General features: G+C 67.2%; 58 protein-coding genes (1 of these 58 running past the window's edge). 30 read left to right on the top strand and 28 right to left on the bottom strand.

Translation table 11 applies throughout. The annotated features are described in order from the left end of the window. Positions 1-478: the 5' portion of a TIGR03086 family metal-binding protein gene (locus HF877_RS19155; protein WP_169622787.1), read on the bottom strand. Its footprint begins 128 nt before the window's first position; the window shows 478 of its 606 coding nt (coding positions 1-478); its start codon is at positions 476-478; its stop codon lies off the left edge, out of view. 166 nt (positions 479-644) lie between these two features. Between HF877_RS19155 and HF877_RS19150 the strand changes: the two genes are divergently transcribed. Beyond that, entirely contained in the window at positions 645-1085 is a 441-nt protein-coding gene (locus HF877_RS19150; protein WP_169622786.1) for an OsmC family peroxiredoxin, read from the top strand. A gap of 36 nt (positions 1086-1121) precedes the next feature. Continuing rightward, positions 1122-1817, top strand: a complete 696-nt coding sequence (locus HF877_RS19145) for a DsbA family oxidoreductase (RefSeq protein ID WP_169622785.1) — start codon at positions 1122-1124, stop codon at positions 1815-1817. On the opposite strand, the gene HF877_RS19140 is transcribed toward HF877_RS19145, so the two are convergent. Next, entirely contained in the window at positions 1793-2305 is a 513-nt protein-coding gene (locus tag HF877_RS19140) for a DUF1990 domain-containing protein (protein ID WP_169622784.1), read from the bottom strand. The genes HF877_RS19145 and HF877_RS19140 overlap by 25 nt on opposite strands. Next, on the bottom strand, positions 2305-2610 hold the full coding sequence (locus HF877_RS19135) for an antibiotic biosynthesis monooxygenase (RefSeq protein ID WP_072702568.1): 306 nt from the start codon (positions 2608-2610) through the stop codon (positions 2305-2307). The genes HF877_RS19140 and HF877_RS19135 overlap by 1 nt, the downstream gene beginning before the upstream one ends. A 33-nt stretch (positions 2611-2643) precedes the next feature. On the opposite strand from HF877_RS19135, the gene HF877_RS19130 reads away from it, so the two are divergent. Further along, a complete protein-coding gene (locus tag HF877_RS19130; RefSeq protein ID WP_169622783.1) occupies positions 2644-3384 on the top strand; it encodes an alpha/beta hydrolase in 741 nt (246 codons plus the stop codon). A 31-nt stretch (positions 3385-3415) separates the two neighbouring features. Here HF877_RS19130 and HF877_RS19125 read toward each other — a convergent pair whose 3' ends face one another. Continuing rightward, positions 3416-4297, bottom strand: a complete 882-nt coding sequence (locus HF877_RS19125; protein ID WP_169622782.1) for an A/G-specific adenine glycosylase — start codon at positions 4295-4297, stop codon at positions 3416-3418. A gap of 93 nt (positions 4298-4390) precedes the next feature. On the opposite strand from HF877_RS19125, the gene HF877_RS19120 reads away from it, so the two are divergent. Together HF877_RS19120 and HF877_RS19115 are read left to right on the top strand one after the other, a co-directional pair. Beyond that, positions 4391-5017 (top strand): carbonic anhydrase, encoded by a 627-nt coding sequence (locus HF877_RS19120; protein WP_169622781.1) that lies wholly within the window; start codon positions 4391-4393, stop codon positions 5015-5017. 57 nt (positions 5018-5074) lie between these two features. Beyond that, positions 5075-5809, top strand: a complete 735-nt coding sequence (locus HF877_RS19115) for a hypothetical protein (protein WP_169622780.1) — start codon at positions 5075-5077, stop codon at positions 5807-5809. Between the two features lie 9 nt (positions 5810-5818). Here the strand turns inward: HF877_RS19115 and disA are convergent, their stop codons facing one another. Further along, on the bottom strand, positions 5819-6901 hold the full coding sequence (gene disA / locus HF877_RS19110; RefSeq protein WP_169622779.1) for a DNA integrity scanning diadenylate cyclase DisA: 1083 nt from the start codon (positions 6899-6901) through the stop codon (positions 5819-5821). 98 nt (positions 6902-6999) lie between these two features. On the opposite strand from disA, the gene HF877_RS19105 reads away from it, so the two are divergent. Continuing rightward, a complete protein-coding gene (locus HF877_RS19105; RefSeq protein ID WP_169622778.1) occupies positions 7000-7563 on the top strand; it encodes a PaaI family thioesterase in 564 nt (187 codons plus the stop codon). Between the two features lie 23 nt (positions 7564-7586). Here the strand turns inward: HF877_RS19105 and dinB are convergent, their stop codons facing one another. The 3 genes from dinB to HF877_RS19090 form a co-directional block, all read right to left on the bottom strand. After that, positions 7587-8858, bottom strand: coding sequence for a DNA polymerase IV (gene dinB, locus HF877_RS19100; RefSeq protein WP_169622777.1), 1272 nt, complete (start codon positions 8856-8858; stop codon positions 7587-7589). A 34-nt stretch (positions 8859-8892) separates the two neighbouring features. Further along, entirely contained in the window at positions 8893-10284 is a 1392-nt protein-coding gene (gene radA, locus HF877_RS19095) for a DNA repair protein RadA (RefSeq protein WP_169622776.1), read from the bottom strand. An 83-nt stretch (positions 10285-10367) separates the two neighbouring features. Continuing rightward, complete coding sequence (locus tag HF877_RS19090; RefSeq protein ID WP_169622775.1) at positions 10368-10982, bottom strand: hypothetical protein; 615 nt, start codon at positions 10980-10982, stop codon at positions 10368-10370. Between the two features lie 275 nt (positions 10983-11257). Here HF877_RS19090 and HF877_RS19085 point away from each other — a divergent pair, with 275 nt between their 5' ends. The 5 genes from HF877_RS19085 to rlmB are packed head-to-tail and all read left to right on the top strand — an operon-like array spanning position 11258 to position 15346. Beyond that, entirely contained in the window at positions 11258-11746 is a 489-nt protein-coding gene (locus HF877_RS19085) for a CarD family transcriptional regulator (RefSeq protein WP_072702544.1), read from the top strand. 35 nt (positions 11747-11781) lie between these two features. Continuing rightward, positions 11782-12489, top strand: coding sequence for a 2-C-methyl-D-erythritol 4-phosphate cytidylyltransferase (gene ispD, locus HF877_RS19080; RefSeq protein ID WP_169622774.1), 708 nt, complete (start codon positions 11782-11784; stop codon positions 12487-12489). A 6-nt stretch (positions 12490-12495) separates the two neighbouring features. Beyond that, positions 12496-12972 carry a 2-C-methyl-D-erythritol 2,4-cyclodiphosphate synthase gene (ispF, locus tag HF877_RS19075; RefSeq protein ID WP_169622773.1) on the top strand — a complete coding sequence of 159 codons (477 nt, stop codon included), beginning with the start codon at positions 12496-12498 and terminating at the stop codon, positions 12970-12972. An 11-nt stretch (positions 12973-12983) separates the two neighbouring features. Next, the gene (gene cysS / locus HF877_RS19070; RefSeq protein WP_169622772.1) at positions 12984-14378 is read left to right on the top strand and encodes a cysteine--tRNA ligase; all 1395 of its coding nucleotides are present in this window, start codon (positions 12984-12986) and stop codon (positions 14376-14378) included. Next, the gene (gene rlmB, locus HF877_RS19065; protein WP_169622771.1) at positions 14378-15346 is read left to right on the top strand and encodes a 23S rRNA (guanosine(2251)-2'-O)-methyltransferase RlmB; all 969 of its coding nucleotides are present in this window, start codon (positions 14378-14380) and stop codon (positions 15344-15346) included. Before cysS ends, rlmB begins: the two co-directional genes overlap by 1 nt. A gap of 54 nt (positions 15347-15400) precedes the next feature. On the opposite strand, the gene HF877_RS19060 is transcribed toward rlmB, so the two are convergent. Beyond that, on the bottom strand, positions 15401-16363 hold the full coding sequence (locus HF877_RS19060) for an alpha/beta fold hydrolase (RefSeq protein WP_169622770.1): 963 nt from the start codon (positions 16361-16363) through the stop codon (positions 15401-15403). A gap of 191 nt (positions 16364-16554) precedes the next feature. On the opposite strand from HF877_RS19060, the gene HF877_RS19055 reads away from it, so the two are divergent. Next, positions 16555-17097 (top strand): hypothetical protein, encoded by a 543-nt coding sequence (locus HF877_RS19055; protein WP_240952728.1) that lies wholly within the window; start codon positions 16555-16557, stop codon positions 17095-17097. Between the two features lie 10 nt (positions 17098-17107). Next, positions 17108-18151 carry an alpha/beta hydrolase gene (locus HF877_RS19050; RefSeq protein ID WP_169622769.1) on the top strand — a complete coding sequence of 348 codons (1044 nt, stop codon included), beginning with the start codon at positions 17108-17110 and terminating at the stop codon, positions 18149-18151. A gap of 13 nt (positions 18152-18164) precedes the next feature. On the opposite strand, the gene HF877_RS19045 is transcribed toward HF877_RS19050, so the two are convergent. Next, positions 18165-18833, bottom strand: a complete 669-nt coding sequence (locus HF877_RS19045) for a TetR/AcrR family transcriptional regulator (RefSeq protein WP_169622768.1) — start codon at positions 18831-18833, stop codon at positions 18165-18167. Positions 18834-19195: 362 nt separating this feature from the next. Here HF877_RS19045 and HF877_RS19040 point away from each other — a divergent pair, with 362 nt between their 5' ends. Together HF877_RS19040 and HF877_RS19035 are read left to right on the top strand one after the other, a co-directional pair. Next, on the top strand, positions 19196-20326 hold the full coding sequence (locus tag HF877_RS19040) for an ABC transporter permease (protein ID WP_206037361.1): 1131 nt from the start codon (positions 19196-19198) through the stop codon (positions 20324-20326). After that, the gene (locus tag HF877_RS19035) at positions 20323-21009 is read left to right on the top strand and encodes an ABC transporter ATP-binding protein (protein ID WP_169622767.1); all 687 of its coding nucleotides are present in this window, start codon (positions 20323-20325) and stop codon (positions 21007-21009) included. The genes HF877_RS19040 and HF877_RS19035 overlap by 4 nt, the downstream gene beginning before the upstream one ends. Before the next feature lie 29 nt (positions 21010-21038). Here HF877_RS19035 and HF877_RS19030 read toward each other — a convergent pair whose 3' ends face one another. From HF877_RS19030 to HF877_RS18995, 8 genes are all read right to left on the bottom strand, one after another. Then, a complete protein-coding gene (locus HF877_RS19030) occupies positions 21039-21902 on the bottom strand; it encodes a biotin-dependent carboxyltransferase family protein (protein WP_296551627.1) in 864 nt (287 codons plus the stop codon). A 25-nt stretch (positions 21903-21927) separates the two neighbouring features. Then, positions 21928-22590: an allophanate hydrolase subunit 1 gene (locus tag HF877_RS19025; protein WP_169622765.1), complete on the bottom strand. Its 663-nt coding sequence runs from the start codon at positions 22588-22590 to the stop codon at positions 21928-21930. Between the two features lie 10 nt (positions 22591-22600). Further along, positions 22601-23359: a 5-oxoprolinase subunit PxpA gene (locus tag HF877_RS19020; RefSeq protein ID WP_169622764.1), complete on the bottom strand. Its 759-nt coding sequence runs from the start codon at positions 23357-23359 to the stop codon at positions 22601-22603. Between the two features lie 74 nt (positions 23360-23433). Then, positions 23434-25029 (bottom strand): GMC oxidoreductase, encoded by a 1596-nt coding sequence (locus tag HF877_RS19015; protein ID WP_169622763.1) that lies wholly within the window; start codon positions 25027-25029, stop codon positions 23434-23436. Positions 25030-25121: 92 nt separating this feature from the next. Beyond that, the gene (locus tag HF877_RS19010) at positions 25122-25694 is read right to left on the bottom strand and encodes a TetR/AcrR family transcriptional regulator (protein ID WP_169622762.1); all 573 of its coding nucleotides are present in this window, start codon (positions 25692-25694) and stop codon (positions 25122-25124) included. 25 nt (positions 25695-25719) lie between these two features. Then, positions 25720-26616, bottom strand: coding sequence for a metal ABC transporter permease (locus tag HF877_RS19005; protein ID WP_169622761.1), 897 nt, complete (start codon positions 26614-26616; stop codon positions 25720-25722). Then, positions 26613-27479: a metal ABC transporter ATP-binding protein gene (locus HF877_RS19000; protein ID WP_169622760.1), complete on the bottom strand. Its 867-nt coding sequence runs from the start codon at positions 27477-27479 to the stop codon at positions 26613-26615. Before HF877_RS19000 ends, HF877_RS19005 begins: the two co-directional genes overlap by 4 nt. A 26-nt stretch (positions 27480-27505) precedes the next feature. After that, a complete protein-coding gene (locus HF877_RS18995; protein WP_346765243.1) occupies positions 27506-28483 on the bottom strand; it encodes a zinc ABC transporter substrate-binding protein in 978 nt (325 codons plus the stop codon). Positions 28484-28686: 203 nt separating this feature from the next. On the opposite strand from HF877_RS18995, the gene HF877_RS18990 reads away from it, so the two are divergent. After that, on the top strand, positions 28687-29793 hold the full coding sequence (locus tag HF877_RS18990; RefSeq protein ID WP_169622758.1) for a substrate-binding domain-containing protein: 1107 nt from the start codon (positions 28687-28689) through the stop codon (positions 29791-29793). 7 nt (positions 29794-29800) lie between these two features. Here the strand turns inward: HF877_RS18990 and otsB are convergent, their stop codons facing one another. Further along, positions 29801-32359: a trehalose-phosphatase gene (gene otsB, locus HF877_RS18985; protein ID WP_169622757.1), complete on the bottom strand. Its 2559-nt coding sequence runs from the start codon at positions 32357-32359 to the stop codon at positions 29801-29803. 73 nt (positions 32360-32432) lie between these two features. Further along, positions 32433-33089, bottom strand: a complete 657-nt coding sequence (gene kstR / locus HF877_RS18980) for a cholesterol catabolism transcriptional regulator KstR (RefSeq protein WP_169622756.1) — start codon at positions 33087-33089, stop codon at positions 32433-32435. Between the two features lie 91 nt (positions 33090-33180). Between kstR and HF877_RS18975 the strand changes: the two genes are divergently transcribed. From HF877_RS18975 to HF877_RS18950, 6 genes are all read left to right on the top strand, one after another. Further along, positions 33181-35316: an acyl-CoA dehydrogenase gene (locus HF877_RS18975; protein ID WP_169622755.1), complete on the top strand. Its 2136-nt coding sequence runs from the start codon at positions 33181-33183 to the stop codon at positions 35314-35316. A gap of 68 nt (positions 35317-35384) precedes the next feature. Then, positions 35385-36434, top strand: coding sequence for an acyl-CoA dehydrogenase family protein (locus HF877_RS18970; protein ID WP_169622754.1), 1050 nt, complete (start codon positions 35385-35387; stop codon positions 36432-36434). Next, the gene (locus tag HF877_RS18965; RefSeq protein ID WP_169622753.1) at positions 36419-37570 is read left to right on the top strand and encodes an acyl-CoA dehydrogenase family protein; all 1152 of its coding nucleotides are present in this window, start codon (positions 36419-36421) and stop codon (positions 37568-37570) included. The genes HF877_RS18970 and HF877_RS18965 overlap by 16 nt, the downstream gene beginning before the upstream one ends. Next, positions 37567-38580, top strand: coding sequence for a bifunctional MaoC family dehydratase N-terminal/OB-fold nucleic acid binding domain-containing protein (locus tag HF877_RS18960; protein ID WP_169622752.1), 1014 nt, complete (start codon positions 37567-37569; stop codon positions 38578-38580). Before HF877_RS18965 ends, HF877_RS18960 begins: the two co-directional genes overlap by 4 nt. Further along, a complete protein-coding gene (locus tag HF877_RS18955) occupies positions 38577-38981 on the top strand; it encodes a MaoC family dehydratase (protein WP_169622751.1) in 405 nt (134 codons plus the stop codon). The genes HF877_RS18960 and HF877_RS18955 overlap by 4 nt, the downstream gene beginning before the upstream one ends. Next, complete coding sequence (locus tag HF877_RS18950; RefSeq protein ID WP_169622750.1) at positions 38978-40144, top strand: lipid-transfer protein; 1167 nt, start codon at positions 38978-38980, stop codon at positions 40142-40144. The genes HF877_RS18955 and HF877_RS18950 overlap by 4 nt, the downstream gene beginning before the upstream one ends. Positions 40145-40275: 131 nt before the next feature. On the opposite strand, the gene HF877_RS18945 is transcribed toward HF877_RS18950, so the two are convergent. Further along, a complete protein-coding gene (locus HF877_RS18945; RefSeq protein ID WP_206037359.1) occupies positions 40276-41241 on the bottom strand; it encodes an ABC transporter permease in 966 nt (321 codons plus the stop codon). Between the two features lie 220 nt (positions 41242-41461). Here HF877_RS18945 and HF877_RS18940 point away from each other — a divergent pair, with 220 nt between their 5' ends. Together HF877_RS18940 and HF877_RS18935 are read left to right on the top strand one after the other, a co-directional pair. After that, entirely contained in the window at positions 41462-41884 is a 423-nt protein-coding gene (locus tag HF877_RS18940; protein WP_169622749.1) for a hypothetical protein, read from the top strand. A gap of 64 nt (positions 41885-41948) precedes the next feature. Continuing rightward, the gene (locus tag HF877_RS18935) at positions 41949-43274 is read left to right on the top strand and encodes a diacylglycerol kinase family protein (protein ID WP_169622748.1); all 1326 of its coding nucleotides are present in this window, start codon (positions 41949-41951) and stop codon (positions 43272-43274) included. On the opposite strand, the gene HF877_RS18930 is transcribed toward HF877_RS18935, so the two are convergent. Continuing rightward, positions 43261-43731, bottom strand: coding sequence for a hypothetical protein (locus tag HF877_RS18930; protein ID WP_169622747.1), 471 nt, complete (start codon positions 43729-43731; stop codon positions 43261-43263). The two genes, HF877_RS18935 and HF877_RS18930, sit on opposite strands and share 14 nt — an antisense overlap. A 332-nt stretch (positions 43732-44063) precedes the next feature. Between HF877_RS18930 and HF877_RS18925 the strand changes: the two genes are divergently transcribed. Then, positions 44064-45041: an ATP-binding cassette domain-containing protein gene (locus HF877_RS18925; RefSeq protein WP_169622746.1), complete on the top strand. Its 978-nt coding sequence runs from the start codon at positions 44064-44066 to the stop codon at positions 45039-45041. Next, positions 45038-45841, top strand: a complete 804-nt coding sequence (locus tag HF877_RS18920) for an ABC transporter permease (RefSeq protein WP_169622745.1) — start codon at positions 45038-45040, stop codon at positions 45839-45841. The genes HF877_RS18925 and HF877_RS18920 overlap by 4 nt, the downstream gene beginning before the upstream one ends. Before the next feature lie 63 nt (positions 45842-45904). On the opposite strand, the gene HF877_RS18915 is transcribed toward HF877_RS18920, so the two are convergent. From HF877_RS18915 to kstD, 4 genes are read right to left on the bottom strand one after another with little or no spacing between them, the layout of a single operon-like run. Then, on the bottom strand, positions 45905-46969 hold the full coding sequence (locus tag HF877_RS18915) for an alpha/beta hydrolase (protein WP_169622744.1): 1065 nt from the start codon (positions 46967-46969) through the stop codon (positions 45905-45907). A gap of 33 nt (positions 46970-47002) precedes the next feature. Beyond that, positions 47003-48748, bottom strand: coding sequence for a cholesterol oxidase substrate-binding domain-containing protein (locus tag HF877_RS18910; RefSeq protein WP_169622743.1), 1746 nt, complete (start codon positions 48746-48748; stop codon positions 47003-47005). A 31-nt stretch (positions 48749-48779) separates the two neighbouring features. Next, the gene (locus HF877_RS18905; protein WP_169622742.1) at positions 48780-49640 is read right to left on the bottom strand and encodes a MaoC/PaaZ C-terminal domain-containing protein; all 861 of its coding nucleotides are present in this window, start codon (positions 49638-49640) and stop codon (positions 48780-48782) included. 48 nt (positions 49641-49688) lie between these two features. Then, complete coding sequence (gene kstD / locus HF877_RS18900) at positions 49689-51404, bottom strand: 3-oxosteroid 1-dehydrogenase (RefSeq protein ID WP_206037358.1); 1716 nt, start codon at positions 51402-51404, stop codon at positions 49689-49691. Positions 51405-51665: 261 nt separating this feature from the next. Here kstD and HF877_RS18895 point away from each other — a divergent pair, with 261 nt between their 5' ends. Both HF877_RS18895 and HF877_RS18890 read left to right on the top strand, forming a co-directional pair. After that, the gene (locus tag HF877_RS18895) at positions 51666-51881 is read left to right on the top strand and encodes a hypothetical protein (RefSeq protein ID WP_206037367.1); all 216 of its coding nucleotides are present in this window, start codon (positions 51666-51668) and stop codon (positions 51879-51881) included. A 242-nt stretch (positions 51882-52123) separates the two neighbouring features. Then, on the top strand, positions 52124-52849 hold the full coding sequence (locus HF877_RS18890) for a dienelactone hydrolase family protein (RefSeq protein WP_169622739.1): 726 nt from the start codon (positions 52124-52126) through the stop codon (positions 52847-52849). A 6-nt stretch (positions 52850-52855) separates the two neighbouring features. Here the strand turns inward: HF877_RS18890 and HF877_RS18885 are convergent, their stop codons facing one another. Together HF877_RS18885 and HF877_RS18880 are read right to left on the bottom strand one after the other, a co-directional pair. Beyond that, complete coding sequence (locus HF877_RS18885; RefSeq protein ID WP_169622738.1) at positions 52856-53212, bottom strand: hypothetical protein; 357 nt, start codon at positions 53210-53212, stop codon at positions 52856-52858. Positions 53213-53214: 2 nt separating this feature from the next. Next, entirely contained in the window at positions 53215-54363 is a 1149-nt protein-coding gene (locus tag HF877_RS18880; RefSeq protein ID WP_169622737.1) for a Rieske 2Fe-2S domain-containing protein, read from the bottom strand. Positions 54364-54554: 191 nt separating this feature from the next. Between HF877_RS18880 and hsaA the strand changes: the two genes are divergently transcribed. Next, on the top strand, positions 54555-55730 hold the full coding sequence (gene hsaA, locus HF877_RS18875; RefSeq protein WP_169622736.1) for a 3-hydroxy-9,10-secoandrosta-1,3,5(10)-triene-9,17-dione monooxygenase oxygenase subunit: 1176 nt from the start codon (positions 54555-54557) through the stop codon (positions 55728-55730). A gap of 8 nt (positions 55731-55738) precedes the next feature. Beyond that, the coding region (gene hsaD / locus HF877_RS18870; protein ID WP_169622735.1) for a 4,5:9,10-diseco-3-hydroxy-5,9,17-trioxoandrosta-1(10),2-diene-4-oate hydrolase at positions 55739-56597 on the top strand (859 nt) is incomplete at its 3' end.

Genomic DNA, 56597 nt, shown 5'->3' with positions numbered 1-56597 from the left:
AGGCAGGCAGGGCACGCTCCATGATCTCGTGAGCAGCGCGGGCCAGTGCCGGGTCCGCCTCCGGATCCTGGCGCGTGGAGACGGCCAGATCCCAGCCGTGCACGAGTACCTCGTTGAGGGAGACCAGCACGGCGGCCCGCCCGGGAAAGGTGCCCCACGGGGCGGTGACGGGCCTGTCGAGGAGAGCGTCGTCGTCCCACACCTCCCAGTACCGCGTGGTGACGGCATCCAGCGTGCCGGGCCATGCGTCGTCTGGTGACGAGAGGACCTCGGGGACCGAGTGGACGTCGCCACCCATGCCGATGACTCGGCCACGATCGACAGTCGAGGCGAGATGCCCGAGGAGTGTCCGGACATCGAATTCGGGGCAGGGCGTGGGGTCGGTCATCTGTTCCGGGCGGACACCCGCGAACAAGTCACCCGCCCACTCCAGAGCGCTGCGAAACAGTGGACGAGGATCATGCTGGGCAGTGGTCATGCAGACAGGATCCGTCGTCACGGCGCCGGACCCGGTCCCGAATCGGGCGAGCGATGCGGTATCGAGACCTCGTTCCGCCCGGGGCGCGGGAAAGACTGCGAGTGTGGTTTCGGACGGGCTCGGGTACGCATCCCGAGACCCCCGTACCCCACAGGAAGGATTCAGGATGCCCACACGGACCGCGCGAACTGCTTGGAACGGCGACCTGCAGAACGGAGCCGGGCAGGTCGAACTCACGAGTTCGGGCCGCGGCACGTTCGATGTCTCGTTCCCGAAGCGATCGGCGGAGAACGCCGACGGCACCACCAGCCCCGAGGAACTGATCGCCGCGGCGCACTCCGCCTGCTACGCGATGCAACTCTCCGCGTTGATCGCGGAAGCGGGAGGAACCCCGCAAAGTCTCGACGTCGGCGCCGACGTATCGCTCGGGCCGGATCCGGCCGGTGGGTTCCGGCTCACGGGCATCACGCTGAAGGTGCGCGGTGAAGTCGACGGACTGGACGCCGACGGCTTCATGAAGGCAGCGCAGGACGCCAAGGCGAGTTGCCCGGTGAGCAAGGCGCTGACGGGCGTGGAAATCTCCCTGGACGCTGCCCTCGAGTCCTGAGGGAACAGCGCTCCGGGCGCGCGTGTTGGACGAGTCGTGACGACTCCCCGGATTGCCCTCCCCACCGCCCATATCGAAGTCTGGTCGGATATTGCGTGTCCCTGGTGCTACATCGGCAAACGCCGGTTCGGCGCGGCGCTCGACGAATTCGAGCACCGCGACCGTGTCGAGGTCACGTGGCGTTCCTACCAGCTCGCACCGGAGACTCCGGTGGGGAGGCGCAAGCCCGAAGCCGAAGCCCTCGCGGAGACGAAGGGCATGCCGCTCGAGCAGGTCCGGCAGATGTTCTCGCAAGTCTCGGGCGCCGCAGCCGAAGTCGGTGTCGAGATCGACTTCGACACGGTGATCGCGGCCAATACGTTCGACGCGCACCGTCTCGTGCACCTCGCCGGCGCACGCGGTGAAGACCTTGTCGAGGCGTTGTTCCACGCGCATTTCGTCGAGGGCGACGTCGTGGACGATCGCGAGACATTGGTGCGCATCGCCGCGTCGGCCGGACTGGACGCGGATCTCGTTCGCGCCGCACTCGAATCCGACGCCGCAGCCGACGCGGTACGTGCGGATCTGCTCGCGGCGCGTCAGCTCGGCGTCACAGGTGTTCCGTTCTTCGTCGCCAACCGCGCTGTCGCGGTCTCGGGTGCACAGCCCGAGGACGTGTTTCTCGCCTTGCTGCAGCGTGCGATCGAGGACGTCGACAGCGAGGAAGATCAGTCTGTGAGGGACGCCAGGTAGCGGCGAACACCCAGCGTCTGCAGAAGCGGGACTGCCGGACCGGCGAGCCGCGTGTACCAGCGCCCGGGGCGTGAGAATGCCACCACCCGGCCCACGACCCGGCCGTCGGTGGTGTGTTCGACGAGGAAGCTCTCTTCCCCGCTCACGGGGTGACCGGTCAGAGTGCCGTAGGTGAATCCCCGTCGCCGCGGCGTATCGACGACGTCGATCACGCGGCACCACGCGGGAAACCGCACCGGCCCGATGCCGAACAGCAGTTGCACGTCGACGCCGACCGCCGGCGCAGGGGTGCTGGGGGCGACACGGATTCCGGCGGCGCGGTGCATGTCCCACGCGAACAGACGGGCAACGGCGACGTCGAATGTGGCGGCGCCGTTGCCCAGTTCACGCTCCACGGCCGCGTGGCGGTATCCGGCGGGGAGCGCGCCGTGCGACGCGCCCACCTCCCGATACGTCAACTCGCGCCCGGAATTCCCGGGCGCGGTCATCAGGACTTCTTGACGTCGAGGACGACTTCGAATTCCAGGAGCGACGCGCCGGACGCGACCGGGTTCTTCGCCTCACCGGCGTGAGCGGCCCGCGCGCCGCCGTCCCGCCATGCGGCGAAGTCCTCTTCGGTTTCCCATTGGGTGACCACGAAGTACCTGTTTTCACCCGCGGTGGGGCGCAGCAACTGGAAGCCCAGGAACCCGGGCGAATTCTCGACGGTGTGCGCGCGATTGGCGAACCGCTTCTCCAGTTCGGGTCCGGCACCTTCGGGGATTTCGATTGCGTTGATCTTCACGACTGCCATGGTCGCGACATTACTCCGCTACCTTGGGCCACTGTGTTGCATGACGAAGGTGGTAGCGGACGGCCGATCCTGTTGTTGCACGGTCTCATGGGAAGCGCGCGTACGTGGCGTCGCCAGGTGCCGTGGCTCCGGGAGCACGGCCACGTGTATTCGTTCGACGCGGCGGGTCACGGCCGCGCGGCGCCCGCGAACCTCGGCACCGACGCGTTCGTTGCCGACCTGGCTGCCCACTTCGACGAGAACACCGAACCGTTCGTCGTGATCGGGCATTCGATGGGTGCGCTGCACGCGTGGTGCCTCGCAGCGGCGCACCCGGGCCTGGTCGCCGCGCTCGTCCTCGAAGACATGGCACCCGATTTCCGTGGCCGGACCGCCGAGAACTGGGCGGCGATGGTGGGGCAGTGGCCACAGCCTTTCCCCACCGACGACGCGGTGCTCGACTTCTTCGGTCCGGTCGCCGGACGCTATTTCCTCGACTCGTTCAGCCGTCGCGCGGACGGCTGGTACCTGCACGGCGACGTCTCGACATTCCGTGACATCTCCGAGGAGTGGGGCCGGAGGCACTTCTGGGACGAGTGGACGGCCTCGACCGTCCCCGCTCTGCTGATCGAGGGCGAGTTCACGATCACTCCGCCGGGGCAGATGCGGGAAATGGCGAAGCGCCGCCCGGGAACCGGCTACGTCCGCATCGAGGGTGCCGGGCATCTCGTGCACGACGATCGGCCCGGGGAGTACCGCGCGGTCGTCGAAGAATTCCTGACCGGCCTGCCCTGAAAGCCGCGGACCGCACTACGGCAGGGCGAGATCAGCGACCCGCTTCGCCGGCAAGAGCGAACAGGCCGTCGTCGGTCTGCTCGACCAGTCCGTCGACGAGGAGCGAGTGCAGCGCCCGGTCGCGCTGCCCGGGGTCGTCGAGCCACACACTGTCGAGCGCGGGCCGTTCCACAGGTCCCGTGCTCTCCCGGAGGACGGCCATCAGACGCCCCCGGACCTGACGGTCGGTCCCGGCGAACTTCTGCACGCGTTTCGCGGGACCGTCGTGGGCCGGCCGACCGGCCTGCACCCATGCGCATTCCGGTAAGGGGCACCGTCCGCAGTCCGGTGTCCGGGCGGTGCAGATGGTCGCGCCGAGTTCCATCAGTGCGGCGGAGAACGTCGCCGCCCTCGCACGGGTGCGCGGAAGCATAGCCTCGACGTCTGCGAGATCTCTCGTGGTGGAAGGGTTTCCCGGCTCTGCGCGACCGTGCACGGCGCGAGCGACGACGCGGCGAACATTCGTGTCCACCACCGGCACCCGCCGCCCGTAGGCGAAGCAGGCGACCGCACGCGCCGTGTAGGCACCGACGCCGGGCAGTGTCAGGAGCACGTCGACGTCCTCGGGGACGCGGTCGTCGTGCTGCGCGGCGAGCACCCCCGCGCACTCGTGCAGGCGCAACGCGCGCCGGGGGTAGCCGAGTTTCCCCCAGGCACGCAGGACGTCGGCCTGACTCGACGCGGCCATCGCCGACGGCACTGGCCAGCGCCGTACCCACTCCTCCCAGATCGGCGCGACGCGCACGACCGGGGTCTGCTGCAGCATCACCTCGGACATGAGGATCTGCCAGCCCGTCACACCGTCGCGGCGCCACGGCAGGTCGCGTGCTTCCGCGGCGTACCAACGCGCCAGCGAAGTGGCGTCAACAGGCATTTCTTCTCCTCCTGTCCCGGATGCGGGACCGTTGTGCACCGCAGTGGGACCACTGCGTGAGGGTCGCGAAGGTCCCGGGTGAATAATGCCCTTATGCCCAATTCAAACCCGATCTCCGCCTGGAAAGCTCTGACCGAGGGTAATCAGCGATTCGTCGCCGGTACTCCGCAGCATCCGAGCCAGGGGATCGATCGCCGGGCCGAACTGGTCAACGGTCAGCATCCCACCGCGGTGTTGTTCGGTTGCGGCGACTCCCGAGTCGCCGCAGAGATCATCTTCGACCAGGGTCTCGGCGATATGTTCGTGGTCCGGACGGCCGGACATGTCATCGACAGCTCCGTGCTGGGCTCGATCGAGTACGCGGTCGAGGTCCTGGGGGTGCCGCTCATCGTCGTGCTCGGGCACGACAGCTGCGGTGCCGTCGGCGCGACGCTGACAGCACTCGACACGGGTGAGGTTCCCCGCGGTCACATTCGGAGCATCATCGAGCGGGTCGCGCCGTCGATCCTGATGGGCCGGGCGGACGGATTGTCCACCGTCGACGAACTCGAGGTGCGGCACGTCGTCGAAACCGGGCGGCTTCTCACCGACCGGTCACGGATCATCGCCGAGCGGGTTGCCGACGGACGATGCGCGATCGCCGGCGTCACCTACCGGCTCGACGACGGTCACGTCCAGTTGCAGGGGCACATCGGCGACATCGGTGTGACCGCCGACTGAGCGACACGCCGAGCGCTATGCCGCAGCGCATCCGGGCTGGCACTTACCGTGTGAGGCGTGCTTGAACCCACCGGCCCATTGCCCCCCGAGATCTATCGGCGACGACGCATGCTCGCGATCGTCGTCGCTGTGGTCGTGCTGGCGTTGGTCGTGTGGCTCGTCGTCGCCCTGACCGGCGGCGGCGACACCGAACCGGAACCCGCGGCAGCTCAGTCCACATTGACCTCCAGCACCGAGCCTTCGTCGAGTGCCGCAGAGACGACGAGCACGCAGAGCGACGGTTCCGACGGCGAAGGAGATACCTCGTCGGGCTCGGGCGGATCGACGTCCGGCACGACGACGGCGGATTCGCCGGAGGAGTCAGGAGCCGAGACGACCGCCGCGGCGGTCCCGCCGGGCCAGTGCCCCGACCAGTCGCTCGCGGTGCGTGTCACCGCCGACGAGCCCAACTACCAGACGGGTACCGAGCCCGGTTTCACGATCGTCATCACCAACATCGGCACCGCACAATGCGACCGTGACCTCGGGGCCGGACTGCAGCAGGTTCTCGTGTACACGCTCGACGGCAACGAGCGACTGTGGTCCAACACCGACTGCTTCCCCGAGCCCACATCCGACATGCGGACTCTGCAACCGGGAGATCAGGCGGCCTACTCCGTCAAGTGGTCCGCGTCGACGTCCGAGCCGGGGTGCGCGTCGCCGCGCGAGCCCGTCGGTCCGGGTGCGTACACGGTGGTCGGTCAACTCGGCGGGCTCCGCAGTACGCCGGAGCCGTTCAACATCACGCCCTGAATCGCAGCGTCAGTCGTAATGGTTGATGGCCGATTCGGCCAGCCGTGACAGTCCCTCCCGGATGTAGCGCGCCCAGAGCGCGCCGATGCCGTCGACGGCCTGCAGATCCGCCGCGGTGGCCGCGAGCAGACCCTGCAACGTGCCGAATGCGGCGACAAGCCGATGAATCTGCTGGGATTGCAGGCGCGGCACGCGGTGCAGCACCCGGTATCCGCGGGGACTCATCGGCGCATCGAGCGCTTCGATGGTGTCGGGATAGCCGAACGCTCTCGAGAGCGTGGTCAGGTCCAGCAGGTCCGTGTCGCTGAGGCCGGCGAGGCGATCGAGTGCCTGCTCCACACCCCGCGTCGACGGTGGCTCGTCACCCGACAGATAGTCGCGGACGATGAGCTGCCGGGCCAATTGATTGTCGCCGACCAGTTCTTCGAGCTGCAGTGCCAATTGGCGGCCGTCGGTACCGAGTTCGAGCACGTCCTGTTCGATCTCCACCGACAGGCGATGCATCATCTCGAGCCGCTGCGCCACCGTGAGCGCGTCGCGCAGCGTGACGATGTCTTCGATCTCCACCACCGACAGCTGCCGGGTGACGTCGTCGAGCCGCGCCTTGTAGCGCTCGAGCGTGGACACGGCCTGGTTGGCGCGCGAAAGTATCGTCGCCGAGTCGTTGATCACGTGCCGGCGTCCCGCGACGTACACACTCACGATGCTCATCGACTGGCTCACCGACACGACGGGATAACCGGTTTCGATGGCTGTGCGCTCCGCGGCCCGGTGGCGGGTACCGGACTCCACGGTGGGGATGCTCGGATCGGGAACGAGCTGGACGTTGGCGCGGACGATCCGGGTGCCGTCGGTCGAGACCACGACGGCGCCGTCCATCTTCGACAGCTCGCGCATCCGGGTCGGTGCGAATTCCACGTCCAGTTCGAAGCCGCCGTCGCACAGCGCCGCGACCTTCTCGTCGAAACCGAGAACGATCAGTCCGCCCGTGCGGCCGCGCAGAATGCGTTCGAGCCCGTCGCGCAGGGCGGTGCCGGGGGCGAGTCGGGCGATGGTGTCGCTGAGCGTCGCGGACCGCGCCGACTCGGTCATGTGGCAGATTCCTTCCGTGTCCGGATCCTGCGGTCGTGGTCACATTCCAGGGAGGGAAGAAAAAGGCTCCCGTGACCGCGCAACTACATTACTTGTTCATGAGCAGTACCTGGACCTTGCCCGACGACGTCGTTCTTCCCGAGCCTCCGGCCGACCACCCCGGCCCGGGCGCTCCTGTGCCCCAGCACTGGTCCAAGTGCTTCGGATGCGGAGACGATCAGCCCACCGGCCTCGGAATGGAGTTCACCACCGGGGAGGGACTCGAGGTGATCGGACGGTTCGAGGTCGCCAAGCGCTACCAGGGCGGTCCGGGCTTCATCCACGGCGGCATCCTGATGACCGCGTTCGACGAGGCGCAGGGCATGGCCTGCAACGCCGCACTGCGCTCGGCTGTGGTCACAGCCCATCTGGGCATCGACTTCGCGCGTCCCATCCCGCTCGGTGCGGTACTCGAGTTGCGGGCCCGGGTGGAGGGCACGGTCCGCCGCAAGGTCTACACGCGCTCGGAGGCCCGGATCGTCGAGGGGCCGCTGGCAGATCCCGATGTGATCGTGGGGTCGTCCTACGGGTTGTTCATCGTCGTGGGCCACGAGCATTTCGCCAAGGGGAAGGATTTCGCCGACGGACTGCCCGGCAACGACCAGGACATCTCCGCGGTCTGATGCGTGCCGGGCTCGGTGCTCGGTCACTGCGTATCGGGTAGCAGCGGCACGCCCGGGCGATGGTCGCGGCCGAGCAGTGTCGCCGACGTGACCGAACCCGCGCCGAATCTTCCGTGAAGGTCGTCGAGCACGGAGTCGAGCGCGTGCCGGTCGATCGGTGAGTGCGTGACGCGGCCCGGCTCCTCGCCGGAGACCGGGCATTCGCGTCGGGGGCCGGGCGGTACGTCCTGATCGAACGGCAACTCGAGCTGCTCGGTGCCTTCCCCGTCGAGGTTGGTGACGGCGATGCCCACCAGGGTTACTCCTCGCTCGGCGATCAGCGGTCGGGCTGCCGAGAGCAATTCGCGGGCGGTGTCGCCGATCAGGTCGGTGCGGGCGGTCGGGCTGCCGAGCGTGTACGACCGTGTGGCCCGCGCGTAGTCGGCGAACCGCAGTCGCAACACCACGGTGCGGCCGAGACGGTGTGCCCGCCTCATACGGCGGCACACCCGGTCGACGAGTAGTTGCAGCGTCGCCTCCACGGACTCGTCGCTGTGCGGCCCGCGGCCCAGGGCATGCTGCGCGCCCATCGAACTGCGTCCGCGATGCCGGACAGGGCGTGGATCGTGACCGACGGCGAGTGCGTGCAGATGGCGCCCGGCTGCGGCGCCGAGGAGCGCCACCAGGTCGGATTCGGAGTGCTGCGCGATGTCGCCGACCTTGCGGAGCCCGTGGGCGTGCAGTTTCGCGGCGGTGACCTTCCCGACGCCCCAGAGTCGTTCGACCGGCAGCGGGTGGAGGAAATCGAGTTCGGCGTCCGGCGGGACACGCAACAGGCCGTCGGGTTTCGCGACTCCGCTGGCAACCTTGGCGAGAAACTTCGTCCGAGCGATGCCCACGGTGATGGGCAGCCCCACCTCGTCGGCCACTCTGCGCCGCAACCGCGCCGCGATCTCGAGGGGCTCACCCGAGATGCGGCGTACCCCCGACACGTCGAGGAACGCCTCGTCGATCGAGATGCCCTCGACGATCGGGGTCGTGTCGTCGAACACCGCGAACACATCGCGCGACGCCCGGGCGTACGCCTCCATGCGGGGCGGAACGGAGATCACCCCGGGGCACAGCGCTCGCGCGGCGCGTCCCGACATCGCGGTCTTGATGCCGTAGGCCTTCGCCTCGTAACTGGCGGCCAGCACCACGCCGCCACCGACGACGATCGGTTTCCCCCTCAGCCACGGATCGTCGCGCTGCTCGACCGACGCGTAGAACGCGTCGAGATCGGCATGGAGGATCGTGGCTTCACCGGACACGAACATATGTTCGCACGGACGCCCGACAGGATCGCCGTTCTCAGCGCGACAGCGTCGACAATGCCTGTCCCACGTTCGTCACCTCGGTGGCTTTCATCCCCTTCGGGACACCTTCGACGCCGCGCGGGACCACTCCGCGGGTGAATCCCAGCCGGTTCGCCTCGGCGAGCCGGCGACCCGCGCCGGCGACGCGGCGCACTTCACCTGCCAGGCCGACTTCTCCGAGCAGCACGGTGCCGGCGGGCACCGGTTGATCCCGGACGGCCGACGCGACCGCGAGAGCCAGCGCGAGGTCGGCGGACGGATCGGTGATCCGCATGCCGCCCACCGTCGAGGCATAGACGTCGCAGTTGCCGAGCTTGCCCAGCCCGCAGCGACGCTCCAGCACGGCAAGCACCATCGCCACCCGGGCCGAGTCGAGCCCGCTCACGGCGCGGCGTGGCGACGGGTTGTGGGTGGGCACCACGAGCGCCTGCACCTCGCCGAGCAGCGGCCGCTTCCCGTCCATGGTGACGGTGACCGCTGTGCCCGGTACCGCTTCGTCGCGGTGCTGGAGGAACAGGCCGGACGGATCGCTGACGCCGACGATGCCGCTCTCGGTGAGTTCGAAACAGCCCACTTCGTCGGCGGCGCCGAATCGGTTCTTCACTCCGCGCACCATTCGGAGCGTCGAGTGCTTGTCGCCTTCGAAGTGCAGCACCACGTCGACGAGGTGCTCGAGGGACCTGGGACCGGCGACGGCGCCGTCCTTCGTGACGTGGCCGATCAGGAGCACGGGCACACCGCTGGACTTGGCGAGTGTGGTGAGGGCACTCGTCACCGCGCGCACCTGCGTGACGCCGCCGGTGACACCGTCGACGTCGGCGGCGAGCATCGTCTGTACCGAGTCGACGACCAGCAGCGTGGGGCGTACCTGCTCGACGTGCCCGAAGATTGTGGCGAGGTCGGACTCGGCCGCGAGGTACACGCGGTCGTGCACCGCCCCGGTCCGGTCGGCGCGCAGCCGTACCTGCCCCGCCGATTCCTCGCCGGTGACGTAGAGCGCGCGCTCGTCGCTGCCGCGCTGGGCCCACCGATGGACCACTTCCAGGAGCAGCGTCGACTTGCCGACGCCGGGTTCTCCCGCGAGCAGCACGACCGAACCGGGAACTATTCCGCCGCCGAGGACGCGGTCGAGTTCGTCGACACCCGTGGACTTCGCGTAGGTGGCTTTTCCGTCGATCCGGGACAGCGGGGTGGCCGGGGTGGACGGCAGCACCGCGGCAGCGCCGGCGCGGGCGAGGGTGGTCCCGGCACGCGCAGCGACGGCCGTGGGTTGCGGAAGGGCCTCGTCCATCGACCCCCATGTTCCGCATTCCGGGCATCGGCCGACCCATTTCCCGACGGTGTGCGCGCAGTCGGAACAGCGGTAGAGCGACTTGGTTTTGACCACTGCCGGAGGATAGTGGCCCGCCCCGACAGAAAAGACCCCGGTCGGCAGTGCTCGACCGGGGTCTTTTCGGAGTCTGGGTGCGGCTAGTGTGCCTCGCCGACAATCGGCGACATGTCGGACTCGTCGCGCGGGGTGATCGGTCCTGCGTCGATCGGCACGGAGACGGTGATGTCACCGGCCTCGGCGAAGGAGAAGGTCACCGGAACCGTCAGTCCCGGACGGACGAGTTCGTTCAGGCCGACCAGTTCGACGGTCGCGATGCTCGGCGCGTCGGGCGGGGTCTCCTGGGTCTGCGCCGGCTGCGGCGACTCGTCGAGGCGGGCGGTCTCGGTGGACTCACCGGCGATCACCGACGACTGGGGCGCGATCTCGATCTCTTCCGCATTCACGGACGACGCGAACTCGGTGGAGATGTCGGTGAGGACGTCCGGGGTGTAGGTATCGAGGTTCACCACCGTGAAACCGAGCAGTGCGGTGCCACCCGGTTCGATGCTGTACTCCTCGGAGTTCGGGTAGATCACGTGCACGTTGCGCAGCGCGATAGATCCGACCTCGGCGTTGTTGCCGTTGATCGCCGCGACCTGAATGGCGGTCTGGCTGATCTGGCCGGCACCGCATGCCGACAGCGTGAGCGTCGCTCCGGCCGCCAGGGCGAGGGCGGTCACGACTCGCCGAGTCGGCGCTTTGAGAGCAGTCACGGGTTCCTCCATCGAGTAAGGCTCGCAATCCACTAGGCAGAGTAGTAGTCAGCGAGCGACCTGTGTACGGCGGGGCCGGAACTCGTAACTTTTGGTGTCGCCCCCGAAAGCCCGGACATGCCCACTCCCTAAGGGTGACACACGTCACATAAAGCACGGAACCGACTGCCTGTCAACCCCTGCGCTCACGTATCGATGCCCCTGACCTGCACCGTTGATGGGAGGACGGGGTAGTCACGTGTTAAACTCGGTGAATCGAAAGGGGCACGGGACACATGATTTTCAAGGTCGGAGACACCGTCGTATACCCCCACCACGGTGCGGCGCTGATCGAAGCTATCGAAACGCGCACCATCAAGGGTGAGCAGAAGGAATATCTGGTTCTGAAAGTCGCGCAGGGCGACCTCACAGTGCGAGTTCCTGCAGATAACGCAGAGTACGTCGGAGTTCGCGACGTTGTTGGACAAGAGGGCCTCGACAAGGTTTTTCAGGTGTTGCGCGCGCCGCACACCGAAGAGCCGACCAACTGGTCGCGGCGGTACAAGGCCAACCTCGAGAAGTTGGCCTCCGGCGACGTCAACAAGGTCGCGGAAGTTGTCCGCGACCTGTGGCGCCGGGAGCAGGACCGCGGCCTTTCCGCAGGTGAGAAGCGAATGCTGGCCAAGGCTCGTCAGATCCTGGTGGGCGAGCTCGCTCTCGCGGAGGGCACGGACGACGTCCGCGCCGCGAGCATGCTCGACGAGGTTCTCGCAGCCGCGTCCTGAGTGGCGAGCCGCGTGAAGAACCCCGAACACAGCAAGTGAACGATCGCAACGGGCCGGTCGTCGGAATCATTCCGGCGGCCGGCCGCGGCGTTCGTCTGGGCGAAGAACTGCCCAAGGCGTTCGTCGAACTGGATGGCCGGACCATGCTCGATCGAGCGGTCGAAGCCATGCTCGACTCCGGCGAGGTCGACCGCGTGGTTGTCGTCGTGCCGCCGGAACTTGCCGCGACCCCGCCGGCCGAACTGGTACGGCCCCCGTTTTCGAAACGGGTGCTCGTCGTCGCAGGAGGTGCCGAACGCGCCGATTCGGTGCGTGCCGGGCTCGCCTGCGCGGGCGACGCGCGATTCGTGCTCGTGCACGATGCGGCCCGGGTACTCACCCCGCCCGAGATGTTCACGCGGGTGGTCGCGGAACTGCGACGCGGAAGCGACGCGGTGATACCGGTGCTCCCCGTCACGGACACCATCAAGAGCGTCGATGCCGAAGGCGCTGTCACCGGAACACCCGACCGCGCGACCCTGCGCGCGGTACAGACACCGCAGGGTTTCGACGTCGCACTCCTTGCCCGCGCGAACACCGACGTCGGTGATGCCACCGACGACGCCGGACTCGTCGAGCGGCTCGGGGAACGAGTCGACACCGTCGCGGGCGATCCACTCGCCTTCAAGATCACTACCCCCTTGGACCTGGTCCTTGCGCGAGCACTGCTCACGGCCGGGGTTCGAACCGCAGAGGAGCGCTGAACCGTCGTGCGTGTCGGAATCGGAACGGACGTGCATCCCGTCGAGGCGGGTCGGCCGTGCTGGATGGCCGGACTGCTGTTCGAGGACGCCGACGGATGCTCGGGCCACTCGGACGGTGACGTCGCCGCGCACGCCCTGTGCGACGCGCTGCTGTCCGCGGCCGGTCTCGGCGACCTGGGAACAGTCTTCGGTACCGACCGTCCGGAGATGGCGGGCGCATCGGGCGCGGCCATGCTCGCCGAGGTGCGCAGGCTCCTGACGGAGGCGGGATGGACGATCGGCAACGCGGCGGTCCAGGTGGTGGGTAACCGTCCGAAGATCGGGCCGCGACGCGACGAGGCGCAGCGCGTGCTGTCCGACGTCCTGGGCGCTCCCGTGTCGGTGTCTGCGACGACCACGGACGGTCTGGGATTGACCGGACGAGGCGAGGGTGTGGCGGCGATCGCCACCGCGCTCGTCCTGCAGCAGAGCGACGACCGGTAGGATCGACGGTCGTGACCTTGCGCCTTTACGACACCGAAACGCGGGATGTGCGGGAATTCGTGCCGCTCGTCCCCGGCCATGCCTCGGTGTACCTGTGTGGTGCCACCGTTCAAGGCGAACCCCACATCGGCCATGTGCGCAGTGGTGTCGCCTTCGATGTTCTCCGCAGGTGGCTGACAGCCCAGGGCCTCGACGTCGCGTTTGTGAGAAACGTCACAGACATCGAGGACAAGATCCTCCGCAAGGCCGCGGAAGCCGGCCGTCCGTGGTGGGAATGGGCGGCGACCTTCGAGCGCGCGTTCAACCGGGCCTACGACGCGCTCGGTGTCCTTCCGCCGTCTATCGAGCCACGCGCCACCGGGCACGTCACGCAGATGGTCGACCTCATGGAACGACTCATCGCGGCGGGCCACGCGTACCCCTCCGACGGCAACGTCTACTTCGACGTGAAGAGCTATCCCGAGTACGGGTCGCTGTCCGGGCACAAGCTCGACGACGTGCACCAGGGTGAGAGCGCCGGGCTCGGCAAGCGCGACCCTCGCGACTTCACTCTGTGGAAGGCGGCGAAGCCGGGTGAGCCCTCGTGGCCCACTCCGTGGGGGCGCGGCCGTCCCGGATGGCACCTCGAATGCTCTGCGATGGCTACGTTCTATCTCGGTGGCACCTTCGACATTCATTGCGGCGGAATGGATCTTGTCTTTCCCCACCACGAGAACGAAATCGCTCAGGCTCGGGCGGCAGGCGACGGCTTCGCCCGGTACTGGCTGCACAACGGCTGGGTGACCATGGGCGGCGAGAAGATGTCCAAGTCGCTCGGCAACGTGCTCTCGGTCCCGAACGTGCTCACCAAGGTCCGGCCCCAGGAATTGCGGTACTACCTCGGCAGTGCGCACTACCGTTCGATGCTCGAGTACTCCGAGGCAGCGCTCCAGGAAGCGGCCGCCGCCTACCGGGGTCTCGAATCGTTCGTGCTCAAGACCCGCGATCGTGCGGGCGAGGTTCCGGTCGGTACGTGGACGGACGAATTCGCGCAGGCACTCGACGACGATCTCGGTGTGCCCAAGGCGCTCGCCGAGATCCACGGCCGGCGCAGCGAGGGCAACAAGGCACTCGACAACGGTGATCTCGATGAGGCCGTCCGGATCGCGTCGCAGGTGCGCGCGATGCTCGGAATTCTCGGAGTGGACCCACTCGATGCACACTGGAGTGACTCCACCGCCGACCGATCGGCGGCTCTGGAAGCGCTCGACGTGCTCGTCTCCGCGGATCTCATCCGCAGGCAGAATGCGCGAGCAGACAAGAACTGGGCGATCGCCGACGAGGTGCGCGACCGGTTGACAGCGGCAGGTATCGAAGTGACCGATACGCCGAACGGACCCGAGTGGTCTCTGAAAGCAGGACAGTGATGGCAGGCAATTCCCAGCGCCGCGGCGCAATTCGTAAGGGCGGAACCAAGAAGGGGCAGGTCGTCGGCTCCGGCGGTCAGCGCCGTCGTGGTCTGGAACCGCGCGGTGCGACACCCAAGGCCGAGGATCGTCCGTACCACGCCGCCGCACGGCGATCCCGTGCTGCCGCGAAGGCGACCGATACCTCCCGTGGTGGCGGTCGGCGTCCGGCGGGCCGCAAGCCCGAGGACGGGCCGGAGATGGTGCTGGGCCGCAACCCCGTCGTCGAATGCCTGCGTGCCGAGGTTCCCGCGACCGCTCTGTACGTCGCGGTCGGAGCCGAAGCGGACGAGCGACTCAAGGAAGCCGTGCAGCGGGCCGCCGACATGGGCATCTCGATCCTCGAGGTGTCGCGCGCGGAACTCGACCGGCTGTCCACCAACGGAATGCACCAGGGCGTGGGTCTCCAGGTGCCGCCGTATCGGTACGTGCATCCCGACGACCTGATCACCCGCGCGAAAGAACTCCATGAGCGGCCGCTGCTGGTCGCGCTCGACAACATCTCGGATCCGCGCAACCTCGGTGCCGTCATCCGCTCGGTCGCGGCGTTCGGCGGACACGGCGTGGTCATCCCGCAGCGGCGTTCGGCGTCGGTGACCGCCGTGGCATGGCGGACCAGTGCGGGCGCGGCAGCACGACTGCCCGTCGCGCGCGCCACCAACCTGACCCGCACGCTCAAGGACTGGCAGGCGCAGGGTGTGCGTGTCGTCGGTCTCGACGCCGGCGGAGACACCACGCTCGACGAGTTCGACGGCACCGATCCGGTGGTCGTGGTGGTCGGCTCCGAGGGTAAGGGCTTGTCGCGTCTGGTCCGCGAAACCTGTGACGCCGTGTTGTCGATCCCGATGGCAGGCGATGTGGAATCGCTCAACGCGTCGGTGGCTGCGGGCGTCGTGCTCGCCGACATCGCCCGGCAGCGCCGCGCGTAGCGTCACCCGGCTTCGACACCGCGACCGCCGCTACCACGGCGGTCGCGGTCGTTTCTACGGCGAGGGTGCGGTGGGTGACCATCCCGTGAACGGCGGCACCGATACGCACGGCACCGGGCGCGGGTTGTCCGGGTCGAGGGCGTTGAGGACGACCGCTGCCGCCACGGGGTCGTTGACGATGGCGACGTGTTCGGCCCAGTCCGCCTCGCAGTGGTCCTGCAGCACGAAGTTCGTGGCGTTGCCGGCTTCCCGGTAGCCGCTGGTGTGCGGAAGCACCAGTTCGTCGTATCGCGTGATGATGTTGGTGTACCGGACCTCGGGCGCGTAGACGCCGTCGGCGTGCAGATCCCGGAACCACTGGGAGCCGGCGAGCACCTGCGGGCATGCCCCGCAGCCCACGGTCGCGACGAGTTGTTCGAGTTCGTCACGCAGACCGGCCTGGCCGAACAACGAGAAGGTGGCTTCGAGCAGGAACGCGTGGCTGCCGTCCCACAGCGGCGCGAGGGAGATGTGGTCCCGGACCTTGGTGTTGCCGCCGAGACGGTTGAGGTAGTACGTGGGCATGAGGGTGCCTTGCGAATGGCCGACGAGGGCGACTTTCTCGGCCCCGGTCGCCTCCAGCACCTCGTCGACGAACACCGACAACTCGGCGGCGCTCTGTTCCATGGGTTTCAGGCCGCCGAATGCGTTCAGCGGCCACGGCAGGTCGGGATAGTTGCCGTATGTGAGCGCGAAGACGCAGTAGCCCTCGTTTGCAAGCAGTGGTGACAGGTAGGCCCAGTTGTCCTGTCGATTAGCGGCTGTTCCGTGTACGAGGATCACCGGGTCGGGGTGCTCGTCGGAGGGCTCACACGACCAGTCGTTGGAGCCGGGCGCCGACCCTCCCGGGTTCGCGAGTTCCATTCCGATGCCGTCGAGAAATGTCGGCGCGAGCGGGTACTGCTGAGCCCCAGTGTCTTCGGCGGATGCGACGCCGCTTCCCATGATCGTGCCCGCTGCCACGATCGCTGTACCCATGACTGCTGCCGTTATCCGACGCAACACGTCGCCACCTCTGTCTCCGCCACCGATGTCGCGAGAAAGTTAACAGAGATTCACATTTGTGACGAGGGTGATGTCTCGATTGGCCGGATTGTCTGCCCCGGATCGGTGTGGAAGCCCGCCGGACGGGGTAAAGAAGCACAACAGTCGACGTGGGGAGGCACCGTATGTACAGCGCTCGATTCGACGGTCGGTTCGAGGTTTCACCGCCTCTGAACGCCGGTGAGATCGAGTTCCTTCGCGCCTTCGCCGGTCCCGCGAGCGGGCCGCACAATGCGGGACGGGACGGTCTGCCGACGCGGGGTCGTCCGATGTCGTGGTGCCAGTGGACTCCCACGGACGACGGATCGGCTCTGGTGTGGGACGGCGACGAGCACTTCTTCCGGCACGCCGAATGGCTCGCCTATCTGATCGATTCGTTCCTGTCGCCGCGTGCCCGTATGCGGCGGGTGCTGAGGGGACGCCGCGACCGGTTCCCGGAGGTGTTGTCGCACTTCACGTTCGACCATGTCGTCGACGGCGTCGTCTCGGTTCAGTCGAGTTCGGGAGAAGAGGAATGGATCACGGTGCGTGACAACGTCGTCCAGAGTGTCGCGCAGGTAGGCGGCCGTTTCCGGTCCGAGGCCACCCGTCCCGTGCAAGGTCTGTGCCTCAGTGCGCTCCACCGCTCGGAGCGCGCCACCGTTCCGGAAGCGACCGCGGTCCTCTAGTGTTGCGGCCGTGGCCGCTCCGCTCCCGTTCCGCACCAAGCTGTTCGCCCTCGTGGAGGGCCTCACCGGCGCGTCCATCGCGGACGAACCGCCCGAGGCGGTCCCCGCGCGACGCGCACGCCGGACGAAGCTGTTGTCCTCGCGCGTCGGGCGATGGGTCGCCGGCCGGCCACACCGCGCCGCGCACATCGTCGACCGCACGGTCGAGTTGCAGCCCGCCGAGATCGCCGGACTCGAATCCGCCACCGAGTCTGTTACGTTGCGCCTGCGCATCTACCGGCCGTCGGGTTCGGCGCCCGGTCCTCTCCCTGCCGTAGTGCTCTTCCACGGCGGAGGCTGGGTGCTCGGTGAGCCCGAGCAGGACGAGTGGTGGGCGAGCCACATGGCTGCGGAGTCTCCGTGCGTCGTCGTGTCTGTCGATTACCGGCTTGCGCCCGAAAACCCGTACCCTGCGGCGGTATTCGACTGCTGGTCGTCTCTGCTGTGGGTGGTCGAGCATGCTGCCGAACTCGGCGTGGACGGGACGAGGGTGGTGGTGGCCGGGGACAGTGCCGGCGGCAATCTCGCCGCGGTCGTCGCGGATCTCGCCGCGCAGTCCGGCCTCTCCGCACTGGTCGGACAGGTGCTCGTCTATCCGGGCACCGAGATGGAAGAGGTATTTCCCTCCGAGCGCGAGCACGCCGATGCGCCCGTCCTGACCTCCCGCGGTATGCGCGCGTTCGTCCGCTTGTACCTCGACGGCGCAGATCCGTACGCGCCCACGGCGGCACCGTTGCGCGGCAGTCTCGCCGGCGCCACGATTCCTGCGCTCATCCAGGTCGCCGGGCACGATCCGCTGCGCGACAACGGCGTGTTCTATGCGGATGCGCTGCGCGAGAAGGGCGGCGACGTGACCCTGACGGAGTACGAGAACGCAGTCCACGGGTACCTCAGCCTGCCCGGCGTCTCGCCTCCCGCACGCCGCGCCCTCGCTCAGACGATCGAGTTCGTACGGCGTGTCACGAATCCGGAGATCTCGGGGGAACCCGGTTCCCAGGCTCGATCGGACGCCTGAGAGCCGTCTCCGATCAGGACTCGGACGACAGGTTCTCCTCGCCCGCGTCGCAGATCGCCGCACAGCCGGGTTCGGCGTGCGGGTCACGGTCGAGGGCGCCCACGGCCCCCATCACGAACGGAACCACCATCGAGATCACCTCGTCGACCGGCCCGCCGTCGGCCAGCACCTGGCGGTGGGGGTCCAGGCAGCCCAGGATGCACCGGCTCGCGGACCGTGCGTCGATCAGCCGGAACACTCCCGACTTCTCGCCTTCGACGAGGATCCGGTAGACCACGTCCTCGAGTTCGTTGAGTTGCGAGGTGAACTCCAGCTTGGTCGCATTCGGGATCAGGCTCATCACGGGCGGTGTCACGGGGTGGGGCCCGGCGAATTCGAGGAGAACCAGCTCGACGACGGTCTCGAGCATGTCGCGGGGATCGTCCATCCCGGCGAGCTTGCGCGTGAGCAGATCGAGAAACCGCTCGATTTCATGGGCGGACCACGCGAGGAGCATCTCGGATTTGTCGGCGTAGTAGTTGTAGATCACCGTGCGGGTCAGGCCGGCTTGCGCGGCGACGGCTTTGACCGATGCGCCGTCCCATCCCTCGCGGGCCAGCACCTCGGCGAAAGCGCTGAGGATGCGAGTGCGAGTGGCGGATTTGTGCTCGGCCACGGTGTGCCCGGCGTTCAGGATAGGCACGTATTGCTCCGGGATCGGATCGGGGACTTGTGACCGATCGAAGGGTACACCCCGGCGGATCGAGCGCGCCGAAAGTGCGTCGGCTCGGATGCCTTCGGGGGGCCCGAGCGCGTCTCGAACCATGATGTTGACGACATGTCGTCATCAAATTTCAGGCCTGGCCGGCCGCCGGCAAGATCAGTGATAAGCGCAGGTAGAGGGCGGTTTCTGGCGCGTTTCGAGGTCGGGAAACTACCCCATTGTCGTAGGTAAACCTTAGTGGTAACGCAACTCATCCTCTGTTGAAATCGGAGAAGTGAGTCCCGTGCCCGCCTACCTCATCCCAGGTGCCTTCGCCTGAGCGATCCTTTCCAGGAGCCCCTATGTTTCTTGCAGTGCGTGAACTGGTGTTCGCGCGTACACGTGTTCTGCTGATGGCATCCGTCATCGCCCTGATCTCGGTTCTGATGGTCATCCTCTCGGGCCTGTCCTCCGGACTCGTCGACGACGGAGTCTCGGGCCTTCAGCGGACGCCCGCCCAGGCGTTCGCCTTCCAGGAGGGCACGAAGACGGACTCCGCATTCTCGCGGTCCGTCGTCACCGAAGAGCAGGCGGCGGCATGGGCTGCCCAGCCCGGCGTCGAGCACGCCGAGCTGATGGGCAACGCCATCGTCAACGCGCACACCGGCGGCGGCATGGCGATCGACCTGACACTCTTCGGCATTGTGCCGGGCTCCTTCCTCGAGCCCACCGCAGGCGAAGGCACACAGCTGAGCGGGCCGAGAGACATCATCCTCAGCGAGACCGCTCGTGACGAAGGTGTCGCTGTCGGCGACACCGTGACGGTCGACCGGCTCGGGACGGAAATGACCGTCGTCGGGTTCACGGAGGACAAGCGCACCTTCGGCCACGTCGACATCGCGTACGTGCCGCTGGCAACCTGGCAGGAAATCAACGCGGGCACGCTCGAAGGCGCCGCCACCGAACCGCGGGCGTACACGGAGGCGAGTGTCGTCGCGATCCAGGGAACGGACGGCTCCCTTCCCGACCTGGCCGCCGGTGACGCCGCAGCAGGCACTGCGAGCAAGACCGTCGAGGAGTCGTTCGACTCCTCCCCGGGTTACTCCGCGGAGACGATGACGATGTCCATGATCATCGCGTTCCTCTACGCGATTTCGGCACTGGTCGTCGGTGCGTTCTTCAGCATCTGGACCGTCCAGCGGCTGCGTGAACTCGCGGTCCTCCGCGCGATGGGTGCGTCCACCGGATATCTGATGCGCGACAGCATCATCCAGGCAGCCCTGATTCTCGTCGTGTCCGTCGCCTTCGGTGTCCTCGTCGGCCTCGGCCTCGGCTCCGGACTCGAAGGAACGGGCATGCCGTTCTCGCTCCAAACGGGCCCGATTCTGCAAGGCGCACTGTTGCTGATCGTGCTCGGCCTCATCGGGGCCGGACTCGCGATCGTGCGAATCACCCGTATCAACCCCCTGACGGCACTGGGAGAGAATCGATGAGCGCCCTCACCACCACCACGGGCCTGAGCCTGCGGAATGTCGGCCTGCAGTTCGGCGACGGCGACAGCACCGTCACCGCACTCGACGACGTGAACCTCGAAGTTGCCCCCGGCGAACTGGTCGCGATCGTCGGTCCGTCCGGCGCGGGCAAATCCAGTCTCCTGGCCGTGGCCGGAGGACTGATTCATCCCACCACCGGCACGGTTGTGCTGCGGGACGTCGACCTGACCGCCACACCGCGTCGTCAGCTCGCCGAAATCCGCCGCAATCAAATCGGGTTCGTGTTCCAGTCCTCGAATCTGCTGCCGGCACTGACCGCGCTCGACCAGCTGCGATTGATGTCGACGATCACGGGACGGCCCGGGCGTGACCCCCACGAGCTCCTCGAATCCGTCGGCATGACCCACCGCGCGAACAAGCGTCCGGGCCAGCTGTCCGGTGGCGAACGTCAGCGCGTGGGTATCGCTCGCGCCCTGGTCACCGAACCCGCCGTGTTGCTCGTCGACGAGCCCACCGCGGCGCTGGACCGTGCTCGGAGCCACGACGTCGTGCAGCTTCTGGCGGACGAGACCCATAGTGCCGGGGTCGCCACGATCATGGTCACGCACGACCACGACGTGCTCGTGCACTGCGATCGCGTACTGGAAATGATCGACGGCAGGCTGTCGCCTCTCTCCGAGTGACGTCGCAGACGACACAGCATGCGGCCGGGCTACCGGGTGACGGAGAACCGCACCCGGTGGCCCGGCCGCAACTGTGCTGCGAGGGGGAGATCGGCGCGTGCCACCACTGCGATCACCGGGTATCCACCCGTGACGGGATGGTCGGCGAGGAACAGCACCGGATGCCCCTCGGGGGGTACCTGTAGTGCTCCGGGAACCATCCCCTCGCTCGGAAGTTCGGCTCGCCGCGACCGGTGGAGCGGTCCGGTGCCCCGCAGCCTGATGCCGATCCGGTCGAGCCGGGGCGTCACCGTCCAGCGTTCCCGCAGCAGGGCGCGCACGGAGGCCGGCGTGAACCAGTCGTCGCGCGGGCCGAGGCGCACCCCCAGTTCCACCGGATCGCCCAGGTCGGCGGGCGGGGGGAACTGTTCTTCGACAGGCAGGGCGTCGGCGAGTGCGCCCACCGGTAGACGATCACCTGCCCGAACGGGCGCGGGACCGGTGTTCGACAGCGTGTCGGTGGCCCGGCTCCCGAGCACCTCGGGAACATCGATGCCTCCGCGGACAGCCAGGTAGGACCGCAGTCCGATCGACGGTGGCCGGATCGCCAGCACATCGTCGTTGCTCAGGTGAATCCGCGACCAGTCACCCCGGGGCCGCTCGTTCACGGTGACCTCGGCACGCGCCCCGGTCACCGCCACGATCATCGCGCCGACGCTCCGCACGACGAGCCCGCCGGCCGTGACCTCGAGGGTGGCGGCGCCGGGGTGGTTGCCCACCAACCGGTTCGCCGCATCGTGCGCCGTCCGGTCGGCAGCGCCGGACGTGGTCAGTCCGGTTCCGCCGTGGCCGGGGCGACCGCGATCCTGGACTGTCGTGAGAACGCCGGGGGAGACAACCTCGAACCACGCCACCGCCCCAGTCTCGCGCACGGCGCCGTCACCCATCCGTGCGTCGGATGTCGGGCGCCGACGACTCTGTCACCAGCGGATGCCGCACCGGCCGGAACCGGACGCGGACACCGGGGCGGAGTAACGCAGCAGGGATCCGATCCGGTTGCCACAGTTCGGCATCGGTCGTCCCGATCAGCTGCCATCCTCCCGGTGACTGCCGGGGGTAGATCCCGGAGAACTCGCCGGCCAGCCCCACGGCTCCGGCCGGAACCGCGACACGCGGCGACTCGCGCCGGGGAACCTGCAGACGATCGTCACCTCCGGTGAGGTACGCGAATCCGGGAGCGAACCCGCCGAAGGCGACGGTCCAGGCCCGGTCCGTGTGTGCCGAGATCACGCCGTCCGCACCCAGTCCGGTCCTCTCTCCGACCTCCGTGAGATCGGGGCCGTCGTACCGGACATCGATCACGATCTCGTCGGCGACGAGGGTGTCCGCATCTACAGGTGGGGTCTCGGCGATCCATCGGCGCACGGTGTCTCCGCGAATCTCCCGGGGTTCGAAGCGAACCAGCACCGTACGGGCGGCGGGAACGAGGTCGACGACGCCGTGCGGCCGGTCTGCGTCGAGCGCCCGGTAGTGCGCGAGCACGTCGTCGAGCGATGCGAACTCGGCGAGCAGCGCGGCGTCTCCGTTCGGCAGGATCCTCATCGATCGTCCCTCACACGAATGCTTCGATACCGATGCTCTCGGCGTCGAGCAGAGCACGTACGGCAATTGCCATCGCGGTGGCGCCGGGGGAGTCGCCGTGAATGCACACCGACCGAGCGGTGACGGGCACGTCACTGCCGTCGAGTGCCGTCACCACACCTTCCGTCACCATGCGCAGCACGCGTCGCGCCACCGTGTCCGGGTCGTGGAGGATCGCATCGGGTTCGTGCCGGGAGACGAGTGTGCCCTCGGGTGTGTACGCGCGATCGGCGAACGCCTCGCTGACCACCGGCAGTCCCGCGCGTTCGGCCTCGTCGAGAAGCACCGACCCCGGCAGGCCGAGAACCGGCAGCGAGTCGTCGTACGCGCACACCGCAGCGACCACCGCACGAGCCTGCTCGCGATGGTGCACCACCGCGTTGTACAGCGCGCCGTGCGGTTTGACGTAACTGACGGACGAACCCGCAACCCGCGCGAGTCCCTCCAGAGCGCCGATCTGGTAGATCACTTCGGCGGTGAGTTCGGCCGGCGTCACATCGATGAACCTCCGGCCGAAGCCGGCGAGATCCTGATATCCCACCTGCGCGCCGATCCGCACGTCGCGTTCTGCGGCGGCCCGGCAGGTGTCGAGCAACGTCGAGGGGTCGCCCGCATGGAACCCGCAGGCGATGTTCGCGCTCGAGACGAGTCCGAGCATCGTCTCGTCGTCGCCGAGCCGCCACTGGCCGTAGCTTTCACCGAGGTCGCTGTTGAGGTCGATGCGAGGCACGAGACAAGTCTAGGGCCGGTGGGGCCGCAACCGGCCCGCGCTCTCCCGCGATGCTCTTTCGAGCGGAAGTGCTGTCAGAAGACGACGCCCACGTCGCGCGCGACGATGTCGTCGAGGGCTCGCTCGACAACTGCGGCGATCGTCATCGACGGGTTGCAGGCCGCCGTGTTGCCGGGCATGAGTGCCCCGTCGAGTACATACAGGCCGCGCTGCCCGAGCACCCGCCCGTCGAGATCGCAGACGGTTCCCATACTCGCTCCGCCGAGGGGGTGCCAGGTGGACGGGACAACGGTGTTCGTGTCCGTCAGGATGTCGTTCGGCCCGGCAATCTTGCGGGCGGCAGGATCGATGTGATCGTTCTGGATGGCTGCGTCGCCGTCTGTGGGCCACCGCAGAATCGCATCGTCGCGGCCGGAGTCGTAGACGAAATGTCCTCGGCCCGCGCTGACGCCGAAACCGACCATGACCGTGCTGCGGGTGTCGAGTCCGTACGCGGAGGGGATGGACGCCTGGATGACGGTGAACGCGTTGTTCGGGTCGTCCCAGTTCTTGCTGCCGTACACGACCGGGCCGCCCTGCACTGCGCCGAAGCTGTCTTCCAGACTGGTCCAGAGGTAGATGCGGTCCGCGTTCGACCCCCACCCGCCGCCGAGTTCGTCGGGCATGTCGGTGATCCGGCCGTGCGCCGATGCGCGCACGAGAAGGCGGGTCGTGTTGAGACTGCCCGCGGACAGTACGAGGGCGTCGGTGGTGAGGATCTTGTTCTCGACCACCGCGCCGGTGGTGTCGATCCGGTCGACGTGCACGGTCCATCGCCCGTCGGCGGCGCGCGCGACGTCGGTTACCTCGTGGAGCGTCTCCACCGTCACCAGGCCGGTCTGCTCGGCTGCGGCGATGTAGGTGACATCGACCGAATGCTTGCCACCGTTGTTGACACCCAGTGCGCCGGACCCGTCGGTGTACGACGGCCGCATCTCGCCGCGAAGTTCGGCCAGTGCGTAGTCCCAGTCGATCGGCATCGGGATCTTGTCGAGTGGTAGGCCCGCTCGTGTGACGCGCTCGGCGAAGATCCGGGAGGTCTTGTAGTGAGGGCTCGCCACCAGTTCGTCGGGTGCGACGGCAAGCTTCAGCATGTGCGCGACTCGCGGATAGTGCACGCGGTCCAGGGTGGCCCAGTCGAGATCGTTCGGGAGGTTCGCTTCGAACACGGACTCGCTGGGCTGCAACGACATCCCCTGATACAGGAGCGACCCGCCCCCGACGCCGGCTGCGCACAGGGCAGTCATGTTCTCACCGGCGACCGCCTCGACGAGACCGGTGTACGGCTCGAACACATGCGTGCGGCCGAACAGTTCGGGATTCGACCGGTGCCACAGAATCCGCTTGTCGGGTGCGTCGATTCGCGGAAAGGTCGTCGAATTCGATCCGGTCGGCCACCGTATTCCGCGTTCGAGGACGGTGACGCGCACGCCGGCCTGTGCGAGCCGTAGCGCCGTCACGCCACCTCCGAACCCGGATCCGACGACGACGCGGTGTTCTTCCCGCGTGAGAGGGACCCTGTTCACGCGCGCTGCGATGCCGAGTGCGGCCGGGGCGACTCCGGTTCCCGCGAGCGACAATCCGGCGACTGCGGCTCCGGCGAGAAAAGCCCGGCGTGTGACGTGCGGCAAGTGATCCCCCCGGATGGTTGCGTCGGCCTCGGGGGTCTTCGGACAGCCGGCCCCGGAGGCGTCGCAAAACTAGACACTCTGGGGCCATAGTGTCAAGATCCCGGTCCTGCTTCGGGCCGGGTATGTGACAGCGCCGGCCCGAGCCACCGGGTCAGGAAGCGTCTGAGTTCGTCGTCGGAGTGCACCGCTTCGTCGTCGAACAGCACTACGGACAACCCCAGAAAGAGCGAGATCTCGATGATGTCCTCGAGTTGTGATTCCACCTCGGGGTGCCGGGTAACGAGCGGCGCGAACAGGGTGCGCGCGACCGGCTTTGCCCGCGCGACCATGCCGTTGTCGAACACCGGGTTCTCTCCTTCGGAGCGCAGCAACGCGGCCAGGATGGCGTTGTCGCGCACGACGGTCCGGCTCGCGACGATGAGTTCGACGACGTAGTCGGCGGGGGTTGCGATATGTCGGAGACGCGTGTGGATCCCCGCGAGTGCCTCCACCGCCACTCCCGCGACGGCCTGGGACACAAGTTCTTCCCGGGACCCGAAGATCGAGTACACGGTCTGCCGGGACACCCCGGCAGCGTGTGCCGCGCCGGCGATGGTCACGCCTTCGAAGCCGACCTCCCCGATCAGTTCGACGGTGGCGTGCAGAATCTTGTTACGGGACCGCATCGGACGATTGTCCGCTACCGGGTCGTCAGTGCCGGACGGTGCTCGCGGACGGAGTGCGGCCGACGCCCCGCCGCCTGCGCGAGGACCCGACAATCCGGCACACCAGGTAGATGACGAACGCGATGGTCGTGATGAAGCTGGACACGGGGACTCCGGGCGCGAGCGCGAGGAGGATTCCTCCCACCGCGGCGATCTCCGCGAAGATCACCGACAGCACGGTTGCGGCGAGTGGTCCGCTCACGACTCGGGAGGCGGCAGCGGCCGGTGTGATGAGCAGCGCCATCACGAGCAGGGCGCCGACGATCTGCACGCCGAGGGCCGCGGTGACTCCGACGAGCACGGCGAAGACGATCGACAGCGCCCGGACCGGCACGCCTCGCGCGGCGGCGACTTCGGGGTCGGTGCTCGCGAACAGCAGCGGACGGTAGATGAAGATCAGGGTGCCGATGACTACGACCGCGCACGTCGCGAGCAGAGTGATGCCCGTTCCTCCCGGCGCCACGATCTGACCGGTCAGCAGTGAGAACGCCGCGCCGGTGCGGCCGTCGTACGCCCAGAGCAGCAGCACGGCCAGTCCGAGGCCGAACGCCATGACCACACCGATCACGGAGTCTCGTTCGCGCGCGCGGGTTCCCAGGATGCCGAACAGGATCGCGGCGATCACCGCGCCCACCACGGCCCCGAGCCCGACGGAGACGCCGAGAAGCAGAGCGGCGGCCGCACCGGTCAGGGACAACTCGGAGGTGCCGTGCACCGAGAACGCCATCTGCCGGCTGATGATCAACGGGCCGATGATCCCGGCGAGGAGACCGAGGATGGCACCGGCGACGAGGGCCTGCTGGACGAAGTCGTACTGCAGGAGGTCGGCGGTGGTGTCGAAGTCGAACAGCCGTCCCATGGCGTCGGTGAACTTGCTGCTCATGCGTCGTCCTCGTGTTCGTGATGGTGAACGCCCTCGCCGGGACGCAGACCGCCGGCGCTGCCGAGCGCGTCGATGGCGTCCCCGGTACCGATGACGACGAGGCGCCCACGCACCTCGAGGACCTCCACGTCGGTGCGGTAGAGCTCCGAAAGAACCTCCGAGGTCATGACTTCGGAGGGCGTCCCGATGCGGAACTGACCGTCCACGAGATAGAGCACGCGATCGACGAGAGGGAGGATCGGATTGATTTCGTGCGTGACGAACAGGACGGCAGTGTTGTGATCGCGACGGCGCCGGTCGATGAGCGACGAGACGAGGTGCTGGTTGGCGAGGTCGAGGCTGAGCAACGGCTCGTCGCACAGCAGGACGTGGGGATCGCCGACCAGCGCCTGCGCGATACGCAGACGTTGTTGCTCGCCTCCCGACAGGGCGCCGATGGGAGCCCCGGCGTATGCCTCGGCTCCTACCTGGGCGAGTGCCGCGTCCACCGCGACTTTCCGCTGCTTCCAGAAACGGATCCCGGTGCCCCAGCGGTGACCGTCTACGCCGAGACCCACCAGGTCGCGCCCGCGCAGGGGGACACCCTCGTCGAGGGTCTTCTGCTGCGGCACGTAGCCCAGATGCGAATTACCGGCACGCACCGGCGATCCCGCGATGGTCGCGGTTCCGCCGCTGAGCGGCAACTGGCCGAGGAGGACTTTCAGCAGGGAGGTCTTGCCCGCCCCGTTCGGTCCGAGGACGGCCACGAACTCACCCGGTTCGATGGTGAGATCGAGATCGTCCCAGAGCACACGATCGCCGAATGCCAGCCGCGCGCCGCGGAGTTCGACCGCGTGGGCGCGGTCGGGTGTCGAAGAATTCACCGGAGTCCGTGTTCTCGAGCGTGTGGTCAGGATTCGGTGTCGAGTGCGGAAGCGAGCGCCTCGGCTGCCCTGGTCTGCCACTGAATGTAGTCGACACCGTCGGGCAGGGTTTCGGAAACTTCGACGACAGGAATACCCGACGCCTCTGCTGCCGCGCGCATCTCACGGCTCACCTTGTCCTCGGTCTGCGGGTTGTACAGCAGTGCGCGGACCTGCTTGTCGAGGAGCAATTGCCGGGTGGCCGCGATGGCGGCGGGCGACGGATCGGTGCCGTTCTCGATCGCATTCGCGAAGTCTGCGGGTACCTCGTCGCGGAGTCCGGCCGCGGTCGCCAGGTAAGTCGCGATGGATTCGGTCTGCGCGATCGGGGCGTCGGGATGCGCTTCGGCGATCGAGGCCACGCGATCGGCGACGGCGTGCAGATTGTCGTGGAACGCCGCAGCATTGGCTTCGTAGGTGGCGGCACCCTCCGGATCGAGTTCCGCAAGGCGATCGGCGACGGCGTGCGCGACCGCATCGGCGGTCGCGAGGTCGTACCAGACGTGCTCGTTGACACCGCTGTGGTCGTGCCCGTCGTGCGAGTGACCCGTTCTGCCCGCTGTGTCGTCGGTACCGGCGTCGTGGGTACCCGCGGTGTCGTGGGTGTCCTCGTGGTCGTGGCCGGCGTGCAGATCGGATCCTTCGCCGGATTCGAAGAGCGCGAACGCCTCGACGGTCGCGGGGTCGCCGCTACCGGACTCGAGGATGTCCTCGACGAACCGGTCGTATCCACCACCGTTGTAGACGACGAGCGACGCGTCGCTGATCGCCGCGGCGTCGAGCGGGCTCGCCTCGTAGGAATGCGGGTCGGCCGACGGTTCGGTGATGAGGGACTCGACCTCGATACGGTCGCCGGCCACGGCCTGGGCGACGGAGCCCCACACGTTGGTGGAGGCGACTACGCGCAGGGTGTCCTCGTCATCGGATCCGGTGGTGGCGGACCCGCACGCGGCCAAGGTGGTCACGCAAGCCACGGCGGCGGCCGCGAGCGCGGTACGGGAGGACAAACGCACTGTGGTCTTCTCCTGAATCGAGAGTCGACGAACGGCCCCGGAGGCACGCCCAATCGTTATTGGTAATCGTTACCGTTCCACTTTAGCGGGTCGGGAAGGCGAATTACGCCGTCCCCGCGTCGCCGTGACGAGACCCACAGGACTACGGTCCCCTCATGCCCAGGTCCCGTCAGCCCCGCCGACAGGCGACGCTGGCCTCGATCGCTGCCGAACTGAAGATCTCCCGCACCACGGTGTCGAACGCGTACAACCGGCCCGATCAGCTGTCCGCGGAGCTACGCCAGCGTGTGCTCGATGTGGCCAAGCGCCGTGGGTACGCCGGCCCGGATCCGATGGCGCGGTCCCTGCGCACCCGCAAGGCCGGTGCTGTGGGCGTCCTTCTCACCGAGGCACTGAGCTACTCGTTCCGGGACCCCGCCGCCATGCGATTTCTGTCCGGGCTGTCGGAGGCCTGCGAGGCAGCCGGACAAGGTCTGCTGCTCATCCCCGCCGGTCCCGGACGCGCCGACACCGAAGCCGCGCAGGTCGTGCACCGGTCGTCGGTGGACGGGTTCGTCGTCTACTCCGTACCGCCCGAAGATCCGTACCTGGCCGCGGTGCTCGAACGGAATCTGCCGATCGTCGCCTGTGACCAGCCGCGCGGTTTCGAGCACACCCCTGTCGTGGGCATCGACGACCGGGGCGCGATGCGGGATCTCGCCGCACATCTCATCGGACTCGGCCACCGGCACATCGGTATCGTGTCCATGCGACTCGGGCGCGAGCGCCACGACGGTGTCGTCGATCTGTCGACCCTCGACAGCAGCGGATTCCACGTGCAGCGCGAGCGCATCCTCGGAGTGCAGGACGCGATGCGGGCGGGCGGGCTGGACCCGGCCTCGCTCACTGTCGTCGAGCGCTACACGCACACCTCGGAAAACGGGTTGTCGGGCGCGGCGCAGATCATGAGCGTCAACCCCAGGATCACCGCACTGATGTGCACGACCGACGTTCTCGCGCTCGGCGCCCTGGCGTGGGCCGACCAGACGGGACTCGATGTGCCGGGCCATCTGTCGATCACCGGCTTCGACGGAATCGACGAAGCGCTGCGCGAAGGACTCACCACGGTGCGTCAGCCCCAGAAGGACAAGGGGCGCCGGGCCGGCGAGCTACTGCTCGCCGCCCCGGCGCATTCCGGCGTTCCGGTGCTGGAGACGCTCGATACCCAGCTCTGGTTCGGCAAGACCTCCGGCGCCGTCGAGCGCGAGTGGTACGCCGAATAACCGTCTCTCAGCGCGGCGGCCCGGACAGCAACTGGGCACACCGCAACAGCCCGATGTGGCTGTAGGCCTGCGGATGATTGCCGAGCGAGCGTTCCGCCACGGGATCGTATTCCTCGCTGAGCAGGCCGGTCGGGCCCGCAGCGGCGACTAGTTGCGTGAACAGCGCCTCGGCGTCGTTCCGCTGCCCGATCAGGAGATACGCCCCGACCAGCCACGCCGCACAGAGGTGGAAACCGCCTTCGGTGCCGGGAAGCCCGTCGTCGTGCCGGTACCGGTACACCGTCGACCCGCTGCGTAGTTCCGCTTCGGTTGCCTGCACGGTTGCGTGGAATCGCTTGTCGTCCGGGTCCACCAGCCCGGTCAGGCCGATGAACAACGTCGCCGCGTCGAGATCGGTGCCGTCGTACGCCGCGGTGTACGACTGGACGTCTTCGTTCCAGCCCTTCTCCTTGACCTCCTCGGCGATCTCGCGACGAAGCTCGGCCCAGCCTTCACCGGCGGGACGGCCGAACTTCTCCGCGAGGGTGAGTGCGCGGTCGACGGTGAGCCAGCCCATGACCTTCGAATACACGTGGTGCCGCGGGTTGTCGCGGATCTCCCAGATGCCGTGGTCCGGTTCGAACCAGCGGCGCTCGACCGCGAGCACCATGGCGCAGACCAGTTCCCAATCGCGGTCGGTGAGTGCCTGCGCGTGGGCCACGCCCCGCTCCTCGCGCCGATGCGCGAGTTCGGAGATCAGGTCGACGATCGGACCGAATACGTCGAGCTGAACCTGCTGGTTCGCCGCGTTGCCGACGCGAACGGGGCGCGAACCGGCGTACCCCGGCAAGCTGTCGAGGACAGCTTCCGGAGGCAGTGCGCCACCTGCCAGCGTGTACAGCGGATGCAGTCGCTCCGGTCCGGGCAGGGTCTCGAGCACCCCGTGCACCCAGTCGAGGTAGTTCTCGGCTTCTTCGAGCGATCCGACTCTCACCAGTGCCTGTGCGGTCAGCGCCGCATCCCGCAGCCAGCAGTAGCGGTAGTCCCAGTTGCGGACCCCACCGATCTCCTCGGGAAGCGACGTGGTGGCCGCTGCGAGGATCGACCCGGTCGGCGCGTGGACGAGGCCGCGCAGGGTCAGAGCCGAGCGCTTCATGAGATCGGGCTTGAGGGGCGGCAGTTCCAGGTTGTTCGCCCACGTGCTCCAATACGCTTCGGCCTGGGCGCGGCGCTCCTCATGGGGCACCGGATGCTCGCTCAGATCATCTGTACCGCACCGAAGTTCGAGCACGACGTCCCCCTGGGAGGGATCCACGACGGCGTGCGCCGACTGGTGCGCGCCGTCGGTGCTGATGTCCCAGCGCACGCCGGGGGACCGGAGAACGTAGGGCTCGTTGAAACCCATCACCCGGATTCCGTCGTCCGTGACTTCCAAGGTCACCTGTCCCTGTCCGAACTCGGGACGCGGCGCGAAGGTCACCAGTGCGGTCGCGCGGCCGGTGATCACGCGGGTGAGGTCGGTTCGGCCCGGCTCGACGTCGTGCGGCAGGTAATCGACGACGGCGAGGGCAGCCCAGCGGGTGACGACAGTCATCGTCGAGTCCACGTAGCGCTGGCTCAGCGGCAGCGACTCGCGGGTGGGGCCGATCGTGAAGTGGCCGGCGGGTTCTCCGCCGAGCAGGTGGGCGAACAGTGCGGCGGAGTCCGGCTCCGGGTGGCACATCCAGGTGATGGTGCCGTCGGGGGTGACGAGCGCCTTGGAGCGGGGGCTCGCGAGCATCGTCAATCGCTCGATCGGTGCGGCATTGGCACCGGACAACCACGTGCGGCGCTCCTCGAGGAGAAGCGCGAGCGCCGAGTTGACGTCCTCGGTGGTGCCGACCCGGTACTCCGCGGCGGTGTCGCCGTCGCCGACCTTCACACCCACGTCGGGACCGTGCAGTGATGCGAATGCTTTCTCGTCGGTGACGTCGTCGCCGAAGAAGACCGCCGCGGTGGCGGCGTCCTGGTGCCTGATCAGGTCGAGGGCCGCGCCCTTGTCGGTGGCCACGACGGACAACTCGATCACCGACTTGCCTTCGGTGACCTGCACGCCCGGACGCAACGCGAGGTCCCCGCGCGCGATCTCGAGTGCGCGCTCGGCATCTTCCGCGGACGCGTTGCGGACATGCAGGGCGACGCTCGCGGGCTTGGTCTCGATGTGTACGCCCTCGAACTTGTCGGCGACCGACGCGAGTCCGTCGACGAGCACGGTCAGCAGTTGCTTGGCTTCGGGATCGATCTCGTTGATGAAACCGATGTCGAACTCGGAACCGTGGCTGCCGACCAGCTTCACCTCGATGGGGAGACGCGACAGCGCGGCGAGATCCTTCAACGATCGGCCGGAGATCACCGCGGCGGACGTCGAAGGGAGAGCGGCGAGTCCACGCAGGGCGCGGACGGCGTCGGCCCGGGGATACGCCTGCCCCGGGTCGGCGACGATCGGCGCGAGGGTGCCGTCGTAGTCGGTTGCCACCAGCAGTCGCGGAGTACGCGCTGCGGCGACGAGGGCGCGTCGGAGATCGATCGGAAGGTCGTGGGCACTCACGCGAACCAAGGTAAGCGAAGAAAAGCGGCAGAGTGCCGCCGGAGCGGCCTCCGGGGTGGTGTTTCCCGTTACATCAGGCGCCGGCAGTGGCGGACGACGGACGTGCACCCTCTCCGAGCAGCAGATCGACCGTCAGTTCCAGGCGTCGCGCGACATCCGTCGCGGACGACCGGCGGGTCAGCCAGGCGACCAGGTTGGACAGCCACACGTCGCTGATGACGCGGGCGATCGCGAGTTCCTCTTCGTCGGGCTCGCCGTCGTTCATGGCCTTGGCGAACAACCGGTCCATGAGCTTGCCGACCTGGTCGACCTCGGCGGCGGCGGATGCGTCGGCGAACATGAAGGCGCGCGTCATGGCCTCGGTGAGAAGTGGATCGCGCTGCATCGCCTTGGTGATGAGACTGAGGATGAGGTGCATCCGTTCCAGCGGGCTGTGCCCCGGCGGGATCTTTCCCTTGCTCTCGATCCGGGCGAATTCACGCCCGAGGGCCGAGACCAGCAGGTGGACCTTGGACGGGAAGTACCGGTAGAGCGTGCCCACTGCGACGTCCGCCCGTTCGGCGACGGCGCGCATCTGGACGGCTTCGTATCCGCCCTTCGACGCCAACGCGAGGGTGGCGTCGAGTATCCGCTTGCGACGTTCCTTCTGGGCATTGGAACTGAGATCGTCCTCGGTGAGGGCGGTCAACGTTCCGGTGCCGTTGGAACGTGAGCGGGACGGGGTGGCCATAACTTCGTATCCTCACGCCTTGACTCTGAACCGGTGTCATATTAGAACACGTTCTAGGTAACCATGTCATTCCGAAAGGCGGAGACCCGCTGTGAGTATCGCCACCACCGAGGAACAGCGGGCCGTTCAGGCGTCCGTACATGCCTGGTCACGAGCCACGGCTCCACTGGCAACCATACGTCGGGAGACCGACGGGGCGTGGCGTGACGGGTGGTCGTCTCTCGCGGAACTGGGACTGTTCGGTGTTGCCGTTCCGGAGGCATCCGGAGGGTTCGGGGCGACCACCGTCGATCTCGCGGTCATGCTCGAGCAGGCCGCACACGAACTGGCCGCGGGCCCGGTGCTGACCACGGCTGCGGTGGCGCTCGTGTTCGGCCGCGGCGGCGACGCGACGGCCAAGACCACCGCGCAACTCGTCGAGGGCGCTCTTCCGGCCGCCCTCGCACTCGACTCCGAGGTGCGAGCGGAACCGGCGACCGACGGGTTCGTCCTCACCGGTGACGCGGGCCCCGCCATCGCTGCCGAGCCGGGCGTCGCGGTGCTCGTGCGACTGGCCGGGCATCCCGAACGCTGGGCACTCGTCGACGCCGACGCTGCCGGTGTGCGTCTCGAGCCGCTCGACACGCTCGACAAGTCGCGGGCTCTCGCCCGGATGCGTCTGGACGGTGTCGCCGTGACGGCGGACCGTGTCGTCGAGGTCCCCAGCGGATTCGTGCGGGACCTCACCGCGGGGCTGGCAGCGGCCGAACTCGCCGGCATCGCCGGGTGGGCACTGACGACCGCGGTCGAGTACGCGAAGATCCGCGAACAGTTCGGCAAACCCATCGGCGCGTTCCAGGCCGTCAAACATCTGTGCGCCGAAATGCTGTGCCGCACCGAGAAGATTCGGGCCGTGGCGTGGGATGCGGCACGCGCGATCGATACCGATCCCGACGAGCTTCCCGTGTCGGTGGCCGTTGCGGCTGCCGTGGCACTCGACGCTGCCGTGCAGACCGCGAAGGACGCGATCCAGGTGCTCGGCGGCATCGGCTTCACGTGGGAGCACGACGCCCATTACTACCTGCGCCGCGCCGTCGCCACCCGCCAGTTGCTGGGCGGTTCCACGGCGTGGCGCGCCCGCGTCACCGAACTCGCGCGCGGCGGCGCTCGCCGGCACCTCGGTATCGATCTGTCCGGGCACGAGAACGATCGTGGGCGTATCCGGGACGACATCGCTTCCATCGCAGCGCAACCCGAAGGGCAGCGCCGTACCGCGCTGGCCGAATCCGGGTATCTCGCGCCGCACTGGCCACCCCCGTACGGGCGCGGGGCGGGCCCGGCCGAGCAGATCCTCATCCAGCAGGAACTTGCCGAGGCCGGAGTCGACAGGCCCGACCTGGTGATCGGATCGTGGGCTGTGCCGACGATCCTGGAGCACGGAACTCCGGCACAGCGAGAACGATTCGCGATGCCGACGCTGCGTGGCGACATCGTGTGGTGCCAGTTGTTCTCCGAGCCCGGCGCCGGTTCCGATCTCGCCGCACTCCGGACCACTGCGGAGAAGGTGGACGGAGGGTGGATCCTGCGTGGGCAGAAGGTGTGGACATCGCTCGCGCACGAAGCGGATTGGGCGATCTGCCTGGCGCGCACCGACCGCGAGGCACCCAAGCACAAGGGCATCACCTATTTCCTCGTCGACATGAAATCGGAGGGCATCGCGGTATCGCCGCTGCGGGAGATCACCGGCGACGCGCTGTTCAACGAGGTGTTCCTCGATTCGGTGTTCGTTCCGGACGACTGCGTCGTGGGTCCGCTCGGCGGCGGGTGGAAACTCGCCCGCACCACGCTCGCGAACGAACGCGTGGCGATGGGGGGCAAATCGTCGTTCGGTGCGGCGATCGAGGAACTCCTGGAACTGTCCACACCGGGTGACGCCGTCGCCGACGACCGGATCGCCGTACAGATCGGGGAGGCGACCGCCGGGTCGCTGCTCGATCTGCGCACCACGCTCGCCCAGCTGGGTGGGCAAGATCCCGGTGCTGCCTCGAGCGTGCGCAAACTCGTCGGCGTGCGTCAGCGACAGGACACCGCCGAACTCGCCATGGACCTCGCGGGTGAGGCGGGCTGGGTGGAAGGTCCGCTCACCCGCGAATTCCTCAACACCCGGTGCCTGACGATCGCCGGTGGTACCGAGCAGATTCTGCTCACGGTCGCAGCGGAGCGGCTGCTCGGACTTCCGCGGGAGTAGGGGGTCCTTCCCGCGGGACACCACCAAGTGCTACAACTGGAACACGTTCTAGCACGAAGGTGGTAACGGTGGACTTCGCACGTGACGAGACGCAGGAGGACGTTGCCGGCGTCGCGGCCGACCTGCTCGCCCGCGACCTGGGCGCCGACGACCTGTGGAGAGCCATGGCAGAGGCCGACCTCCTGTCGCTGGCCCTGCCCGAGCGACTCGGAGGTTCGGCACTCGGCGTCGCCGAGGCTGCCACCGTGCTCACCGAGGTCGGACGTTCGGCGGCACGGATCCCCGCGCTGCCGACCGTCGGGTTCGGGGTACTTCCCGTTCTCGCCCTCGCCACCGAGGCACAGCAGGACGTCCTGCTCGACGGTGTCCCCGGCGGCGCGGTCCTCTCCGCCGCGCTCGCCGAACCGGGCCGGCCGTTCCCCGGCCGGCCCGGGGCCACCGTCACCGCCACCGACGGCGGGCACGCCGTCACCGGATCGTTCGTGGCCGTGCCCTACGCCGATCGCGCGCGGTTCGTCCTGGTACCGACCGACTCCGGGGTCGTCGCGGTCGACCCGAACGCCGAGGGCGTCACGCTGAGGGAGAGTCCGTCCGCGGTCGGCGACCCCGAGTTCTCGATGCGGCTCGACGGAGCGGTGGGAACCCTGCTCGGCGACGGCCTCGACGGTGCGGAGTCCGTGGCGACGCTCTACCGTCTGGCAATCGCCGCGACAGCCGCCTACTCGGACGGATTGCTCTCGGGAGCAACCGATCTCACTGCCCGCCACGTCAGTGAGCGGCACCAGTTCGGTAAGCCGCTCGCCACCTTCCAGGCAGTGGCCCAGCAGATCGCGGATGTCTACGTCACCGCCCGGACCCTGCACGTCGCCGCATTGTCTTCGGTCTGGCGTGTCTCCCGAGGTCTCGACGCCGACGACGATCTCGACGTCACCGCGTACTGGATCGCTGCGGAACTTCCTCCCGCCATGCGGGTGTTGCACCACCTGCACGGCGGCATCGGAGTGGATGCGACCTATCCGCTGCACAGATACTCGTCGACCGCCAAGGACCTTGCACGGTGGCTCGGCGGCGCTTCGTACCGACTCGACCTCGTGGGGGCCCGGTGTTCATCGATCTGACCGACGACCAGCGTGCGCTGCAAGCCGAGTTGCGCAGCTACTTCTCGAATCTCGTCTCCGCCGACGAAGCCGCGATCATGCGCACCGAGCGGCACGGCCCCACCTACCGTGAGGTGGTCCGCCGAATGGGTAAGGACGGATGGCTGGGAGTGGGATGGCCCGTCGAGTTCGGCGGCCACGGCTTCGGCGACGTCGAGCAGCAGATCTTCGCCAACGAAGCCATGCGTGCCGACGTGCCGCTGCCCGGTGTCACGTTGCAGACCGTCGGTCCCACCTTGCAGGTCTACGGAACCGACGAGCAGAAGCGGAAGTTCCTACCCGCAATCCTCGCCGGTGAGGTCCATTTCGCCATCGGTTACTCCGAGCCCGAAGCCGGGACGGACCTCGCGGCGCTGCGCACCACCGCTGTACGTGACGGCGACGAGTACGTGGTCAACGGGCAGAAGATCTTCACCACCGGGGGTCACGACGCCGACTACATCTGGCTCGCTGTCCGCACCGGCTCGGCCGACTCGAGGCACCGGGGTATCTCCATTCTCATCGTCGACACGACCGACCCGGGATTCAGCTGGACGCCCATCATCACGTGCGACGGCGCGCACCACGTCAACGCCACGTACTACAACGATGTGCGGGTGCCGGCGAACATGCTCGTCGGTGAGGAGAACAAGGGCTGGCGGCTGATCACCACGCAGCTCAACCACGAGCGCGTGATGCTCGGACCGGCGGGCCGGGTCGCGGGCATCTACGACCATCTGCAGGACTGGGTGCGACGGCACAACCTCCTGGACGAACCCGACGTGCGCCGCGCACTCGGCGAGATCCACGCGACACATCGGCTCAACGAGCTTCTCAACTGGCAGGTCGCGGCGAGTGAGAACGACGCCGTCGACATCGCCGACGCGTCGGCCACCAAGGTGTTCGCCACGGAACGGATCCAGCGGGTCTGCCGGCTCGCCGAGGAGATCGTCGGACGCCACGGCGACCCGGCCGACACCGACACGGCCGATCTGCTGCGCTGGCTCGACATGATGGCCAAGCGGAACGTGGTGATCACGTTCGGGGGCGGGGTCAACGAAGTGATGCGAGAACTCATCGCCACCGCCGGTCTGGGTATGCCCCGGGTACCGCGGTGACAGGCGCACAGACGGCCGGCGCGGAGAGCACGGCCGACGAGATCCTTGCGGCCGCCGAACGCGTGCGTAACGACGGACCGTCCGCACCCCGCTTCGGTCGCGATCCCGTCAATCTCCCGATGATCCGGAACTGGCTCGAGGCGATCGGTGACGACAACCCGATCTACACCGACGAGTCCGCTGCGGTGGCAGCCGGGCACGACGGTCCGGTCGCACCGCCCGCGATGGCTCAGGTCTGGACGATGCGGGGTCTCGGTGCCGAGCGGGAGAAGGACGATCCACTCGGCCGGATGACGCAGATCCTCGACGACGCGGGGTACACCTCGGTGGTCGCGACCAACTGCGACCAGACCTACCACCGCTATCTTCGCCACGGTGAGCACGTGACCATCGAGTCCACGCTCGAGGATGTGGTGGGTCCGAAGAAAACCGGTCTCGGGGAAGGGTGGTTCTTCACCACCCGCAACGTGTGGAAGGTCGGCGACGAGGTCGTCGCCGAAATGCTGTTCCGCATCCTCAAATTCGCTCCGCCGGGCGAGGCTGCCGACTCCGCCCCGCGGGCCACGGTGCCCGAGGATCTGGACCCGTCACGGATGATGCGGCCGTCCGCATCGCGCGACACGCAGTTCTTCTGGGACGGCGTCGCCGGCCACGAGTTGCGCATCCAGCGCCGCCCCGACGGCACGTTGCAACACCCGCCGGTACCGGCGCTGTGGCTCGACAAGGACGAGACGACCGACTACGTGGTGTCGTCGGGCCGGGGTGCGGTGTTCAGTTTCGTCGTCCACCATGCCCCGAAAGTTCCGGGCCGGCAGGTTCCCTTCGTCGTCGCGCTCGTGGAACTCGACGAGGGCGTGCGCATGCTCGGAGAACTCCGGGGAATCGACCCGTCGGACGTGAGAATCGGAATGCCCGTGGAGGCAACCTATCTCGACTTTCCCGGCGACGACGACACCGAAGGAACCCCGTGGACGCTGTACGCCTGGAAGCCCCTCGAGGAGGATTCGTGAGCATCGATGCGGTGACGGCAGGGCAGGCGCTCCCACCCTTGTCGATTCACGCCGACCCGACGTTCGTCGTCTCGACGGCGTTGGCCACCCGCGACTTCCAGGACGTGCACCACGATCGCGACAAGGCGCGGCAGCGCGGGTCCGAGGACATTTTCGTCAACATCCTCACCGACACCGGCCTCGTCCAGCGGTACGTCACGGACTGGGCAGGTCCTCGTGCCGTCGTGCGGTCGATTTCGTTACGCCTCGGCGTGCCCTGGTACGCGTACGACACCCTCACACTCGCCGGCACGGTGGCGGCCGTCGACGACGGTCTGGTCACCGTCGACGTCGTCGGGCGTAATGCGCTGGGCGACCACATCACCGCGAAGGCCACCCTCGTGATCGGAGATGCCGAATGAGCGGTCTGTCGGGCAGGGCGGTCGTGGCGGGCATCGGTGCCACCGACTTCTCGAAGGATTCCGGCCGGAGCGAACTGCGACTCGCGGCGGAAGCCGTGCGGGACGCGCTCGACGACGCCGGACTCGCCCCCTCCGACGTGGACGGCCTGGTCTCGTTCACGATGGACACCAATACCGAAGTCGCGGTCGCGCGAGCGGTGGGCATCCCGAACCTGAAGTTCTTCTCGCGCATCCATTACGGCGGCGGTGCGGCCTGCGCCACCGTGCAGCAGGCGGCGATGGCTGTCGCGACCGGCGTGGCCGACGTCGTGGTTGCGTACCGCGCGTTCAACGAACGTTCCGGCGCGCGATACGGGCAGGTGAACAGCACGCTCGCCGCCCAGGTCAACGCCTCCGGTACCGACAACGCGTTCTCCTACCCGCACGGGTTGAGCACACCCGCATCGTTCGTCGCGATGGTGGCGCAGCGGTACATGCACGTCTCGGGTGCCACCGGTGCGGACTTCGGAGCGGTGGCCGTCGCGGACCGCGCCCACGCGGCGAACAACCCGAAGGCGTTCTTCTACGGAAAACCCATCACCCTGGACGACCACCAGAATTCCCGCTGGATCGCGGAACCGTTGCGGCTGCTCGATTGCTGTCAGGAATCGGACGGGGGTGTCGCGCTGGTGGTGACCACACCGGAGCGTGCGAAGGATCTGAAGCAGGTGCCCGCGGTGATCGCGGCGGCGGCGCAAGGCAGCGGACCGGACCAATACATCATGACGAGCTATTACCGCGACGGGCTCGCAGGTCTCCCGGAGATGGGCATCGTCGGGAATCAGCTGTGGGAACAATCGGGCCTCGGCCCGAAGGACATTCAGACTGCGATCCTGTACGACCACTTCACGCCGTACGTGCTCATGCAACTCGAGGAACTGGGATTCTGTGACCGGGGCGATGCGAAGAACTTCGTGGCCGACGGGATCGAACTCGGTGGCAGGCTGCCTATCAACACCCACGGTGGGCAACTCGGCGAGGCGTACATCCACGGCATGAACGGAATCGCAGAAGCGGTCCGCCAGATCCGCGGGACGTCGTGCAACCAGGTCGACGACGTCGAGAACGTGCTCGTCACAGCGGGCACGGGCGTGCCGACGTCCGGTCTCGTCCTCACCCGCTGAACTGCGATCGGGCGCGGACGGATCCCATGCCCCGTTTCATTCTGGGTCGACGGCTGTGGTCGCGCCCCTCGGTTCGCGGCGTGCGGCGATCAGCGCGAGGACGAGGCCGAACGCGACCCAGCAAGCGAGCACTACGCTCGGGAACCCGCTGCCGATGCCGCCGAAGAACGCGTTCGCGCGCAGGAGTGAACCGGTCGCCCCGGGGGGGGCAGCAGCTGCCCGAAAGTGGACCATCCGTCGGGAAGCCAGTTGCTCCCGGTCCCGAGCGCCGAGAGTGGATTGCCCACGAACATCATCAGAAAAGCGCCGAGGCCGATGCCCACCGGACCGAGCAGGGCTTCGAGGCCGAGGACGGTCAACGCCAGCGCGCCCATGCCGAGCGCGAGACCCTCTGCGGTGAGCCAGTAGTTTCCGGCCAGTGACCCGGTGCCGAACTGGAGGATGGCGGTGAGCGCGGCACCGGCGATCACTGCGAAAGCCACGACGCCGACGAAGCGCAGCAGCAGGCGGTTGCGTCCGGGGAACAGCTGCGTCAGTGCAATTGCCGGAATGAGTCCACCGAAGACCATCGGAAGCGCTGCGGCGGTCAGTCCGGCTCCTCGGGGGTCGTCCGCAGGGAAGGCCACCAGTTCGTGCGTCCGTACCGGCACTTGCTGCCGCTGGGCGATGCTCGTTCCGAGGGCAGTGACGGCCGCGGCGCCGGGTGCGCCACCCGCGGTGGCCGTGTAGACATCCACACCGTCGGCCGCGAAAACGAGTCCGCCTGCAGCTTCGCGATTCTCGATGCCGGCGATGAGGTCTTCGGGAGTGTCGAAGCGGACAACGTCCCAGTCATCGGGGGTGAGGTTTCCTGCGACGGCGTCGACTGCGGGCGAAGGCCCGGCCAAGCCGAGTCTCATGTCGTGGGGTCCGCCATGGATGGCAGGCAGCGCGAAGGCGAGGAGCATCACGCCGACGACTGCGGTGAGTCCGGCGACGAGCGCACTCAGCCGGATCCACGACGAGCGGGTCGTCTTGTCGGCTTGTGCATTCGCACCGGCGTTTTCATCCGGTCCGCCGGCCGATATGGAGCTGGATATCCTGCGTCCCTTCGACACGTGTCCGGTGGATGCAGCGTGTGGACCGAAAACCGTTTCCGGTAGCCATGCTTCCACACGTCTCCGACGTCGGTCTGCGGAGACGAGGACGGTCGAGTCTCGGACGACGAGCCGATGTTACGAGTCGGACGTGGCTATCGGAGAGAAAATTCGATCTTGCGGACGTGAGTGGTCGGCGCGCGCATACTACGACTATCACTCGCCTCCGAAAGGGACGACCATGTCCGAAGAAATGCGTGCGACCCGACGAGACCCCAGCGTGAAACAAGGCATTGCCGCGGGAACGTCGGTAGGTGCTGCCATCATCCTCGCGACACTCGGCGTGGTGTCCCTCCTGCAGGGAATCGCGGCGGTCGCGGAGGACGAAATCTTCGTCGTCGGTGTGGCCTACACCTACGAATTCGACGTCACGACGTGGGGCTGGATCCACATCGTGGTCGGTGCGCTGATGATCCTCATCGGTGCGGCGCTCTTCACGGGCGCCACCTGGGCACGCGTGACAGCCATCGTCATCGCGGCGATTTCCATCATCGTCAACTTCCTGTGGCTGCCGTACTACCCCTGGTGGTCCATTCTCATCATCGCGCTCGACGTGGTGGTCATCTGGGCAGTCTCCACCTGGAACCCGCGTACGTATGTGTAGGCGCATCCGGGCGGTTTAGCCGCACGGTCTCGGTGACCGCGCTCCGCGCGCCCGGAACTCGACGATGACCGCACCTGTGTACGAGTCCCACAACGGTTTCGCACTGTGGTGGGCACGCCTCGCCTGGATTCTTCTCGCGGCGGCCCTGGTCGTACCGATCGTGGTTGCGGGCCTGCGCGGGGCAGTGCTGTTCACGGTGACGAGCATCGCGGCCGTGGTGGTGGCCGTCGCTGCGGTGTACGGGTTTCTCACGTGGCGTGGTGTTCTCCGGCTGGCGGCGCTGGTGTCGGCGCTGTGCGCTCCGATCGTCGTGTTGGTCGTAATCGTGCGAGAACGCGAGTTGTGGGTGATTCCGCTCGAGGTGGCTCTCGTGCTCGCGGCATTCGGATCTGCCCGCGCCGCACTGAGGATCCGTGCTTCCGAATCCACGATGTCCGAATACCCCGCGGAGACTGTGCACCGGCCGTTCCTCGTGATGAACCCGCACTCCGGTGGTGGCAAAGTCGTTCGTTTCGACCTGCGACGACGTGCCGAGGAACTCGGTGCCGAGGTCGTAGTACTCGACGGGCCCGAATTCGTCGATGTCCAGGCGCTCGCGCGCCGGGCGGTGGCGCGGGGAGCCGATCTGCTCGGTGTTGCCGGTGGCGACGGCACCCAGGCTCTGGTCGCGGGAGTGGCTGCGGAACAAGGGATTCCGTTCTTGGTGATCAGTGCCGGCACACGCAACCACTTCGCGCTCGACCTCGGACTGGACAGGGAAGACCCCGTGGCCGGTCTCGAGGCGCTGCGCGACGGAGTCGAACTGCACGTCGACCTCGGGCACATCGACGGTCGGCCCTTCGTCAACAACGCGTCCTTCGGGGTCTACGCCGAGATCGTGGAAAGCCCGCACTACCGCGACGACAAGGCGAAGACCGTTCTCGACCTGTTGCCCGACCTGCTGGACACCAGCGCACACGGGGCATTGTGCGCACGTATCGACGGCACGGTCCTCGAGGGTCCACGCGCATTGCTCGTCAGCAACAATCCGTACACCACGGACGACCTGGTAGGGATGGGCCGGCGTCTTCGGCTCGATCGAGGCAGGCTCGGCGTGATCGCTCTGTCGGTGCAGGGGGCCGGCCAGATCGTCGGAGTTCTTCGCCGCGCGCGAACCAAAGGTCTCGTCCAGCGCACGGCCACGGAAGTCGTGGTGTTTTCGGGCGAACACGACATCGCGGTCGGTGTGGACGGGGAGTCGGTGCGGATGCCGTCGCCGGTGCGCTGCACCGTCGCCCCGGGTGCGTTACGCGTCCTCGTGCCCCGCGACCGGCCGGGGATGCGGATTCCCCGGCCGGTTCTGGATTGGGTACAGCTGTCCCGGTTGGCGCGTTCGACTACCAGACCGTGACGACGCCACCGCACGACGTGGTCGGGATGGCCCACAAAGGAATGCTGTTCACTGCGCTGACGGTGAATTCGACGTCGCCGGGGCCCGAACGCACATCGAAACGCGCCACTCCGCTGCCCGGATAGGCGACGGTGACGGAGTCGGTGAGGGTTCCGCGTGCACCCGTGTTGCGGTTGTGCCAGTCCAGGCGCACGTCGGACCGATATCCACCGGCGAAGAACCACAGGCTGGATACGTCGGGTAGGGACAGCTCGATCCTTCCCGGTTCGGTCTGCCATCCGAACAGCCGTGCCGGCGCATACGGCTGGTCCACGATGTAAGGGCTCACGCCCCAGCAGCGGTTCATCGGAATCGGAGTCTCGGCAGCAGCTGTTCCGGCGCCCACGCCGAGTCCGGTGAACATGCCTGCGGCAACGAGAGCGGAAGCGGCGGTGCGTCGGAGGAATCGTACGGTCATACAGGTCCCCTTCTCCTGGAATGAGCGTTCAGTAGAGCACGCGATTTGATTCCGCGCCAGCGATTTCGGGCGGTGATCGGCCCTGACGCCCGGTTTCCGTCGCGGGGCAGGACGCTGCTTACCCACCTGTGCTGGGCGACGTGCCCCAACCTTCGAATTCACGCGTACCTCACCCCGAACAGTCCGGGTTCGCACCTCGGGCGGTCGGTGCATCGGGTACTGCCGGAGCAGCCGATTCCGAAAGTGTGCGATTTCTGCGATGAGAAAACCGGTCGAAACGTGTCGGTCCTGTAGTGCAGACTGACGACGCAACCACCAGTCAGGGAGGACTCATGGCCGACGCCATAGTCGCAGAAGGACTGATCAAGACCTACGGAGATGTCAAAGCCCTCGACGGCATCGACCTCCGGGTGCCCGAAGGGACGGTCACGGCGCTGCTCGGTCCCAACGGGGCAGGCAAGACGACGACGGTCCGGGTACTGACCACTTTGATCGTGCCCGATGCCGGTAGCGCGCGGGTAGCGGGCTTCGACGTCGTGAACGACGCCCGCGCACTCCGCTCCCACATCGGAGCATCGGGGCAGTATGCGGCGGTGGACGAATACCTCACCGGTTTCGAGAACCTCGAGATGGTCGGCAGGCTCTACCACCTGGGCGTCAAACGCAGCAGGGAGAGAGCGCGCGAACTGCTCGCGCAGTTCGACCTCGAAGAGGCAGGAGATCGCCCGGTCAAGGGCTATTCGGGAGGTATGCGCCGACGTCTCGACCTCGCCGGCGCGCTGGTCGCCGAACCGCCGGTGCTCTTCCTCGACGAGCCCACCACCGGCCTGGACCCCCGGGCGCGGCTCGGATTGTGGGAGGTCATCGACACGCTTGTGGCGCGTGGCACCACGCTCCTGCTCACCACCCAGTACATGGACGAAGCCGAGCGCCTCGCCGACGACATCGCGGTGATCGACCGCGGCAAGGTCATCGCGCGCGGTGATGCGGACGAACTCAAGAGCCAGGTGGGTGGTGAACGCATCGAAATCGGTGTGCCCGATGCCGGAGACCAGCAAGTCGCATGCCGCGAACTCGCCTCGGTCGCGTCGGGTGAGATCCAGCTCGATTCGGGAACCGGAACGCTCACCGTCCCCCTGAGTGGCGCGGGGGGCGGGGCGGGCGCCGAAGCCCTCGTCGCGGCGCTGGGGAAGCTCGCGGTGGCGGGCGTTCGCGTGACCGATGTGGCACTGCGAAAGCCGACACTCGACGACGTGTTCCTCACCCTGACGGGCCACGAGGCAGAGAAGACAGAGGAGGCGGCGCAGTGAATTCGGTACAGCTGGTCACATCGGACGGCCTCACCATAGCCAAGCGCAACATGATCAAGATCAAGCGTGTGCCCGATCTCATCGTGTTCACGATGCTCTCGCCGATCATGTTCGTGCTGCTGTTCGCCTACGTGTTCGGTAGCGCGATCGACATTCCCGGAATGTCGTATCGCGAATTCCTCATCGCCGGCATCTTCACTCAGACGGTGATCTTCGGGTCCACGTGGACCGGTCTGGGAATGGTCGAAGACCTGCAGAAAGGCATCATCGATCGGTTCCGGTCGCTGCCCATGGCACCCTCGGCCGTCCTGATCGGACGGACGACCACGGACGTGCTCATCAACGTGGTCAGCCTCGTGGTGATGTCGCTGACCGGTCTGGTGGTGGGGTGGAGGATCCACTCGTCCTTCGGGGAGGCCGTAGCGGGTTACCTTCTGTTGCTGCTGTTCGCCTACGCGTTGTCGTGGGTGATGGCCGTGGTCGGAATGTGGGTCCGGACGCCCGAGGTGTTCAACAACGCGAGCTTCATGGTGATCTTCCCGTTGTCGTTCGTCGCGAACACCTTCGTCGATCCGTCGTCCATGCCGCCTGTCCTCCGCACGATCGCCGAGTGGAATCCGCTGTCGGCACTCACGCAGGCCGTGCGAAACCTGTTCGGGAACACCAACCCGATGGTTCCGCCGCCGGACGTCTGGCCGCTGCAGAATCCGATCCTCGCGTCGCTCCTGTGGACGGCGCTGATACTGATCGTGTTCGTACCGTTCGCGATCTACCGGTATCAGAAAGCGGTCAGCCGCTGAGTTTTCCGGTGCACCGAGTTTCCAGTGGATCGGGTATCCCGCAGGACGCTCGCGGTGGTGGAATCAGCGTGCTTGGCGAGTTGCCCAGTCGTTGATCGCCACCGCGAACTCCGCCGAGACGGGGAGCAATGCCACCACGTCGGCGGGGCTCGGAGGCAGCGGGCCGAGTTCTTCGAGGCTGTGGTTCGCGGTAGCGAAGTGCTCGAACTGCAGGTCGGTGTGCTCGAGAGACCGTCGCAGCGGATCGACCTGTGCGCAGCTGATGTTGAGATCCTTGTCCGAGCAAGTGAGCAGCACCGGTGTATCCGCCGCCAGTCCCGCGGCCAGCGCGGCTGGATCGAGCCTGTCCGCCTCGGCGAGGAACTTGGCGTTGGCCTCGTTCAACCCGAGTTGCGCAACCAGAGGATGCTGGTCCGCAGGTACGGTACCTGTGGCGCGCAGCGATTCCACGGTCCGCGGCACGTCGGCACGCACCGCTTCGGCCTGGTCCGGGCTCAGCTGCCCGGACTCTGCCACGGCGGTGATCTGTGCCGACAGCAGGTCGAGATAGCGCATCGGGAGGGGCTGGAGAAGCCCGAACCCGTCACCGATTCCCCTGTCGGCGAGAGCGAGTGCGGTCAGGCCGCCTTCGCTGTGCCCGAGGACGAGGACGTCCGACGTGGCGAATCCCGTCCGGGTGGCGAGCAGGTCGGCTGCGGCCGCGGCGTGATCGACCTGGTCGACGAAACCGTACTCGCCGACGGTCTCCGCTGTGAACTTTCCGAGCCCTGTGTCGCCGGCCCCGATCTTGTCGAATCGAAGGCTGGCGATTCCTTGGGCTGCAAGCGAATCGGCGACCCTCAGCAGCACATCGGAGGATGCGACCCCCGGCTGATTGCCGTTGCGATCGGTCGGACCGCTACCGGGCAGCAACAACGCAGCACCGGTGGTGGCGCCGTTCGGGAGTCGGAGACTGCCGTGGAACGTACTGCCGTCGGCGTCGAAGGTTACTGCGGTGTCGTCCCCCGAGGGCAGGATGACCGAACCGGTGTCGGGCAGCGCCGACGCCGTTCCGGCGAGCGTCACCCCGCCTCCCAGCACCAAGATCGGTACCGCTACCGCACCAGCCCACCGCCGCAGATTCCGCATGGGGCAGAACATTAGCAAAGCTGACGAGACCGGTCAGGGCAGCAACGTGTCGATGAAGCTGTTGCTGTAGACGCGATGAGGATCCAGCCGGTTGAACACCGCTCGTGCCGAATCCCAATTGTCCTCGGACGGAACGCCTTCGCGATAGGTGTCGGGCAGGCTCTGGGAGACGATGGTCGCATCGGTGTACGGCAGGTCCGGGCCGAATGCCCACCCTTTCGACCATTCCGGCCGGAACGTCGAATCTTCGCCGTTGTACCGCTGTCTCATCCACTGTTCCATTTCGCGGTAGAACGCGAACATGCCGGGTGTTCCGGGCACACCCAGCACATTGAGCCAGATGGCTGTGTCCCACTCCGGGTGGTCGGGGCGCGGACGCGTCGACGCGAGCGTCGGTGACCCGGCGGACGGCACGAGAACATCTTCCGGCCGGTCCAGACCACAACAGCGGATCTCCACCGGCCCGTTGAGCGGGTACTGCCCGAGCGCGCGGTAGTGCTCGATCCGCTCCTGGAACCAGTGCGTGAAGTCGTGAATCACGGTGGCGATATTGGCGCGATCGGTGAGTACGGCGCCCCCGCCCTCGGTGAGACGCAGTGTCGTCGCTTTGATGTAGAACTGCAGGTCCTTCGACCATCCCCAGATATCGGACGACGCCGTCGCCGCCAATCCCGCGACCGTCACACCGTAATAGGTCTGCCCGAACGCCGGGGCGATCGCGGTGTTGCCGGCCGTCAACTGGCCCAGCAGATCGGTGATCGGCTCCGGGACGTTGTCGGAGAACGGATAGTTGTACGGCCCGTGTACTTCTCGGGACGAGGCCGGCTTCTCGGGAGCGAGAGACCAGACTTTCAGCCACGGCTTGTCGGTGAAGGGGTACCAGATGGCCTCGGCGCGCCCGGTACTGCGCACGAACGACTCGAAGGTGCGGCCCTGGGCGCCGGGGAGAGAGAACAACTCGTCCCACGGGATGTCGGTGAAGCTCTGACAGCGCATGCGGTAGTTCGGTCCCGCCTGCAGGGTCACGGAGGTGACGAACGTGCGGCCCAGATGGCACAGCAACGGCGAGATATCGGGATCGGCGCGGGTGAACGTGCGCAACGAATACGCGCTTCCGTCCCATACGACGGCGGTGAGCTCGGTGACGTGGTTGCTCAACGACCCGAAGGTGTGTCCGGGCTCGGTGGATTCGCCGTCGGCCGGTAGAGCAGCTCCGTGTGCGTTGACGGCGAGCGAACCGGCAATCGTGAGGACTCCGGGTGCGGGGAGATTCGCCCAGCCGAGGCCGTGCTGTTGAAGTGCCGTCGTGATGGCGTCGAGTGTGGCGCCGGGACCTGCCGTCACCGTGGGGGGAGAACTTCCGGGATCAACGTCCACCCAGTCGAGGTGGGCGATGGTGTCGGCGAGGATCACCCGGTCGATGGGTGCGCCGTTGACGACCGTCAGCGGCGTCCAGCCGTGCATCGCGCCCCGCGGCCGGATCGTGTAGCCGTTCTGGTGGCCCCAATTGACCAGCTGAACAACATCATCCGGTGTTCGCGGCGCACAGGTCCAGATTGCGTCCAGCATGATCTCTTTGGACCAGTTCTGGTACGCCTGCTGGTACAGGGCGATGCCCTCGGGAAAGGAGGGCGGTGCCGGAAGGGTGCTCGCGGCCGAACCCGAAGGGACTGCGTGGACGGGCGTCCAGCCGCCCAGTGCGGTGGCCGCGATGGCTCCGGCGCCCACAGCAAGGAAGCCACGCCGGGACAGGGACGGCGACGCATCTCGAATTGCCATGTGTGTGTTTACTTTCCCCAGGGTTATGTTGTCACGACACGGTCAGGACGACATCGGCCAATGCCGGCGCGAAGTCACGCTCGACCACCGAGGCGGTCGCAAGCTTGAGGGACCCTTCGTCCCAGACCCGTATGCGAAGGGTCTCCCCGGGGAACACCACGCCGGCGAACCGTGCCCGGAAACCGGCGACTCGGGCGGCGTCCGCATCGAGGAGCCGGTCGGTGACGGCTTTGCACACGATTCCGTAGGTGCACAGCCCGTGCAGGATCGGAGCGGGGAAGCCGGCGGCCGCCGCGAACTCGGGATCGGAATGCAGGGGATTGCGGTCCCCGCACAACCGGTACAGCAGCGCCTGTTGCGGAAGAGTTGGGACATCGATCTCGGCATCCGGTTCCCGGTCGGGAAGCTCCACCGACTCGGACGGTCCGCGTTCTCCGCCGAATCCACCTTCACCGCGCGCAAAGATCGACGATCGGGCCGTCCACAGAGGATTACCGTCGGGGTCTTCTGTGGTGGATTCCTGCACGATCACGGCGGCCTTGCCCTTGTCCCACACCTCGGAGATGCGGGTGACGGTGCGGCCTTTGCCCGACGGCGGGATGGGCGCGTGCACGAGCACTTCCTGACTGCCGTGCACGACCTTGGCGAGATCGATCTCGATTCCGGGAAAGGACACCTTCGGCGGTTCGATCTGGTGGAACGTGGCCGCGACCGTCGCGAACGTGGGCAGCGCCTGCGGTGCGTGGTCCCCGAGATATCGCAGTTCGCCGGCGTCGGTGGGCCGGGATCCGGCACCGAGACCGAGGTTGTAGAGCTGGATGTCGCTGCTCGACCAGGAGAATTCCTGGGCGGGCAACTCGGCGCCGAGTGCGACGGCGGGGTCGATGGGCACGCGATGTTGTCCTTTCGCGAATACGGCGGCGCGGTGGCCCGGTATCGGTCAGCGGCTTTCGGCGGGTTCGGTCAGTTCGTCGTCGACGGGGTCACCGTGATCGGAGTCGAGGATGTCGAGGACTGCCAGATATCCGAAGGTCATCGCGGGGCCGATCGTTGCCCCCGGCCCGGCGTACGTGTGTCCCATGACGGGTGAACCGACGTTGCCCGTCGCGTAGAGCCCCGCGATCACGGTGCCGTCCTCGCGCAGCACCCGCGCGTGGACGTCGGTGACGAGGCCGCCCTTGGTGCCGAGATCGCCGGGCACGACCTTGAACGCGTAGAACGGCGCCTTGTCGACGACGCCGAGGCTCGGGTTGGGCTTGTTGCGGGGATCGCCGTAGTAGTGGTCGTATTCCGACTCGCCGCGGCCGAAGTCCTCGTCTTTACCGGCACGCGCGAAACCGTTGAACCGTTCGACGGTGTCGGTGAGCGCTGCGGCAGGGACGCCGATCTTCTCGGCGAGTTCGCTGATCGAGCCGGCCTTGACGAGCACTCCTGCCTTCTCCCAGCGGCCGGGAAAGGGCGTTCGCGGGGTGATACCGGCGAAGGTGTACCGATCGCGGTAGCGCTGATCGAGGATGAGCCAACTCGGAATGTTCTCCCCGGGTCCGTCGCCACGGCCGTACTTCCCGCCGTACATCGCGTGTGTCGCCTCGACATAGGGCGCGGACTCGTTCACGAATCGTTTTCCGGCACTGTTGACCATCATGCAGCCGGGCAGGCTTCGTTCCGACAGGGCGAACCACGGACCGCCGGTGAGCGGGAAGGACGGACCCCACCACGCGTCGTCCATGAAGTCCACTGCAGCCCCGAGCTTTTGGCCCGCCAGGATTCCGTCGCCGGTGTTGGCTTTGGCTCCCACCGTCCATTCGGTGCCGATCGGCGCGCGCTGGTACTTCTTGCGCATCTCCTCGTTGTGCTCGAACCCGCCGCTGGCGAGGATCACGCCCTTGCGGGCACGGATGATCTGCTGCTCGCCGTGCGCGTCGACGGTCACCCCGCGCACCACACCGTCCTCGACGAACAGGTCGGTCAGCGCGGTATCGAGGAGCAACGGAACGCCGGCGTCCCGCAGACCGATGCGCAGGCCGGCCATCAGCGCCTGGCCGCGCACCAGAAGGTGCTTCTTGGTGATGTTGGCCCACACGAATCGCGCTCCGACCCGAACGGCACGGAGGGGTCCGCGGGGGTTGCGCACCAGCAGGTTCAGCCATTTGTAATCGGCCTGGGTGATGACGAAGTTCTTCGGGGCGCGCGCGTAATCGGGCTCGAGCAAAGCGAGATCGTCGCCGAGGCGGCGGCCGTCGAACGGTGTCGGCTCCACCGAGCGCCCCCCTGCTCGCCCGCCGGGCGCCTCCGGGTAGTAATCGGAATAGCCTGGAACCCATTGCAATTCGAGCGCACTGTGCTTCTGCACGAACGACAGCATCTCGGGCCCGCGATCGATGTAGGTATCGATCTTCTCGGCGGGCACGACATCGCCGATGATGCTGTGGAGGTACGTGCGAGCGGCCTCGGGAGTGTCCTGCACGCCGGCGGCCGCGAGGGCGTCGTTGTTGGGAATCCACACGCCGCCGCCGGAGCGGGCGCTCGATCCGCCGTACCGGGATGCCTTCTCGATCAGGACGACACTCGACCCCTTGCGGGCAGCTGTGATCGCGGCGGTCATTCCGCCGGCGCCACTGCCGACGACGACAATGTCGTATTCCTGATTGCTCATGTAGAACACGTTATAGAACGAGGGGGTGTGGAGTCCATCTTTTCTGTACAACCCCACTGCCGGTACAGAGAGCGGCGACCGGAACGCGTTCCAGTATCGACGGCGGAAGCCGGGTGCAGGGGACCGTCTCGAACCGGTGGAGACGGGGGCGTCGCCGAATGGCGCCGTATGACCGGATTGACCGCTTGGCGGACATAGGGAGGTTTGTTCGTTTCCGAGGTGGGTATCCGCAGCCGTCCGAACCCTCGGACACATCATCGACTGCGAGGTGGAGCCGTGCGTTTGTTGACTCTCTTGGTGCTGGTCTGGCTGGTGATCGGGGCCGTCGCTGGGTGGCAGCGAGGCTACTTCGAGGATTCCCCGCAGAACTGCAGCAGCCTGGCAACGGTGGCAACCACCGTCGTAGCAGGTCCGCTCAACTATGTGGGTGTGAACCCGCAGGTCCAGTGCGAGGGAATGCCCGAGCCCAGCCAGTAGGCCGGTGGGGGACGGCGACCGAACGACGTGTTCTGCCCGTCCACTGTTCCGAACGGTCACTGTTCCGAACAGCCACTGTGAAGTGATATCTCGACACATCCCCGGCGAACTCTTTCGCCGGGGATGTGTGCGTTGGGTTGTGCCCCAGGACAAGATGCGGGCGGGGGACGGCGAGGGGCCCTTTATCTTTGCCGGGCTGAATACCGCACGATCGGGCCGGGCGCTCGCTACAGTCCGAATTCATGACGATCGCCACGCGTACGGTCGAGTATCCGGCGGACGGCCTGACGATGGTCGGACACCTGGCTCTGCCGAGCGGTGCCGACCTCCGGCCTGCGGTCCTGATCGGACCGGAAGGGCCAGGGCTGAACGACTTCCAGTGGCTGCGGGCCGACGCCCTCGCCGAACTCGGCTACGTCGCTTTCGCTTTCGATCACAACGGTGGGCGCTGGTTCTCCGACCCGGCGGAGATGCTCGCGTACCTGACACCCTTGCTCGCGGACCCCGGCCGGATGCTGGCCATGGGCCGGGCGGCGCTGGATGTGGTGCGCGCGGAGCCACGGACCGATCCGGAGCGGATCGCGGCGGTCGGCTACGGCACCGGCGGTGCGATCGCGCTGGAACTGGGGCGTGACGGCGCGGACCTGCGCGCGATCGGAACGATCAACGCGCTGACCACCGGAAGGCCCGGCGGGGCGACGCGCATCCGGTGCCCGGTGTGGGCCGGGGTGGGATCGGAGGATCCGATCATGCCGCCGGCGCAGCGGGATGCGTTCGCGGCCGAGATGCAGGACGCGGGCGTCGACTGGCGCCTGGTGGTCTACGGCGGTGCGTTGCATGCCTTCCATCACCCGACGGACGGGCAGGTCGTACTTCCCGGCGTCGGTTACCATGCGCGCCACGCGGACCGGGCGTGGCGCGACATCGTGGCCCTGCTCGACGAGTGCGTGCCCGTCGCGCGAGAGTGACGCCTTCTACGACGCGTCGGGAATGTTGATCGTTCCGTCGAGCACCGCCTGATCGATGGAAGCCTGCAACTGCGGGCACCCTTCGCGGGGGCTGATCGACGCACCGGGGACTACGCCGGAGTCGCGGAAGGTGGGGCACACCGCGTCGGGATTCTCCTGCCACTGCACGCTGGTGTGTTTGTAGCTGTTCTTACGCACCAGCACACACGTGCCGCACCGGCGACATCTCACCTCGTGCTGACCGGAATCGAGATAGTTGATCTTGTCGATTGCGGTCTGGGTGGCGATGGCCTCGACCCGATCGGGCCGATCGGCGAAATCCGGTGACTTCGCCCATCTTCTCTGCCGGGTCGAGGAACTCATCGTCAGACCTCGGCTTCCTGCTTGCCGGACTTCTCTTCTGCCGACTTGCGCGCCAGATTCTCGGCGACCTCTTTTTCCCAGGACTCGTTGGCCTTGGCGGTGTCGACCTCGAATTCGAAACGGCCCGTCATCTTTTCGGTGACATCGGCGACGTCGACATAGAACTGCTCATACCAGCGACGGAGCTGGTAGACGGGGCCGTCCTCGTCGCACAGCAAGGGGTTCTCGATCTTGGTCTTGTTCTTCCAGATCTCCACGTCCTGGAGGAAACCTTCGCCGATCCCCTCGGTGAACTTTGCCGCCAGCTTGTCCGACTGCTCGTCGGACATCCCGGTCGGCTTCTTCACGATGATGCCGTACTGCAGCATGAACGAGTCGTGCGTCACGGGGTAGTGGCAGTTGATCAGTACCGACTCGACGTTGTATCCGCCGTAGCTGTTGGTCATCGGGTTGATCATGTACGAGGGGCCGTAGTACGCGGCGTACGACTCGAGCGTCGATTCGATCCCGTACTGCGTCGACATCCCCTTGTCGGGCCGGCCGCGCGTGTTGAGGTACTGCTCCGCGATATGGCCTTCGAACACGTTCTTGAAGAAGGTCGGGAACGCGAAGTGGATGTAGTAGAAGTGCGCCATATCCACGACGTTGTCGATGATCTCCCGGCAGTTGGCGCCCTCGATGAGGATCTGGTTCCAGGTCCAGTCCGTCCATTCGCCCGTGCCGTGGTGCTCGATGTCGGGAATCGTGACCTCGGTGGGCGGCGGATTACCCTCGGGGTCGTTCCACACGAACAACTGGCCGTGCTTGACCATCGTGGTCCAGGCGCGGGTGCGTGCCAGCGGGGGAACTCGGCGCGAATACGGGATCTCGGTGCACTTGCCGTTGCCACCCCAGCGCCAGTCGTGGAACGGGCACGCCACCGAGTCGCCCTTGATCTCGCCCTGGGTGAGGTCACCGCCCATGTGGCGGCAGTAGCCGTCGAGCACGTTCAGTTCGCCCTTGCTGTCGGCCCAGACCACCAGTTTGGTGCCGAAGGCTTCGACGGCGTGAGGACGCCCGTCGGCGAACGTCCTGCTGAGCCCGAGGCAATGCCAGCCCCGGGCGAACCGTGTCCGGGCTTCTCCGATGTCGATCTCGCGAATCTGCGCCATGTCAGCTCACTTCCTTCCGCAATCTCCTGTTAGAACACGTTATAGAATTCTGGCCTCGAGGGGAAGTGAACCGGGACTTTGGTCCTGAGTGTTTGGGGGTGTATGCGCTGATCTCCCGATCCTCGACACGAATAGGAACATGTTCTAGTCTCGGTACAAGCGATCAATTCCTGAACAGACGGGAGCGTCCAGTGGGTGACCACGACAGTCACGAGGTACTGCAGCGGATCGACGCACTGCTGCCCACCCTGCGCGAACGCGCGCAGGAGGCCGAGGATCTGCGCCGCGTCCCGGATGATTCGGTCAAGGCACTTCAGGAAGCCGGCTTCTTCCGGTTGCTGCAACCGGCGCAGTGGGGCGGGTACGAAGCGGACCCGGTGACCTTCTACACCGCGGTACGCAACATCGCGAGTGCGTGCGGTTCCACCGGGTGGGTTTCCGGCATCATCGGCGTGCACAACTGGCACCTGGCGTTGTTCGGCCAGGAGGCGCAGGAAGAGGTGTGGGGCGACGATCCCGACGTCCGGATCTCCTCGTCCTACGCCCCGATGGGCGCGGGTGAAGTGGTCGACGGCGGTTACAAGGTCAACGGTGCGTGGGCGTGGTCGTCCGGCTGCGACCACGCGAGCTGGGTGGTCGTCGGCGGTCCCGTGATCAAGGACGGGCGTCCCGTCGACTTCGGCAGCTTCCTGATCCCGCGATCCGAGTACGAGATCGACGACGTGTGGAACGTGGTGGGCCTGCGTGGCACGGGTTCGAACACCATCGTCGTCAAGGACGTCGTGGTGCCCCGCCATCGATTCCTGAGCTTCAGGGCGATGAACGAACTCGCCTCACCCGGTCTCGAGCAGAATACTGCTCCCGTCTACAAGATGCCGTGGGGCACAATTCATCCCACAACCATTTCGGCGCCGATCGTCGGCATGGCGTACGGAGCGTACGACGCGCACGTCGAGCACCAGGGCAAGCGTGTGCGCGCCGCCTACGCGGGTGAGAAGGCGAAGGACGACCCGTTCGCGAAGATCCGTATCGCCGAGGCGTCGAGCGACATCGATGCCGCGTGGCGTCAGCTCTCGGGCAACGTCGCGGACGAATACGCGTGCCTCCTGCGCGGCGAAGACGTTCCGATGGAGATCCGCCTGCGGGCACGCCGCGACCAGGTCCGCGCGACCGGCCGGGCCATCGCCTCGATCGACCGGCTCTTCGAGAACTCCGGCGCCACCGCGCTCGCCAACGGGACGCCGATTCAGCGTTTCTGGCGCGACGCCCACGCCGGCCGGGTGCATGCCGCCAACGACGCCGAGCGCGCGTACGTGATGTTCGGCGCCGCCGAGTTCGGTCTCCCGCTCACCGACACGATGGTCTAGGAACGCCTGTGACTGCAACAGAAGAGCTCACCTACGAGTCCACCTCCCGTTTCGCGCAGGTGCGCGACGATCTGCGCCTGCACTATCACGAGGCGGGCGTCGGTCACGACACCACGATCGTGTTGCTGCACGGTGGCGGCCCGGGCGCGTCCTCGTGGTCGAACTTCGCCAAGAACATTCCGGTACTCGCACGGCGATTCCACGTAATCGCCGTCGACCAGCCGGGTTACGGACGTTCGGACAAGCCCACCGAGCATCCGCAGTACTTCGTGCACAGCGCGTCGGCGCTGGCCGATCTGCTCGACACCCTCGGCATCACCGATCGAGTGCACCTGCTGGGCAATTCGCTCGGCGGCGGCGCGGCGGTGCGGTTCGCACTCGACTATCCCGATCGCGCCGGGAGGCTCGTGCTGATGGGCCCCGGGGGCCTGAGCGTCAACCTGTTCGCGCCCGATCCCACCGAGGGCGTGAAGAACCTCGGCAAGTTCGGCTACCAGCCCACCCGCGAGAACCTCGAAGCCTTCCTGCGGATCATGGTGTTCGACCAGTCGTTGATCACACCCGAACTCGTCGAGGAGCGATTCGCTGCCGCGAGCACACCGGAATCGCTGGCCGCTGCGAAAGCCATGGGCAAGTCCTTCTCCAGCGGAGAGTTCGAGAAGGGCATGCTGTGGCGCGACGCCTACAGGCTGCGCCAGCGCGTCCTTCTCATCTGGGGCCGGGAAGACCGGGTCAACCCGCTCGACGGCGCGCTGGTCGCACTGAAGATGATTCCCCGCGCGCAACTGCACGTGTTCGGCGGCTGCGGCCACTGGGCGCAACTCGAGAAGTTCGACGAATTCAACAAGCTGACCGTGGACTTTCTGA

Origin of the sequence: Rhodococcus sp. BL-253-APC-6A1W (assembly GCF_012843405.1) — a bacterium.
In the GTDB taxonomy this organism is placed as follows: domain Bacteria; phylum Actinomycetota; class Actinomycetes; order Mycobacteriales; family Mycobacteriaceae; genus Rhodococcus.
Note: the sequence above shows the minus strand (reverse complement) of the source record. Positions and strands in the feature narration are given on the sequence as shown.

What these genes read in the sequence shown, in the direction of transcription:
- HF877_RS19150 (WP_169622786.1), top strand. Translation starts at nt 645, where the DNA reads ATGCCCACACGGACCGCGCGAACTGCTTGGAACGGCGACCTGCAGAAC.
- HF877_RS19140 (WP_169622784.1), bottom strand. Translation starts at nt 2,305, where the DNA reads ATGACCGCGCCCGGGAATTCCGGGCGCGAGTTGACGTATCGGGAGGTG.
- HF877_RS19135 (WP_072702568.1), bottom strand. Translation starts at nt 2,610, where the DNA reads ATGGCAGTCGTGAAGATCAACGCAATCGAAATCCCCGAAGGTGCCGGA.
- HF877_RS19125 (WP_169622782.1), bottom strand. Translation starts at nt 4,297, where the DNA reads ATGCCTGTTGACGCCACTTCGCTGGCGCGTTGGTACGCCGCGGAAGCA.
- HF877_RS19120 (WP_169622781.1), top strand. Translation starts at nt 4,391, where the DNA reads ATGCCCAATTCAAACCCGATCTCCGCCTGGAAAGCTCTGACCGAGGGT.
- disA (WP_169622779.1), bottom strand. Translation starts at nt 6,901, where the DNA reads ATGACCGAGTCGGCGCGGTCCGCGACGCTCAGCGACACCATCGCCCGA.
- HF877_RS19105 (WP_169622778.1), top strand. Translation starts at nt 7,000, where the DNA reads ATGAGCAGTACCTGGACCTTGCCCGACGACGTCGTTCTTCCCGAGCCT.
- dinB (WP_169622777.1), bottom strand. Translation starts at nt 8,858, where the DNA reads ATGTTCGTGTCCGGTGAAGCCACGATCCTCCATGCCGATCTCGACGCG.
- HF877_RS19085 (WP_072702544.1), top strand. Translation starts at nt 11,258, where the DNA reads ATGATTTTCAAGGTCGGAGACACCGTCGTATACCCCCACCACGGTGCG.
- rlmB (WP_169622771.1), top strand. Translation starts at nt 14,378, where the DNA reads ATGGCAGGCAATTCCCAGCGCCGCGGCGCAATTCGTAAGGGCGGAACC.
- HF877_RS19060 (WP_169622770.1), bottom strand. Translation starts at nt 16,363, where the DNA reads ATGGGTACAGCGATCGTGGCAGCGGGCACGATCATGGGAAGCGGCGTC.
- HF877_RS19055 (WP_240952728.1), top strand. Translation starts at nt 16,555, where the DNA reads ATGTACAGCGCTCGATTCGACGGTCGGTTCGAGGTTTCACCGCCTCTG.
- HF877_RS19040 (WP_206037361.1), top strand. Translation starts at nt 19,196, where the DNA reads ATGTTTCTTGCAGTGCGTGAACTGGTGTTCGCGCGTACACGTGTTCTG.
- HF877_RS19035 (WP_169622767.1), top strand. Translation starts at nt 20,323, where the DNA reads ATGAGCGCCCTCACCACCACCACGGGCCTGAGCCTGCGGAATGTCGGC.
- HF877_RS19025 (WP_169622765.1), bottom strand. Translation starts at nt 22,590, where the DNA reads ATGAGGATCCTGCCGAACGGAGACGCCGCGCTGCTCGCCGAGTTCGCA.
- HF877_RS19010 (WP_169622762.1), bottom strand. Translation starts at nt 25,694, where the DNA reads ATGCGGTCCCGTAACAAGATTCTGCACGCCACCGTCGAACTGATCGGG.
- HF877_RS19005 (WP_169622761.1), bottom strand. Translation starts at nt 26,616, where the DNA reads ATGAGCAGCAAGTTCACCGACGCCATGGGACGGCTGTTCGACTTCGAC.
- HF877_RS18990 (WP_169622758.1), top strand. Translation starts at nt 28,687, where the DNA reads ATGCCCAGGTCCCGTCAGCCCCGCCGACAGGCGACGCTGGCCTCGATC.
- kstR (WP_169622756.1), bottom strand. Translation starts at nt 33,089, where the DNA reads ATGGCCACCCCGTCCCGCTCACGTTCCAACGGCACCGGAACGTTGACC.
- HF877_RS18950 (WP_169622750.1), top strand. Translation starts at nt 38,978, where the DNA reads ATGAGCGGTCTGTCGGGCAGGGCGGTCGTGGCGGGCATCGGTGCCACC.
- HF877_RS18940 (WP_169622749.1), top strand. Translation starts at nt 41,462, where the DNA reads ATGTCCGAAGAAATGCGTGCGACCCGACGAGACCCCAGCGTGAAACAA.
- HF877_RS18935 (WP_169622748.1), top strand. Translation starts at nt 41,949, where the DNA reads ATGACCGCACCTGTGTACGAGTCCCACAACGGTTTCGCACTGTGGTGG.
- HF877_RS18930 (WP_169622747.1), bottom strand. Translation starts at nt 43,731, where the DNA reads ATGACCGTACGATTCCTCCGACGCACCGCCGCTTCCGCTCTCGTTGCC.
- HF877_RS18925 (WP_169622746.1), top strand. Translation starts at nt 44,064, where the DNA reads ATGGCCGACGCCATAGTCGCAGAAGGACTGATCAAGACCTACGGAGAT.
- HF877_RS18915 (WP_169622744.1), bottom strand. Translation starts at nt 46,969, where the DNA reads ATGCGGAATCTGCGGCGGTGGGCTGGTGCGGTAGCGGTACCGATCTTG.
- HF877_RS18910 (WP_169622743.1), bottom strand. Translation starts at nt 48,748, where the DNA reads ATGGCAATTCGAGATGCGTCGCCGTCCCTGTCCCGGCGTGGCTTCCTT.
- kstD (WP_206037358.1), bottom strand. Translation starts at nt 51,404, where the DNA reads ATGAGCAATCAGGAATACGACATTGTCGTCGTCGGCAGTGGCGCCGGC.
- HF877_RS18890 (WP_169622739.1), top strand. Translation starts at nt 52,124, where the DNA reads ATGACGATCGCCACGCGTACGGTCGAGTATCCGGCGGACGGCCTGACG.
- HF877_RS18885 (WP_169622738.1), bottom strand. Translation starts at nt 53,212, where the DNA reads ATGAGTTCCTCGACCCGGCAGAGAAGATGGGCGAAGTCACCGGATTTC.
- HF877_RS18880 (WP_169622737.1), bottom strand. Translation starts at nt 54,363, where the DNA reads ATGGCGCAGATTCGCGAGATCGACATCGGAGAAGCCCGGACACGGTTC.